The sequence below is a fragment of the Micromonospora sp. bgisy143 genome (assembly GCF_057708145.1).
The window spans coordinates 1-46,715 of record NZ_JBYIRN010000038.1 but is presented as its reverse complement, the minus strand read 5'-3'; the positions used below and the strand labels follow the sequence as shown (position 1 = coordinate 46,715).

Annotated in this window: 35 protein-coding genes and 1 tRNA gene; 14 read left to right on the top strand and 22 right to left on the bottom strand. The window is 71.7% G+C overall.

The annotated features are described in order from the left end of the window. Positions 1-120: 120 nt before the first annotated feature. The 3 genes from AC3EN4_RS29475 (at position 121) to wrbA (ending at position 2,186) form a co-directional block, all read left to right on the top strand. Positions 121-879 (top strand): HipA family kinase, encoded by a 759-nt coding sequence (locus tag AC3EN4_RS29475; protein WP_435209555.1) that lies wholly within the window; start codon positions 121-123, stop codon positions 877-879. Then, on the top strand, positions 876-1,244 hold the full coding sequence (locus AC3EN4_RS29470; protein WP_422735783.1) for a DUF3037 domain-containing protein: 369 nt from the start codon (positions 876-878) through the stop codon (positions 1,242-1,244). Before AC3EN4_RS29475 ends, AC3EN4_RS29470 begins: the two co-directional genes overlap by 4 nt. 324 nt (positions 1,245-1,568) lie before the next feature. Further along, positions 1,569-2,186 (top strand): NAD(P)H:quinone oxidoreductase, encoded by a 618-nt coding sequence (gene wrbA / locus AC3EN4_RS29465; RefSeq protein WP_421472050.1) that lies wholly within the window; start codon positions 1,569-1,571, stop codon positions 2,184-2,186. A gap of 108 nt (positions 2,187-2,294) precedes the next feature. On the opposite strand, the gene AC3EN4_RS29460 is transcribed toward wrbA, so the two are convergent. Then, positions 2,295-4,208 carry an anthranilate synthase family protein gene (locus AC3EN4_RS29460; protein ID WP_435209552.1) on the bottom strand — a complete coding sequence of 638 codons (1,914 nt, stop codon included), beginning with the start codon at positions 4,206-4,208 and terminating at the stop codon, positions 2,295-2,297. Between the two features lie 263 nt (positions 4,209-4,471). Here AC3EN4_RS29460 and AC3EN4_RS29455 point away from each other — a divergent pair, with 263 nt between their 5' ends. The 3 genes from AC3EN4_RS29455 to AC3EN4_RS29445 all read left to right on the top strand — a co-directional run bounded on the left by AC3EN4_RS29455 (position 4,472) and on the right by AC3EN4_RS29445 (position 8,949). Continuing rightward, entirely contained in the window at positions 4,472-5,884 is a 1,413-nt protein-coding gene (locus tag AC3EN4_RS29455; RefSeq protein ID WP_435209550.1) for an FGGY family carbohydrate kinase, read from the top strand. A gap of 99 nt (positions 5,885-5,983) precedes the next feature. Next, positions 5,984-8,530, top strand: coding sequence for a sensor histidine kinase (locus AC3EN4_RS29450; RefSeq protein ID WP_435209548.1), 2,547 nt, complete (start codon positions 5,984-5,986; stop codon positions 8,528-8,530). Next, complete coding sequence (locus AC3EN4_RS29445) at positions 8,527-8,949, top strand: roadblock/LC7 domain-containing protein (protein WP_053652618.1); 423 nt, start codon at positions 8,527-8,529, stop codon at positions 8,947-8,949. Before AC3EN4_RS29450 ends, AC3EN4_RS29445 begins: the two co-directional genes overlap by 4 nt. A gap of 77 nt (positions 8,950-9,026) precedes the next feature. Here AC3EN4_RS29445 and AC3EN4_RS29440 read toward each other — a convergent pair whose 3' ends face one another. Continuing rightward, positions 9,027-10,370 carry a GH1 family beta-glucosidase gene (locus AC3EN4_RS29440; RefSeq protein ID WP_435209545.1) on the bottom strand — a complete coding sequence of 448 codons (1,344 nt, stop codon included), beginning with the start codon at positions 10,368-10,370 and terminating at the stop codon, positions 9,027-9,029. 845 nt (positions 10,371-11,215) lie between these two features. Between AC3EN4_RS29440 and AC3EN4_RS29435 the strand changes: the two genes are divergently transcribed. After that, positions 11,216-14,113 carry a glycoside hydrolase family 48 protein gene (locus AC3EN4_RS29435; protein ID WP_435209565.1) on the top strand — a complete coding sequence of 966 codons (2,898 nt, stop codon included), beginning with the start codon at positions 11,216-11,218 and terminating at the stop codon, positions 14,111-14,113. Positions 14,114-14,399: 286 nt separating this feature from the next. On the opposite strand, the gene AC3EN4_RS29430 is transcribed toward AC3EN4_RS29435, so the two are convergent. Continuing rightward, the gene (locus AC3EN4_RS29430; protein ID WP_435209563.1) at positions 14,400-15,056 is read right to left on the bottom strand and encodes a DUF3159 domain-containing protein; all 657 of its coding nucleotides are present in this window, start codon (positions 15,054-15,056) and stop codon (positions 14,400-14,402) included. Positions 15,057-15,216: 160 nt separating this feature from the next. Here AC3EN4_RS29430 and AC3EN4_RS29425 point away from each other — a divergent pair, with 160 nt between their 5' ends. Continuing rightward, complete coding sequence (locus tag AC3EN4_RS29425; RefSeq protein WP_435209561.1) at positions 15,217-16,104, top strand: phosphatase PAP2 family protein; 888 nt, start codon at positions 15,217-15,219, stop codon at positions 16,102-16,104. A gap of 19 nt (positions 16,105-16,123) precedes the next feature. Here AC3EN4_RS29425 and AC3EN4_RS29420 read toward each other — a convergent pair whose 3' ends face one another. Both AC3EN4_RS29420 and AC3EN4_RS29415 read right to left on the bottom strand, forming a co-directional pair. Continuing rightward, positions 16,124-16,987, bottom strand: a complete 864-nt coding sequence (locus AC3EN4_RS29420; protein WP_435209543.1) for a DUF1028 domain-containing protein — start codon at positions 16,985-16,987, stop codon at positions 16,124-16,126. A gap of 39 nt (positions 16,988-17,026) precedes the next feature. Beyond that, complete coding sequence (locus tag AC3EN4_RS29415) at positions 17,027-18,247, bottom strand: low temperature requirement protein A (protein ID WP_435209541.1); 1,221 nt, start codon at positions 18,245-18,247, stop codon at positions 17,027-17,029. A 153-nt stretch (positions 18,248-18,400) separates the two neighbouring features. On the opposite strand from AC3EN4_RS29415, the gene AC3EN4_RS29410 reads away from it, so the two are divergent. Both AC3EN4_RS29410 and AC3EN4_RS29405 read left to right on the top strand, forming a co-directional pair. Beyond that, positions 18,401-19,384 (top strand): LLM class F420-dependent oxidoreductase, encoded by a 984-nt coding sequence (locus AC3EN4_RS29410; RefSeq protein ID WP_435209559.1) that lies wholly within the window; start codon positions 18,401-18,403, stop codon positions 19,382-19,384. Further along, the gene (locus AC3EN4_RS29405) at positions 19,381-20,172 is read left to right on the top strand and encodes an SDR family oxidoreductase (protein ID WP_435209539.1); all 792 of its coding nucleotides are present in this window, start codon (positions 19,381-19,383) and stop codon (positions 20,170-20,172) included. The genes AC3EN4_RS29410 and AC3EN4_RS29405 overlap by 4 nt, the downstream gene beginning before the upstream one ends. Before the next feature lie 36 nt (positions 20,173-20,208). Here AC3EN4_RS29405 and AC3EN4_RS29400 read toward each other — a convergent pair whose 3' ends face one another. From AC3EN4_RS29400 to AC3EN4_RS29365, 8 genes are all read right to left on the bottom strand, one after another. Continuing rightward, the gene (locus AC3EN4_RS29400; protein ID WP_435209537.1) at positions 20,209-20,982 is read right to left on the bottom strand and encodes a MerR family transcriptional regulator; all 774 of its coding nucleotides are present in this window, start codon (positions 20,980-20,982) and stop codon (positions 20,209-20,211) included. Positions 20,983-21,016: 34 nt separating this feature from the next. Next, complete coding sequence (locus AC3EN4_RS29395; protein WP_435209534.1) at positions 21,017-21,778, bottom strand: ABC transporter permease; 762 nt, start codon at positions 21,776-21,778, stop codon at positions 21,017-21,019. Continuing rightward, complete coding sequence (locus AC3EN4_RS29390; protein ID WP_435209532.1) at positions 21,775-22,572, bottom strand: ABC transporter ATP-binding protein; 798 nt, start codon at positions 22,570-22,572, stop codon at positions 21,775-21,777. Before AC3EN4_RS29390 ends, AC3EN4_RS29395 begins: the two co-directional genes overlap by 4 nt. Positions 22,573-22,703: 131 nt before the next feature. Further along, a complete protein-coding gene (locus AC3EN4_RS29385; RefSeq protein ID WP_435209530.1) occupies positions 22,704-25,064 on the bottom strand; it encodes a transglutaminase TgpA family protein in 2,361 nt (786 codons plus the stop codon). After that, a complete protein-coding gene (locus tag AC3EN4_RS29380) occupies positions 25,040-26,197 on the bottom strand; it encodes a DUF58 domain-containing protein (protein ID WP_435209528.1) in 1,158 nt (385 codons plus the stop codon). The genes AC3EN4_RS29385 and AC3EN4_RS29380 overlap by 25 nt, the downstream gene beginning before the upstream one ends. Before the next feature lie 12 nt (positions 26,198-26,209). Beyond that, on the bottom strand, positions 26,210-27,205 hold the full coding sequence (locus AC3EN4_RS29375; protein WP_422735771.1) for an AAA family ATPase: 996 nt from the start codon (positions 27,203-27,205) through the stop codon (positions 26,210-26,212). Positions 27,206-27,232: 27 nt separating this feature from the next. Beyond that, positions 27,233-29,857 (bottom strand): fibronectin type III domain-containing protein, encoded by a 2,625-nt coding sequence (locus AC3EN4_RS29370; protein ID WP_435209526.1) that lies wholly within the window; start codon positions 29,855-29,857, stop codon positions 27,233-27,235. A 213-nt stretch (positions 29,858-30,070) separates the two neighbouring features. Next, positions 30,071-33,025, bottom strand: a complete 2,955-nt coding sequence (locus tag AC3EN4_RS29365) for a fibronectin type III domain-containing protein (protein ID WP_435209524.1) — start codon at positions 33,023-33,025, stop codon at positions 30,071-30,073. A gap of 209 nt (positions 33,026-33,234) precedes the next feature. Between AC3EN4_RS29365 and AC3EN4_RS29360 the strand changes: the two genes are divergently transcribed. Further along, positions 33,235-33,318 (top strand) — tRNA-Leu (locus AC3EN4_RS29360). On the opposite strand, the gene AC3EN4_RS29355 is transcribed toward AC3EN4_RS29360, so the two are convergent. From AC3EN4_RS29355 to AC3EN4_RS29320, 8 genes are all read right to left on the bottom strand, one after another. Next, positions 33,300-34,940, bottom strand: a complete 1,641-nt coding sequence (locus AC3EN4_RS29355; protein ID WP_435209522.1) for a recombinase family protein — start codon at positions 34,938-34,940, stop codon at positions 33,300-33,302. The two genes, AC3EN4_RS29360 and AC3EN4_RS29355, sit on opposite strands and share 19 nt — an antisense overlap. A gap of 38 nt (positions 34,941-34,978) precedes the next feature. Beyond that, positions 34,979-35,245: a hypothetical protein gene (locus tag AC3EN4_RS29350; protein WP_435209520.1), complete on the bottom strand. Its 267-nt coding sequence runs from the start codon at positions 35,243-35,245 to the stop codon at positions 34,979-34,981. Positions 35,246-35,930: 685 nt separating this feature from the next. After that, positions 35,931-36,728 (bottom strand): phosphotransferase family protein, encoded by a 798-nt coding sequence (locus AC3EN4_RS29345; protein WP_435209518.1) that lies wholly within the window; start codon positions 36,726-36,728, stop codon positions 35,931-35,933. A gap of 463 nt (positions 36,729-37,191) precedes the next feature. Then, entirely contained in the window at positions 37,192-37,848 is a 657-nt protein-coding gene (locus tag AC3EN4_RS29340) for a GNAT family N-acetyltransferase (RefSeq protein ID WP_435209517.1), read from the bottom strand. A gap of 34 nt (positions 37,849-37,882) precedes the next feature. Further along, positions 37,883-38,416: a hypothetical protein gene (locus AC3EN4_RS29335; protein WP_435209515.1), complete on the bottom strand. Its 534-nt coding sequence runs from the start codon at positions 38,414-38,416 to the stop codon at positions 37,883-37,885. 468 nt (positions 38,417-38,884) lie between these two features. Then, positions 38,885-39,562, bottom strand: coding sequence for a GOLPH3/VPS74 family protein (locus AC3EN4_RS29330; protein WP_435209513.1), 678 nt, complete (start codon positions 39,560-39,562; stop codon positions 38,885-38,887). A 10-nt stretch (positions 39,563-39,572) separates the two neighbouring features. After that, entirely contained in the window at positions 39,573-40,577 is a 1,005-nt protein-coding gene (locus AC3EN4_RS29325) for an acetamidase/formamidase family protein (protein WP_435209511.1), read from the bottom strand. 5 nt (positions 40,578-40,582) lie between these two features. Further along, entirely contained in the window at positions 40,583-41,980 is a 1,398-nt protein-coding gene (locus tag AC3EN4_RS29320; RefSeq protein ID WP_435209509.1) for an APC family permease, read from the bottom strand. A 629-nt stretch (positions 41,981-42,609) separates the two neighbouring features. Between AC3EN4_RS29320 and AC3EN4_RS29315 the strand changes: the two genes are divergently transcribed. Then, positions 42,610-43,875, top strand: coding sequence for a helix-turn-helix domain-containing protein (locus tag AC3EN4_RS29315; protein ID WP_435209557.1), 1,266 nt, complete (start codon positions 42,610-42,612; stop codon positions 43,873-43,875). Here AC3EN4_RS29315 and AC3EN4_RS29310 read toward each other — a convergent pair. After that, a complete protein-coding gene (locus AC3EN4_RS29310) occupies positions 43,872-44,606 on the bottom strand; it encodes an HAD family hydrolase (protein WP_435209507.1) in 735 nt (244 codons plus the stop codon). The genes AC3EN4_RS29315 and AC3EN4_RS29310 overlap by 4 nt on opposite strands. 548 nt (positions 44,607-45,154) lie before the next feature. On the opposite strand from AC3EN4_RS29310, the gene fxlM reads away from it, so the two are divergent. Together fxlM and AC3EN4_RS29300 are read left to right on the top strand one after the other, a co-directional pair. Next, a complete protein-coding gene (gene fxlM / locus AC3EN4_RS29305; RefSeq protein WP_435209505.1) occupies positions 45,155-46,384 on the top strand; it encodes a methyltransferase, FxLD system in 1,230 nt (409 codons plus the stop codon). A gap of 50 nt (positions 46,385-46,434) precedes the next feature. Next, positions 46,435-46,629, top strand: a complete 195-nt coding sequence (locus AC3EN4_RS29300; RefSeq protein WP_435209504.1) for an FxLD family lanthipeptide — start codon at positions 46,435-46,437, stop codon at positions 46,627-46,629. Positions 46,630-46,715: the final 86 nt, after the last annotated feature.

The window sequence follows — 46,715 nt, the reverse complement described above, 5'->3', positions numbered from 1 at the left end:
GGGGGTGGGTTGGGGGGGGGGGGGGGGGGGGGGGGTTTTTCCCCCCCCCCCCCCCCCGGGCCGACTCCTGGGTGGTCTCCAGCGACAGCGGTAACCAGAGGTCACAGTAGGGTGGGCGACGTGCTCCGCCAGGTCACCGCGATCCGCTACGTCACCCCACTGCGCGAGGGTGGCTCGCTGCCGGGCGTCGTCGAGGCCGACGACCTCGGCACGTACGTGGCGAAGTTCACCGGCGCCGGGCAGGGACCCAAGGCACTCGTCGCCGAGGTGATCTGCGGCGAACTGGCCCGCCGGCTGGACCTGCGGGTGCCGCCGCTGGTCGTCCTCGACATCGACCCGGTCATCGGGCGGGCCGAGCCCGACCAGGAGGTGCAGGAGCTGCTGCGCAACAGCGGCGGGGCCAATCTCGGGATGGACTTCCTGCCGGGCGCGCTCGGCTTCGACCCGGTGGCGCACCCCGTCGATCCGCTGCTGGCGTCCCGGGTGCTGTGGTTCGACGCGTACGTGGAGAACGTCGACCGGAGCTGGCGCAACCCCAACCTGCTCGTCTGGCATCGGGAGCTGTGGTTGATCGACCACGGTGCGGCGCTGTACTTCCACCACAACTGGCCCCGCGCGGACGCCGCCGTGCACCGCGCCTACCGGGCCGAGGACCACGTGCTCGCGCCGTACGCCGACCGGGTCGCCGAGGCCAACGACGAGCTGGCCGCCCGCATCACCCCGGACCTCCTGCGGGAGGTGTTGGCGCTGGTGCCGGCCCCGTGGTTGACCGCCGCCGACTTCGACTCGGCCGACCAGGCGCGGGAGGCGTACGTGTCGCACCTGTCGCGGCGGGTCGCCCGACCGGCCGACTGGCTACCGGTGGGGGGCGTCGCGTGAGGTACCCCTTCGAGTACGCCGTCATCCGGCTGGTGCCCCGCGTCGAGCGCGGCGAGCAGATCAACGTGGGGGTGCTGCTCTACTGCCAGCAGCGTGACTTCCTGGCCGCGCGGACGCACCTGGACGCCGACCGGGTGCGCGCCCTGGCCCCCGACGTCGACCTGCCGGCGGTGGCGGCGGTGCTGGAATCGCTGGACCGGACCTGCTCCGGGGACGGGCCGGCCACCCGGATGAAGCTTGGCGAGCGCTTCCACTGGCTGGCCGCGCCTCGCAGCACGATGATCCAGGCCGGCCCGGTGCACACCGGCCTCACCGCCGACCCGGCGGCCGAGCTGGACCGGCTGATGGCGACGCTGGTCCGCTGAGCGGTCGGCCGGGCGGCCTCAGCGGCCCGGGCGGCAGGCGCGCGGGTCCTCGACGGCGGCTGACCCCTGATCGCGCTACGCCAGCGCCGTTGCCGGCGGAGCGCGATCCCCCGTTCAGGCGCCCGGTGCCAGGGGGGCGGCGGGATCGCGCGCCGGCACCGGATGGCATCAGGATCGCCGTCCGCGCGGGCGGCCGGATCGGAACGTCCGGGAACTTGCGGAAAACTTGAGCCCGGACGACCGGAACACCGTGATCTGTCGTTTGTCTCCGCATCGCAGGGGTAGTCGCGGGAGCTGACCCGAGACGAGAAGGGGACACATCTGATGGCTGCCCAGACGAAGGTGGCGGTGATCTACTACAGCGCCACCGGCATCACGTACCAGATGGCGCAGGCCGCGTGTGAGGCCGCCGGGGAGGCCGGCGCGGACGTGCGCCTGCGCAAGGTGCGGGAACTCGCGCCGGACGAGGCGATCCGCTCGAACTCCGGTTGGCAGGCGCACCATCTGGAGACCCAGGACGTTCCGGAGGCGATGATCGACGACCTGGCCTGGGCCGACGTGACGATCTTCGGCTCGCCCACCCGGTACGGCATGATCGCCGCCCAGTTGAAGCAGTTCATCGACACCACCGGCCCGCTGTGGGCGCAGGGCGCGCTGGCCAACAAGGTCTACGCGGCCTTCACCTCCACCGCGACCTCGCACGGTGGGCAGGAGACCACGCTGACGTCCCTCTTCAACGTCTTCTACCACTGGGGTGGTGTGGTGGTCCCGCCCGGCTACACCGACTCCAGCCAGTTCATCGCCGGCAACCCGTACGGCCCCTCGCACACCAGCAACAACGGGGAGATCGCCCCGGACGCGGTGGCGCTGGGCGCGTGCGCCCTCACCGCCCGCCGGGCGGTACTTATCGGCACCGCGCTCAAGCAGGGCCTGGGCGGCTGACGGTCCGCGGGCGACCGGTGGCGCGGACGGGGGCTCTCGGCCCGTTCGCGCCACCGGTCGCACCAGCCCTACCCGGCGACGGCGGTCACCATGCCGGACGAGCGCGGGCTATGCGTGGTGGGCCGGGCGCGATGCCGGCAGCAGGTCGGTCAACACCTCGGTCAGCACGGTCACCCCGTCCGGGCTGAGCACCGACTCGGGGTGGAACTGCACCCCGGCGAAGCCCTGCCCGCGCAGGGCGTGCACGGATCCGTCGCGGACGTCCCGGGCCAGCTCCACCGGCCCGTACGCGGTGTCCAGCCGGTCCGCGTCGGCGCGGGCGGTGAACGAGGAGTAGAAGCCGACCCGGCGGGACCGGCCGAACAGCGTCACCTCCCGTTGCAGCCCCTGGTACGGCGCGTCCCGGCGGTGCAGGGGCAGCCCCAGCAGCCCGGCCAGCACCTGGTGCCCCAGGCAGACCGCGAGCGTGGGTCGGCCGGTCGCCAGCAACTCGCCGAGCAGGTCCCGCAGCGCCGCCATCTTCGGATCGTCCAGGCTGCCCGGGTCACCCGGGCCGGGCCCGGCCACCACCAGGTCGTACCCGTCGACCGGGCCGCCGGCGTGCCACGGGCGCAGCGTGACCGCGAGACCCAACGCCCCCAGTTGGTGTGCCAACATGCCGGTGAAGGTGTCCTCCGCGTCCACGATCAGGGCCCGCAGGCCGGTCAGCCCGGGCAACCCGGGCGCGTCCGGGGCCCGCTGGTCCAGCCAGAACCGGGCCAGCGGCGTGTTCCGCGCGGCCAGCGCGGCGCGTACCTCCGGGTCGTCGGCCAGCCGCACGACCGGCCCGCGCTCGCCGGCGGACGCCGCCGGGCCGAGACCGAGCGCGGCCAGCACCCCGGCCGCCTTGGCGTGGGTCTCGGCCACCTCGCCGGCCGCCGTCGAGTGCCGGACCAGGGTGGCGCCGACCGGCACCCGCAGCCGGCCGGCCGGGGAGATCTCGGCGGTCCGGATCAGGATCGGCGCGTCCAGGGTCTGCCGGCCGGCGTCGTCGTGACCGAGCAGCGCCAGCACACCCGCGTAGTAGCCGCGGCCCCGACGCTCGTGCCGGGCGATCACCCGGCAGGCGTTCTCCATCGGACTGCCGGTCACGGTGGGGGCGAACATCGTCTCGCGCAGCACCTCCCGCACGTCGCGGGTGCCCCGGCCGGCGAGCAGGTACTCGGTGTGCGCGAGGTGCGACATCTCCTTGAGGTACGGGCCGATGACCTGACCGCCGTGCTCGGCGACGGTCGCCATCATCTTCAGCTCCTCGTCGAGCACCATGTACAGCTCCTCGATCTCCTTCGGATCGGCGAGGAACCGCAGCAACGCCGCCCGGTCCGGGGCGTCGCGGGTGGGTCGGAAGGTGCCGCTGATCGGGTTCATCATGACGAGCCCGTCGTCGACGCTGACGTGCCGTTCCGGGCTGGCGCCGACCATCGTCCGGGTGCCGGTGTGCACCACGAACGTCCAGTAGGCGCCGCGCTCGGCGACCAGCAGCCGGCGCAGCGCGGCCAGCGCGGCCACCAGTGGCGCGCCCTGCACGGTGGCGTGCAGGGTGCGGTGGATGACGAAGTTGGCGCCCTCGCCGCGACCGATCTCGTCGGTGAGCACCTGCTGCACGATCCGCGCGTACTCGTCGTCGCTGACGTCGAACGCGGCGTCCCGGGTGCGGACCGGCTCGTCGGGCAGCGCGGCCAGCGCCTCGGCCAGCGGGATCCGCCGGTGCTCACGGACCTGGAGACACTCCAGCGGGGCGTCGTCGTCGACGCACGCGAAGCCGCGCTCGGCGATCTGCCGGTACGGCACCAGGGCCAACGTCCGCGCACCGGGCTCGCCCGGGGGCAGCGGGATGTCCGCCAGCCGGTCGACGGTGGCGACCGAACCGGTGAACAGTTCCAGGTCGTCGGCGCCCTCGCGGCGCAGCAGCGCGAAGGGGCCGGGGTCGTCGCCTCGGGAGATGGCGGCGAGCAGGTCGGTCAGGGGAGTCTGGCTGGTCATCGTGGTCTCCGTGGGCGCCGGGCGCCGCCAGCGGGGGCGGCCATCCGGGCCGGAGATCCGGCGGCCGCCTCGGTGGCGGCCGCGTGGATGGAGCTACGCGCGGGGGGTGGCCGCCGGGTCGGCGGGCCACCAGGAGGTTGGGTGCGCGAGCATGTCGTTCACCTTACGCGGTCGCGGCCTTACTCGGGACCCCTTCGGGCGTACGGGTGTGCCGGGCCGGACCCTCGTCCCGACGCGGCCGGCACCGGGTAACTTGACCGGCGATGAACATTCTCGCGCTCGACCTGGGCACCTCCTCCGTACGCGGGTTGGTGCTGGACGGGGAGACCAGGCCGCTGCCCGGCGCCCTGGCCCGGCGGAAGGTCAAACTCGCCATCGGGGACGACGGCACCGGCACCCTCTCCGGCCCCGACTACCTCGCCTGCCTCATCGAGTGTCTGGACGAGTTGGCCGAGGCGGGGCACCTGCACGATGTGGGCATGGTGGCGACCTCCGCGCAGTGGCACTCGGTGCTCCCGCTCGACCGGGACGGCAGCCCGCTGGGCCCGGTCGTCACCTGGCTGGACACCCGGCCCGCGCCGGTCGGCGACACGTCCGGCCCGGCCGACCCGGACGGCTTCCACCAACGCACCGGCTGCTGGTGGCACCGCTCCTACTGGCCGGTGCGCCTGCCCTGGCTGCGGGACCAGTCGGGCACGCCGATCAGCCGGTTCGTCGGCCTTCCCGAATACGTGCTGGGCGAACTGCTCCAGACGGCGCCCATGTCGATCTCGCAGGCCTCCGGCACGGGCCTGCTCGACATCGGCACGCTGCGCTGGGACGAGGAGGCGCTGACGCTGGCCGGGGCACGCCCCCGCGACCTGCCGCCACTGGGCGAGTTGGACTGGCACGGCCGGCTCCGCCCCGACCGGGCCCGCCGCTGGCCGCAGTTGGCCGAGGCCCGATGGGCGCCGCCGGTGGGCGACGGCGCCGCGTCGAACGTCGGCTCGGGCTGCGCCGACCCGAGCCGGGCCGCGGTCACGGTGGGCACCTCCGCGGCCGTACGCCTGATGCAGCGCATCCCGGCCGGCGAGCCGCTGCCGCGGCTGCCCGAACGGCTCTGGCGCTACCGGGTCGACCACGATCACGTGGTGACCGGGGCCGCGTACTCCAGTGGTGGCAACCTGTTCGCCTGGGCCAACCGGGAGCTGCGGCTGCCCCGGGGCGACGAGTTGGACGCCGCGCTGGCGCTGGTGCCGGTGGGCGGTGGCCGGCCCGCCGATCCCCGTTTCGGCGGCGACCGGGCGCCCGGGCTGGCCCCGGCGGGCACCGGCGAGGTACGCGGCCTGAGCTTCAGCACCACGGCGGTGGACATCCTGGCCGGGCTGATGCAGGGACTGTGTGGGCTGGTCGCCGAGGATCTCGCGGTACTGGAGTCCACAGTCGACAAACCGGTCGGGGTGGTGCTGGGCGGCGGCGCGGTGGCCGCGTCGGTGTGGTGGCGGCAGGCGTTCGCCGCCGCGCTCGCGCCGCGACCGGTGTCGCACCAACGCAACCCGGAGATCGGCGCGACCGGAGCGGCGTTGGTGGCGCTGGGTCGCTTCGAAGCGGCGGCGGCGCTCGCCGACATCGGCCGGACGGACGAACTGGTCTCACCGACCACGACAGGACGTTCCCACCCGCAGTATCCTTCCTGAACTTTCGCCCTGCCCGGGCCGTTGACAGGGCCAGCGAGCCTGGTTGGATGGACTCCGCTCCCCGGGTCGCGGTGGACGCGGCAGGACGGAGGAGGCAGGGTGGCGGCAGGTCCCGACCCGTCGATCGGTGCGGTGTCGAACCACCGCCGGCGTCGCTTCGACGTCCGGGTCGTTCCGCACCGACGCCGCTCGCCGTTCCGGCTGCGGGACTGGCGGATGAGCACCAAGCTGGCCACCGTGCTGCTGGTGCCGTCGATGGCGTTCCTGGTGCTCGCGGGCGTGCAGACCAGCGCACTTGTCGGTCGGACGGCCACGTTGAACGACTTCTCCCGGCAGGTCGGCATCGGCCGGCAGATCACCGCCGTGGTCGACCAGCTCCAGCAGGAACGGGACCGTTCGGCGGGCGAGCTGGGCGAGCTGCGCCGCGGTGGCGACCGGGAGGCGGCGGCCACCGCCCTGCGGCCGTTGCAGTCGGCCACCGACCGGGCCGTGGATGACCTGCGCCGGGCGGCCGAGCCGCTGGCCGACGCCGACGCCTCCTGGCGGGTCGCCTTCTCCCAGGTGCTCGAGGCGTACGACCAGGTGGTCGACATCCGCCCGGCCATCCCGCCGGCGGTGCTCAGCAACGACACCATCCTGAGCAACTACCACCGGGCGGTCGACGCGCTGCTGGACCTGCTCGCCGAGCCGACGCCGGGTCAGGACCGACCGGGGTTGAGCGACGCGGTGCTGCGCTACGTCCAGATCGCCCGGGTCAAGGAGCTGTCCTCCCGGGTCCGGGCGCAGCTCTACGCCGCCGGCCGAGCCGGCCGGTACGGCACCGAGGACCGGGTGATCCTCGCCGACCTGCGCGCCCAGCAGCTCACCGCGCTCGGCGCGTTCCGGGTCTCCGCCACCAGCGACCAGATCCGACGGTACGACGAGACCTCGGTGGACCCGGGTTTCCAGGTCGCCACCCGCCTGGAGGAGCGCAGCCTGCCGGTCGGCGACGCGGCGCCGGAGGTGCTGCCCTCGGAGCAGTGGTGGTCGGCGAGCCAGCAACGCCAGGAGCTGCTGCGGCAGGTCGAGGCGAGTGTGCTCGACGACGCGGTACGGCAGGCCGACGACGCCAGCAGCGGCCAGCTCCGCACCACCCTGCTGGTGGTCGGCGGCGTCGTGGCGGTGCTGCTGGTCGCCCTGCTGATCTCCCTGTTGGTCGGGCGCTCGGTCGCCCGGTCGATGCGGTTGCTGCGCAGCCAGGCGCTGCGCATCGCGCAGGTGGAGCTGCCCGACGCGCTGGACCGGCTGCGCACCGTCACCGGTGGCGTGCCGACCATCGACGTGGCCCCGGCGGTCGTCCGTTCGCTCGACGAGATCGGTGAGCTGGCCGAGGCGTTCGTCGCGGTGCACCGCAGCGCCGTGACGGTCGCCGTCGAGCAGGCGCTGATGCGGCGCAACGTCAACGCGATGTTCGTCAACCTCGCGCGCCGCAGCCAGGTGCTGGTGGAACGGCAGCTGGAGCTGCTCGACGACCTGGAGCGTGAGGAGAGCGACCCGGACCAGCTGGAGAACCTCTTCAAGCTCGACCACCTGGCCGCCCGGATGCGCCGTAACGACGAGAGCCTGCTGGTGCTGGCCGGTACGGACTCCACCCGCCGGTGGAACCGCCCGGTGGGCCTCGGCACCGTGCTGCTGGCCGCCGCCGCCGAGATCGAGCAGTACCAGCGGGTACGACTGGAACCGATGGGCGCCGTGAACGTGGTCGGGCACGCCGTCGGCGAACTGGTGCACATGCTGGCCGAGCTGTTGGAGAACGCCACCGCGTTCTCCCGGCCGGACACCTTCGTCGTGGTGACCGCCCGCATCGAGGCGTCCACCGCGCTCATCGAGATCGTCGACGACGGTCTGGGCATGAGCCCGTCCGCGCTGGCCGAGGCGAACGCGGTGCTGGCCAGCCCGCCGGCCGCCGACGTCGCGGCGGTCGAGCGGATGGGCCTGTTCGTGGTCAGCCACCTGGCCAGCCGCCTCGGCGTGCGCGTGCAGCTCGAAGGGCGTCAGAGCGGCCTCGTCGCGCGGCTGGTGCTGCCGGCCACCCTGCTGGCGCCCGGCGGCGCCGTCGAGATGGATCCGCCCGCGTCGGCCCGGATGCTCGCGTCGAACGCCGCCCGGGGCGTCGCGGCCCCGCCCGGGCCGGGGGTGCCCCCGGCCGCGGGCGTCCACGGGCCGGCCGGCGCGCCGCTGGACCTCCCGGTGGCCGGCCGTCCGCCGGCCGCCGCCGTGCCGCGCCAGACCCGCCCCGTGCCGGTACGCGCCGAGGACGTGTTGGCCCCGGCCGGCGTCCCCGGAGGCGACGGCGGCGGCTGGTGGTCCCGGCAGGGGCCGACCGGGCCGGCTGCCCCGGCCCAGCCGGCGCCACCCGCCACGCCGGTGACGGCCGGTACGAACGAGCGGGGCCTGCCGGTGCGCGTACCGATGGCGCAGCTCTCCGCGGTCACCCGCCCCGCCCAGCCGGAGTCGTCGCCGCCGCGCGCCGACCTCGACCCGGACGCGGTCGGTGGCATGCTTTCCCGGCTCTACAGCGGGGTACGGCGTGCCGAGGCCGAGGACACCACCGAGATACCGGTGCCACCCTCGTGGCGGCACGACGAAGGAGGACGACGACAGTGACGACGTTGAGCCAGGAGGCGCGTGACCTGAGCTGGCTGGTGAGCGCGTTCGCGGAGCGGGTGCCGGGCGTGGCACACGCGGTGGTGGTCTCCTCCGACGGGTTGCTGGTGGCGATCTCCGACCACCTGCCCCGCGACCACGCGGACAAGCTCGCCGCGGTGACGTCCGGGCTGATGAGCATCACGGCGGGCGCGGCGCAGATGTTCGACGGCGACATCGTCAAGCAGACGGTGGTCGAGATGGGCCGGGGCTACTTCCTGGTGATGCAGGTACGCGACGGATCGATCCTGGCCACCCTCGCGGCCGGGGACGCCGACATCGGCGTGGTGGGCTACGAGATGGCGCGGTTGGCGAAGCAGGCGGGGGAGATGCTCACCCCGGCGCTGCGAGCGGAGTTGCAGCAGGCGCTGCCCCGCTGAGTCTTCCGGCCGTGACCCGGACGGTCACCGGCTCACCCGAGCCGAGCCGTCCGGGCCCGGCCGTCCGGGCGAGGCGTTCAGAAGCCGCCCTCGGCGATGACGGAGCGGTACCAGTGGGCGCTGCGCTTGAGCACCCGCCGCTGGGTCACGTAGTCCACGTAGACCAGGCCCCAACGCTGCTCGTAGCCCTCGTCCCATTCGAAGTTGTCGAGCATCGACCAGACGTGGAAGCTCTCCAGCGGCACCCCGTCGGCGATGGCGCGGTGTGCGGCGGTCAGGTGGTCGCGCAGGAAGGTGATCCGGCCACTGTCGTCGACGGTGTCGTCCGCGGCCAGGGTGTCGGGGGTGGGCAGACCGTTCTCGGTCACGGTGAGCGGGATCGGGCCGTAGTCGCGGGTGACCCGGGTCAGGACGTCGTACATCCCGTCGGGGTAGATCTGCTGCCAGCCGGCCTCGGAGGTGGGCCAGCGGTGTTCGGTGCTGCCGTCGGCGGCGACGTAGATGGGCGTGTAGTACTGCACGGCCAGCAGGTCGACCGGTGAGGAGATCACCGCCAGGTCGCCGTCGTGGATGCCGCGGACCATCCGGCTCTGCGGGCCCAGGTCGGCCAGGACGTCCTGCGGGTAGCTGCCCTTGAGCACGGAGTCGAGGTAGAGGCGGTTCTCGTAGCCGTCGTAGAGGTGCGCGGCGGCGGTGGCCTCGGCGGAGTCGTCGGTGGGGTAGCAGGGGTGCAGGTTGAGCGCGGGGCCGATCCGGCCGGTGCTGTCCGAGGCGCGTAGCGCGCGCACCGCGAGGCCGTGCGCGAGCTGCAGGTGGTGGGCGACGAGGTAGGCGGCGGCCGGGTCCTGCCGGCCGGGCGCGTGGTGGCCGGTGAGGTAGCCGTTCTGCACGACGGTCTTGGGCTCGTTGATGGTGAGCCAGACCGGCACCCGGTCGCCGAGGGCGGTGAAGACGGCGTCGGCGTAGTCGGCGAAGCGGTAGGCGGTGTCCCGGGACTCCCAACCACCAGCGTCCTGCAACGCCTGCGGCAGGTCCCAGTGGAACAGGGTCGCCATCGGGGCGATGCCCCGCTCGTGCAGACCGTCGAGGAGACGACGGTAGAAGTCGAGCCCCCGCTGGTTGGGCGCGCCGCTGCCGTCGGGCTGGATGCGAGGCCAGGAGATGGAGAAGCGGTAGCTGCGCAGACCCAGGTCACGCATCAGGTCGAGGTCTTCGGCGTACCGGTGGTAGTGGTCGGCGGCCACGTCACCGGTGTCGCCGTTGCGGGTGCGCCCGGGGATCCGGCTGAACGTGTCCCAGACCGACTCACCACGGCCGTCCTCCTTGGCGGCGCCCTCGATCTGGTAGGCGGAGGTGGCCGCGCCCCAACCGAAGTCGCGGGGGAAGCGCAGCGGGCCGGCGGGCCCGGTAGGTATCGACATGGATTCTCCTCGTGGATACGGGGCCACCGCCAGGTTCGGGAGCGCTCCCAGGATAGGCCAGAAGCGCTCGACCCGGTGAGCCGGCCGTCACGGCGGCCGACGATGGCGGGTCGAGGCGGGTGAGGGCCCCGGACAGCGAACGAGGCCGACCGGGCGGCGCTTCGCGCCTGTCCCGTCGGCCTCTTTTCCCATCGTGTACGGGGGTTTAGTGTGGGGACGGGGGAGGGCAACCCCCGTCCCCACCGTAACTGCACACACACGGGCGGAATTGGGTCCTGCCGTGCGTGTCGCGCGGGAGCCGGGCCACGCGAGTGGCTCTGGTTCCACCTCCCTCCCTGTGGCGGGATGATGGCTGACGGCGGCGTCCGGGCTGGCCCGCCGTCGGCCTTCGGATGGTTCCCCGGGCCCGCCACGAGGACGGTCCCGGCGATCTTCCAGTTGGAACCTTTGTCGATGGAAGCGCTCCCATCGACCGATGTTGCGACTGTAACGCCCGTCACGCCTTTGTGAAAGACCCAAAACGAGATCGAAACAAGTGGGTGAACCGCTCCGCCCCGCGCTTGTTGTGGGAGCGCTTCCATGGCACACTGTCGATTCAGCGCGACAGGAGCCAGATCGCGTGGGCGCGGGACCGCCGAGGGCAGCCGGAGCACGACTTCGGTCACGGCACCCGAGCGCAGCCGGCGGGACCCCCTCCCGCGCGGGCCGCATCGCCGCACCCCGGCCGGGCCCGGGGCTACCACCTTCCCGGCGCCTCGAATCCCCCGCGTACCACCACCTGCGGGCAGGCGCCTCGCCGGGAACCACCCGGCCTGGTCCGAGGAGACACCGCGCACATGAGACATCTGGCACGACGCCGTCGGATGGCGATCCTCGCCGCCGCCGTGCTCGCCGTCGGCGGGGTGACCCTGCCCGCTGGCGCCGCACAGGCCGCACCGGCCTGCGACGTGGTCTACGCGACCAACGACTGGAACACCGGCTTCACGGCCAACGTGACCATCAAGAACCTGGGCGACCCGATCAGCAGCTGGTCGCTCAAGTGGACCTTCCCGAACAGCGGACAGCGGGTCGTCCAGGGTTGGTCGGCCAAGTACAGCCAGTCCGGCAGCGAGGTCACCGCGACGAACGAGTCGTACAACGGCAACCTCGGCACCGGCGCCTCCACCACCATCGGCTTCAACGGCTCCCACACCGGCAGCAACCCGAAGCCCACCTCGTTCACCCTGAACGGCACCCCCTGCAACGGCACGCCGGCCAACCAGCCGCCGTCCGTCTCGCTCAGCCTGCCCGCCGGGCCGTTCACCGCGCCCGCCGACGTGCCGCTGACCGCGACCGCGAGTGACCCGGACGGGACGATCAGCAAGGTCGAGTTCTACCGCAACGGCCTGCTCATCAACACCGACACCACCGCGCCGTACTCCTACACGCAGGAGGACCTGCCGGCCGGCAACTACACGGTGCAGGCCAAGGCGTACGACAACGCCAACGGCATCGGGGTCGCCGAGAAGTCGTTCACCGTCGGCGCCGCGAGCGGCCCGACGCTGATCGCCACGCCGTCCGCGGTGAGCGTCAACGAGGGTGGCACGTCCACCTTCAACCTCAAGCTCAGCGCCGCGCCGTCCACCAGCGTGCCGGTCACCCTGACCCCCTCGGGTGACAGCGACATCACGGTCTCGCCGACCACCGTCACGCTGACCCCCACCAACTGGAGCACCGGGGTCACCGTCACGGTCGCCGCGGCCGAGGACACCGACACCGTCGGCGGTAGCGCCACCATCACCGCGTCGGCCAACGGTCTCGCCTCGCTGGCGGTTGCCGCCACCGAGATCGACAACGACACCCCCGGCGGCGACAACGCCTACATCAAGAAGTTCCTCGACCAGTACGGCAAGATCAAGAACTCGGGCTACTTCAGCCCCGAGGGCGTGCCGTACCACTCGGTCGAGACGCTGATCGTCGAGGCGCCCGACCACGGCCACGAGACCACCTCGGAGGCGTTCAGCTTCTGGATCTGGTTGGAGGCCCAGTACGGCCGCGTCACCCAGAACTGGGCGCCGTTCAACAACGCCTGGACGGTGATGGAGAAGTACATCATCCCGTCGCACGCCGACCAGCCCACCGCGGCCTCGGCCGGCACCCCGCAGTACGCCGCGGAGTACAACCTGCCCAGCCAGTACCCCTCGGCCCTGAACCCGAACATCTCGGTCGGGCAGGACCCGCTGCGCTCGGAGCTGCAGTCCACCTACGGCACCGGCGACATCTACGGCATGCACTGGCTGATGGACGTCGACAACACGTACGGCTTCGGCCGCTGCGGCGACGGCACCACCAAGCCGGCGTACATCAACACCTTCCAGCGGGGCACCCAGGAGTCGGTGTGGGAGACCATCCCGCAGCCGTCCTGCGACACCTTCAAGCACGGCGGTCAGTACGGCTACCTCGACCTGTTCGTCAAGGACACCGGCGCTCCCGCCAAGCAGTGGAAGTACACCAACGCCCCGGACGCCGACGCCCGCGCGGTGCAGGCCGCCTACTGGGCGCTGACCTGGGCCAAGGCGCAGGGCAAGCAGGCCGACGTCGCCGCCACCGTGGCCAAGGCCGCCAAGATGGGTGACTACCTGCGGTACGCGATGTTCGACAAGTACTTCAAGAAGATCGGCAACTGCGTCGGGGCCAGCACCTGCCCCGCCGGCAGCGGCCGGGACTCGGCGCACTACCTGCTGTCCTGGTACTACGCCTGGGGTGGCGCGTACGACACCAGCCAGAACTGGTCCTGGCGGATCGGCTCCAGCCACAACCACTTCGGCTACCAGAACCCGTTCGCGGCCTGGGCGCTGACCAACACGCCGGAGCTGGCGCCGAAGTCGGCGACCGCGGCGAGTGACTGGACCAAGAGCTTCGACCGGCAGCTCGAGTTCTACACCTGGCTGCAGTCGTCCGAGGGCGGCATCGCCGGTGGCGCGACGAACAGCTGGGACGGTAGCTACGCCCAGCCGCCGTCGGGCACCAGCACCTTCTACGGCATGTTCTACGACGTCGACCCGGTCTACAACGACCCGCCGTCGAACCAGTGGTTCGGCATGCAGGCGTGGTCGATGCAGCGGATCGCCGAGCTGTACCTGCAGACCGGCAACACGAAGGCCAAGGCGCTGCTGGACAAGTGGGTGCCGTGGGCCATCGCCAACACCACGCTCGGCACCAACTGGTCGATCCCGTCGGACATGAAGTGGACCGGCCAGCCGACCACCTGGAACCCGAGCAGCCCGCAGCCCAACACCAACCTGCACGTCGAGGTGATCAGCAAGGGCCAGGACGTCGGCGTCGCCGCCTCCTACGCCCGGATCCTGATCGCGTACGCGGCGAAGTCGGGCAACGCGGCGGCGAAGACCACCGCCAAGGGTCTGCTGGACGCGCTGGACGCGGCCAGTGACGCGAAGGGTGTCTCCACCACCGAGACGCGCGGCGACTACAAGCGCTTCGACGACGTCTACGACGCCTCCACCGGTCAGGGCCTCTACGTCCCGCCGGGCTGGACCGGGAAGATGCCCAACGGCGACGCCATCGCCGCCGGGAAGAGCTTCCTGGACATCCGGTCGTTCTACAAGAACGACCCGGACTGGCCGAAGGTGCAGGCGTACCTGAACGGCGGCCCGGAGCCGACCTTCAACTACCACCGCTTCTGGGCACAGGCCGATGTGGCCATGGCGTACGCCGACTACGGGACGCTGTTCCCGAACGGCTGAGAGCGACCCGGGGTGGGTGGAGTGCCCCGCCCACCCCGGGGTTCGGCCGGGTCCGGGGGAACGACGGGACCCGGCCGGCGGACGGCCTGACACCCACGGTCAGGCCGGGGTGGGCCGGTCATCTGGTCAACGCAGCGGGTCGACCGGCCCACCCCACCGCCCGGACTGAAGACTGCCGCGAAAAAGCCCAGAAATTCCCGCTGTCACGGGATCACACCGACGACGTTGACGGAGTAACGTACGTCACCGGAGAGGCCGCTCCCCCCGTGGCGGCCTCTCCACTTTTTTATGCCCCGGATCGCGGCGCGACGACCGGATGACGCAACCCCGGGTGTTCCGGTGGCAACGACCGGCGCAGCACCACCCAACTCACCGCCAGCGCCGCCGCGACCAGCGGCCAGGTCAACGCGATCCGCGCCACCACGAGCGCCAGCACCTGTCCACTGAGGTAGAGCGGTACGAACACCGCCACCCGCAGCAGGTAGGTCGCCGTCCACACCCAACTGGCCCGGCCGTACCCGCGCAGCAGCGCCGGATCCCGTCGCCAGCGGGCGCGCTGGCCCAGCGCCGCGCCGACCAGCACGCCCAGCAGCGGCCAGCGCACGACGATGCTGACGGCCCACGCCAGCGCGCTCGCCGCGTTCGACAGCACCTGGATCAGAAAGAAGTTCTCGGCCCGGCCGGTACGCACCGCGATCAGCGCCGCGACGCAGACGGCGAGCAGGCCGATCAGCACCGAACGCGGCCGGTCACCCCGGCGCAGTCGTACGCCGGCCACCCCGACGCCGACGGCGAGCGCCGCGCCGACCCCGGCCCACACCGACTCGCCACCGAGCAGCCAGCCCACCGCGAACGCCACCGGCGGCAGGGTGGCGTCGACCGCTCCACGCCGCCCGCCCAGCAGGTCCGCCAGCGACTCGGCCCGCGCCGGGCCGGCCGTCACCTGTCCCGGCCCGTTCCCGGTCGGTCGCTCCGGACCGGGCTCGACCTGGCCGGACTCCCGTTCCGGTGTGCCGCTCACCGCCACCTCCTCACCCCGCCACAACCTAACCGCCGACAGCCGGTGGGCCACCGACCGACTGGCCCGGTCCGGCCGCTACGGTGTGCGGATGCGCGCGACGGCACGGGGTTGGACCGCGGTCTGGTTGGTCGTACTGGCCCTCGTCCAGGCGGCCGCCTTCCTCGCCGTCTGGCGGGTGGCCGTGCACACCGAGATCGGTCAGTGGGTCGACACGGTCGCCCTCACCGGCAACGAGATCGGCCACGACCGCATCGACGGGCCGGTGGACCGGATCCTCAACGCGATGTCGGTGGTGTCGCTGCTCGCCGCCACCGCGATGATCGGCTTCATCGCGCTCATCCGGGGGCGGATCGCCCTGGCCGTCACCGCGACCCTGCTCATCGCGGGGGCCAACGTCAGCACCCAACTGCTCAAGTACGGGCTGAGCCGACCCGACTTCGGCGTCGACCCGGAGCGGGCCGCGGTGGGCAACAGCCTGCCCAGCGGGCACACCGCCGTGGCCGCCTCGGTGGCGGTCGCGCTGATGCTCGTCCTGCCCCGGAAGGTGCGGGCCGTGGGCGCCTTCGTCGGCGCGCTCTACGCCGCCGTCGCCGGGGTGGCCACCCTCTCCGCCGGTTGGCACCGGCCCAGCGACGCGGTCGCCGCCTATCTGGTGGTGGGCGTCTGGGCGGCGCTGGCCGGACTGCTCCTGCTGATCACCCAACGGGAGCAGGCACAGGTCGAACCCGGCGACGCGCACCGGGTCGCCGCCGCCGTGCTCGGTGTCGCCGGAGTGCTCGCCCTGGTCGCCTCCGGGCTGGCGCTGAGCTGGCTGGTGGACCTGCGCGGAATCGGCCCGGAGGAGTTGGCCCGCCGACCCCTGTTCGCCGGGTACGCGGGCAGCGCCGCCGGCATCGCCGGGACGATGGCGGTGGTGATGGCGCTGGCGCTGACCGTCGTGCACCGGCTGGTGCCCCGGGTCAAGGGCTGACCCGGCGGGCGTCCGCTGCTCAGGCGCCCTGGCGGGGCGCGGGGACGTGCGCGGCCACGCCCCGCAGGTGGGTGAGCACCACCGGGTCGATCCGCCCCGGCACCAGGCGCTCCTCCAGGTTCTCCAGCCCCGCCCAGGAGACCAGCGCCGCCTCCGGCCCCGCGTTGCCCACCGGGTGACCCAGCGCGCTGAGCAGCGCCGTCACCTCGTCGGCGACCGCGCCGGTCAGGTCGAGCAGGGTCGCCGGGTCGGGCCGACTGAACAGCATGGTGTGCACGGCCAGCAGCCGACCGAGTTCGGCGACCGGGTCCGGATGATCGTCCACCCGCAGGTCGACCACCACGTCGCTGGTGCCGCCGTACCCGCCGCCGCGCTCGACCACCAGCAGGCCCGCGCTCTGCCGGCCGCGTCGGTCCCCGCCGGCCTCGTCACCGGCGCGCAGCGCGGCGACCAGCCGCTCGGCGAACGGCAGCGCCGAGGCGTCCTGCCACGCCTCGCCCATCGCGTCGACCACCTCGGGGCCGGTGAGGATGTTGCCCTGGGCGGCCCAGCCGTCGCCGACGCGTCCGCCCGCCCACGGGTGGCAGGCCGGGCCGGTCCAACTCGCCCCCGGCCCGTCGACGCCCACCACACCGAGCTGCCGGTGCTGCCGCTCGGGGTCGGCGGCGACCAGGCCGGCCACCACGTCGGCGGCGGCCACCCCGGTACGCAACAGCGCGAGCCCCTGCGGACGGTAGGCGAGGTTGACGTGCGCCTGGGTGGCGAGCGCGCCGACCTCGGCCGCGGCGGCCGGCACCAGCGCTCCGGCGGCGAGGAACTTGCTGGCCACGACGACGCCGTGGCGGCGGCCGTCGGCGGAGCGGGCGACGAGGGAGAAGGTCACCCGCCGAGACTAGCCGGGCCGACGGCGTACCCCGAGGTCTCAGAACGGGGTCGCGGCGGCCTCCGGCGGCGCGCCGCGCGCCCGGCGGGCGTCCGCGACCGCGACGCCGCCGAGCACGACCGTCCCGGTGGCGGTGGCGACCACCCCCGGCAGGAACAGCAGCGGTACGGCCGCCACCACGAGCACTCCGATGGCGATCCACCGTGACGGCGAGACCCGCCCGAAGACCTCGTACTCGAAGCGGGCCCGACCGGCCAGGAACAGCGCGGGACCGCCGAGCACCATGACCACCCACGACGCCGGGGCGTGGCCCAGCGGATGCTCGATGACCAGCTCGTAGCCGACCGCCGTCGCGGCCAGACCGATCACCATGATCAGGTGCGTGTCCGCCGCCGAGCGGCCGATGTTGGCGGGGTGGCGGGCCATCTGCACCGCCTCGCCCAGGATCTGCCCGGCGCGTTGCACGTAGATCCGCCACAGCAGGATCGACGTGGCGACCGCGAACGTGAACGCCCACATGTGCCCCGACTCGTACGGGCCCTTGCTGTACGCGAAACCGGCCACCAGGATCGTCTCGCCGAGCGCCACGAGGAAGAACTGCTGGTACCGCTCCGCCAGGTGCTCCCCGGCGATCTCCCACTTCGAGACCGTGGAGCGGCCCAGGCCCGGCACCGGCCAGCCGCACCGGGCGGCCACGTACTCGGCGGCCAGCGCCACCGACCAGAGCACCACCTGCGCGTCGGTGCTCAGCAGCGCCCCGGTGATCCACAGCACCCCGGTGACGGCGAAGACGACCGCCATGCGCACCTTCAGCCGGCGGTACGGATGCGGGCCCAGCGCGATCGACAGGATCACCGGTCGGGTCACCTGCGCGATCACGTACGCCGTGGCGAACATGAGCGACGTCGCGGAGAACGCCCGGGGGATCGCCACCCCCATCACCATGCTGCTCACCAACGCCGTCAACACGACGATCTGCAACGGCGCGCGGTACGGGTCGTAGCGGCTGGTCGTCCACGCGGTGCCCTGCCAGACCGACCAGAGCGCCAGCAGCAACAGCAGCGTCTTGCCGCTGCCGGTGATCGCCGCGGCGGCGTGGTCACGGGCCGGCTCCCGGCTCAGGTCCTCGAACGCCCGGGCGGAGATCCGGGTGAGCGCGAAGACGTACACCAGGTCGAAGAAGAGTTCCAGGAACGTCGCCCGGCCGGGCGTGGCCGCCGCCGGGACCGGCTCCAGGTGTCCTGCCGCCCTGGAACCCATGGTCAGCGGCCTGCGCCGGTGCTCCGGTCCACCTCGCAGTGGTAACACCTCCGCAGGCCGGGACGGGGCGAACCGGCGATTACGCCCACTAAGGGGATCTTGCTCAGGGACACCGTCACCAGGCACGATCGATCGGTGACGAATCGATGGGGCATGACGGTGCCGTTGGGCGGGGTCCCACTGGCCGACCACCAGGCGGTCTACGCGACCCTGGAGCAGTCCGGGTTCACCGACGTGTGGTCGTCCGAGGTCGCCGGAACCGACGCGTTCACCCCGCTGGCCCTCGCCGCGGCGTGGCAGCCGCAGCTTCGGCTGGGCACCGCGATCACCCCGGTCTTCACCCGAGGCCCCGGGCTGCTCGCGATGAGCGCGGCGGCACTCGCCGAGGCGGCCCCGGGCCGGTTCGCGCTCGGCATCGGCGCGTCCTCCCCGGTGCTGGTACGGGACTGGAACGCGGTGCGGTTCGATGAGCCCTTCCGCCGTACCCGGGACATGCTGCGGTTCCTGCGGGCCGCTCTGCGCGGTGAGACGGTGGACGAGGTCTACGACACGTTCACCGTGCGCCGGTTCACCCTCGAACGCCCGCCGACCGCGCCGCCGCCGATCCTGCTCGCCGCGCTGCGCCCCGGGATGCTCCGGCTGGCCGGCGCCGAGGCCGACGGCGTCATCCTCAACTGGCTCGCCGCCGACGACGTGCCGCGGACCCTCGACGAGCTGGGCGAGCGCCGGGCCGGCTTCGAGGTCGCCGCGCGGATCTTCGTCTGCCCCACCGAGGACGCCGCGTACGCCCGCACCCTCGGCCGCCGGCTGATCACCAGCTACCTGACGGTCCCGGCGTACGCCGAGTTCCACCGCTGGCTCGGCCGCGACGGGACGCTCGCGCCGATGTGGCAGGCGTGGGCGGCCGGTGACCGCCGCGCGGCCAGTGCGGCCGTACCCGACGAGGTGGTCGACGCCCTGGTGCTGCACGGCTCACCCGAGCGGTGTCGGGCCCAGGCGCGTCGCTACGCCGAGGCCGGCGTGGACGTGCCGATCCTCGCGCTGCTGCCCACCCCGGAGGTGACCGCCGGCGGCGTCGCCGCGCTGACGACCCTCATCGCCCAACTCGGCGCCGAGCCGGCGGGAGCGTCCGCGTGAACCTGACCGACCGGATCGTGGTGGTCACCGGCGGGGCGGGTGGCATCGGTGCCGCCCTGTCGCGCCGCTTCGCCGCCGAGGGTGCCGCCGCCGTGGTCGTCGCCGACCTGGACGCCGAGGCCGCGCGTGCGGTGGCCGAGGGCGTCGGCCCGGTGGCGCACGCCGCCGCCGTCGACGTCACCGACGAGGAACAGGTACGGGCGCTCGTCGACGACGCCGAACGGCGGTTCGGTCGCATCGACCTGTTCTGCGCCAACGCCGGGGTCACCACCGGCGGGGGAGTGGAGGTCGACGACGCCGGCTGGGACCGGGCCTGGCGGGTCAACGTGCTCGCCCACGTCTACTCGGCCCGCGCCGTGCTGCCCGGCATGCTCGCCCGCGGTGGCGGCCACCTGCTGCACACCTGCTCCGCGGCGGGGGTGCTGACGGCGGTGGGCGACGCCGCGTACACCGCCACGAAACACGCCTCGGTGGGCTTCGCCGAGTGGCTGGCCATCACCTACCGGGACCGGGGCATCCGGGTCAGCGCGCTCTGCCCGCAGGGAGTGGACACCCCGATGCTCGCCGACGGGATCGCCGAGGGGCACCTCGGCGCCCGGGTGATCACCGCCTCCGGTGCGGTGCTCACCCCGGACCAGGTCGCCGACGCGGCCGTCGCCGGGCTCGCCGAGGAACGGTTCCTGATCCTGCCGCATCCGGAGGTCGCCGACTACGCCCGCCGTCGCGCCGAGGACCCGGACGGCTGGCAGGCGGGCATGCGCAAACTCATCCGCCGCCTGACCAGCTGACCCGGCTCGCTCCCGGACCGTGCACCCCGCGACCCGTCACTGCGGCCGCTCCGCCAGCCGCTCCATCCGGGTCCAACCGGACCAACCGCGCCGGCGCATCAGAGCCCGCAGCCGCTCCGCACGCGGGTCGGTCTCGACGGCGAGCGCGTCCAGCAGGTCGGGCAGGTCGCCCTGCATCTCGTCGTCGATGACGTCGCCGGCACGGTGAGCCTCCTCGGCCAGCTCGGCCATGATGTCGGCGGCCTCCTCCAGCAACTCGTCCCCGCCCGAGTCGCTGTCGAAGATCTCGGAGAGGACCCGGTAGAGCCGGACGACGCGCGGCTCGTCGAGCTGCGCGAGCTTCGCCGGCATCCACTCGACGATGAGGTCGGGCCAGCGGGCCGCGACCAGGATCCAGCCGTCCCGTTCCGCCTCCACCATCCGCGGCGACGCCCCGATCTCCCGAAGCCGATCGAGGTAGCCGACGACCTGCGGCGGGAGCGCCAGGCTGTCCCCGGCCGTGAGCTGCGCGATCTGCTGACGGCTGGTCTCGAGTCGGGCGATCTCGTCGAGCAGTTGCCTGTCGATCCGCTGCACCGATTCGGCGAAGGTCGACGCGTCGGCGTCGAGCATCTGAGCGATCTGGGACAGCGGCACGCCGGCGTTGGCGAGGACGCGGATCCTGATCAGCGACACCACCGCCTTCGCGCCGTACCGCCGGTACCCCGACGCGTCCCGTTCCGGCTCGGGCAGCAGACCGACCTGGTGGTAGTGCCGCACCGCGCGCACCGTGACGCCCGCGTACCCGGCCAGTTGGCTGATCGTCAGCATGCCCTGATCCTGCCCGTCCGTCGTCCGAGCCGGCTCAGGAGATCCGGCGACGGTAGGTGACGGTGGCGAACACGAAGGCCGCCACCAGGATGCCGACGCACCAGGCCAGGGCGACCCAGATGTCGGTACCCACCGGCTGCTCGGTGAACAGCCGCCGGATCGCGTTGACGATGGCGGTCACCGGCTGGTGCTCGGCGAAGGCGCGGACCGGTCCGGGCATGCTGTCGGTGGGTACGAACGCCGAGCTGACGAACGGCAGGAACACCAGCGGGTAGGAGAACGCGCTCGCGCCGTCCACGGACTTCGCGGTGAGGCCGGGAACCACGGCGATCCAGGTCAACGCCAGGGTGAACAGCAGCAGGATGCCGGCGACCGCGAGCCACGCCAGCGGACCGGCGCCCGAGCGGAAGCCCATCACGAGTGCGACGCCGACGACCACCACGACCGAGATCATGTTGGCGACCAGCGAGGTCAGCACATGTGCCCACAGGACCGACGAACGCGCGATCGGCATGGACTGGAAGCGCTCGAAGATGCCGCCCTGCAGGTCCAGGAAGAGCCGGAACGCCGTGTACGAGATGCCCGAGGCGATCGTGATGAGCAGGATGCCGGGCAGCAGGTAATTGACGTACGAGTCGGTTCCGGTCTCGATCGCGCCGCCGAAGACGTACACGAAGAGCAGCATGAACGCGATCGGCATGACGGCCGTGGTGATGATGGTGTCCGGGCTGCGGACGATGTGCCGCAGCGAACGTCCCAGCAGGACGGCGGTGTCGCCGAGAAAGTGCCTGTTCATCGGTTGTCCTTGTCTGCGGTCGTGCCGACGAGGGCGAGGAAGACGTCCTCCAGGGTCGGCTGCTTCTCGACGTACTCGATCTCGGCCGGCGGGAGGAGCCGCTTCAGCTCCTCAAGGGTGCCGTCGACGGCGATCCGGCCCTCGTGCAGGATCGCGATCCGGTCGGCGAGGTGCTCGGCCTCGTCGAGGTACTGGGTGGTCAGCAGGACGGTCGTACCCCCGGCGACGAGTTCCTTGACGGCCTGCCACACCTCGATGCGCGCCTGCGGGTCGAGCCCGGTGGTCGGCTCGTCGAGGAAGATGACCGGCGGGTTCCCGATGAGGCTCATCGCGATGTCCAGCCGGCGGCGCATGCCGCCGGAGTACGTCGCCACCCTCCGGTTGGCCGCCTCGGTCAGCGAGAACCGGCGCAGCAGATCGTCCGCGACCGCGCCGCTGTCCCGCAGGTGCCGCAGTCGGGCGACCAGGACCAGGTTCTCCCGCCCGGTGAGGATCTCGTCGACCGCCGCGAACTGCCCGGTGAGGCTGATCGACTCGCGGACGTCGGCGGCCCGGGTCGTGACGTCGAAACCGTTGACCCGGGCGGTGCCGGCGTCGGCCCGCAGGAGGGTCGCCAGGATCTTCACCATGGTGGTCTTGCCCGCCCCGTTCGAGCCCAGCAGGGCGAAGATGCTGCCCCGTGCGACGGTGAGGTCGACGCCGCGCAGCACGCGCAGCTCCTGGTACGACTTCTCCAGCCCTTGCACCTGTATCGCCGGCTCCTGGAGCCCTGGCGTGGTTGGCGTGATGTCCATGGCAGGCAGCATCCAGGGTTGACGCAGCGTCAAGGTCAAGCCCGCCGGACCGCCGAGCTGATCAAGAGGTTCGCGTCAAGAAGATGCCCGCCGATGACGCGAACCTCTTGATCAACGGCGGAGCCGGCGGATCACCGGCGGGCGCGGCGCAGGGGAGCGGGGTGGACGGACCAGAGCAGGCGCCGCCACCAGGGACGGGCCGCCCGCAGCGTCGTCACGTAGTCGGTGGCCACCTCGGCGGCACGCGCCGCCTGGTCGGCCGTCGCGGTGCCGGGGGCGAAGCCCACCTGGTTGAGCAGCGTCGCCAGTTCGTCGACGGGCGAATCGGTCGTCACCTGAGGTGGCGAACCAGCCGTGTGACGGGCGTCCGCGAGGGCCTGCCGGGCGCGTCCGGCCACCTCGGTGGCGGCCAGGTCGTCGCCGACCGGCCGACCGGCCAGCCGCAACGCGTCCGTCACCTCCCGCCAGGCGCCCGCGATGCGCTGGCCGGGGTCGCCCCCCGCCAGCCGTCTTCGGGTGAGGGAGCGGCGCATCGCCAGCAGGGTGAGCAGCAGCGCCCCCACCACCAGCAGCAGCGACCCGCTGCCGCCCGCGACCAGCACCGGCGTGGACACCCCACCACTCGCGGGCGGCCCGTCGGGGGCGGCCACCGGCTCCGGCGACGCGGTCGGCTCCGCGGTGGGCGCGGGCACCTCCGACGGCGGCGGGTCCTCGGGCGTCGGGCGGAAGTCCTCCTCCACCGGCCGCGGCTCGTTCTCCGGGCGGGGCAGCGGGTCGAACGCCACCCAGCCCAGCCCGTCGAACAGCACCTCCGGCCAGGCGTACGCGTCGCCGGCCCGCACCGGTCCCTGACCACCGGAGGAGAAACCCACCACCACCCGCGTCGGCAGACCGGAGAGCCGGCCGAGCACCGCGAACGCCGCCGCGAACTGCTCCGACGTGCCCCGCTGGCCGCCGCCGTTGCGCGGGCCGAAGAGGAAGAAGGCCAGATTCGGGTACGCGTGCCCGCTCGGCGCGTCCGCCACCACCCGGTAGTGCTCGGCCAGGAACTGCTCGATGGCCGCCGCCCGCGCGTACGGGGCGCCGTTGTCCTCGGCGAGTTGGGTCGCCAGCCGGCGCAGCGGGTCCGGCACCCCGTCGGCGACCCGCAGCACCCGGGCCACCTCCTCGCCGGCCGGCACGTTCGCGGTGGCCAGCAGGTTGGTGTCCGGGCGCTCCCGGACCGACGTCACCTCGTACCGCAGCCCCGGCGTCAGCCCCTCCGGCCGGATCAGCGTCCCCGTCGCCGGGTCGTACGCCACCCGCGCGCCGCTGACCTCCCGTGGCGTCGCCACGGCGGGGAGCAGCCGTCCGGTCAGCTCCGCCACGGTGATCTGCTGCTGGACGGTCTGCACCGTGCTGTCCCGGGCCGGCGCGGTGGCCGGCAGGATCCGCCCCGCGTTGCGGTACGTCGCACCGACCCGCCAGGTGATCCCGTCGTAGTCACTGAGCACCGCCAGCCGGATCCGCACGCCGGCCGTCTTCGGATCGTCCGCGTCGCCGGCCGGAGCGGTGGTGCCCGACGTGCTCACGTCGAGCAGCTTCTGCTCCGGGTGCAGCGCCCACCCCGAGATCCGGATCAGCGGGTTCTCGTCGAGCGTCTGGACCTGCGGCGGCTCCACGTACCGGCGCGGGTCGACCGGTCGCCCGTCGACCTGACCGGCGACCACCGGGCCGAGCAGCGCGACCAGACCGATCACCAGGACGACGCCGAGCGCCGCCGACACCGCCAGGCGGAGTCGCACCGCCGCGCGTACCCCGGGGGCGAGACCGGCCGCCGGATCACCACCGGCCGGCGGCGAACCGGTCGGCGCGGCCAGCCCCACCGCGGCGACCGCGACGAACGCCACCGTCGCCCCGATCGCCGGCTCGGCGTTCGGGCCGACCACGTAGAGGGCCGCCGCGTAGAGGCCCGCCGCCGGCAGGTAGCCGAGCAACACCCGGCCCGTGCGCAACGCCACCTCGGCCCCGGCCAGACCGGCCAGCCAGGCCGCCACCACCGGCACCAGCACCGTGTCCGGCGTGGGCTCCACCGGGATCATCGCGGTGAGCAGGCGGGGAATGCCGTTGCGCGCGGCGTCCGCGCTCACCTCCAGCAGGCTGCCCGGCAGGTCGGCGCGAGCGGCGGCCAGGCGCAGCGACCACAGTGTCCACCCGGCCAGCGCCGCCATCGACACCGGCGCCACCAGCCACGACGGCAACCGCCGGGTGGCCACGCTGACCAGCACCGAGCCCACCGCCGCGCCGATCACCAGCCGGGTCAGCAGATCGCCCGCGTACACCCGGCCCAGCACCACCCCGGCGAGCGCGACGAGCGCGATCAGCGTCAGCGGCACGACGGCCGCCCGCAGCGCACGGACCACGCGCCCGGCGCGGCCCGGGCCGTCCGCCGCCGGCTCCTGCGCGGCGCGCTGCGGCGCGATGCCCGTCACCACCGGCGTACCCCGTCCCACTCGGCGGCGAACTGCGCGCCGTCCACCGCGTCGACCACCACCAGGCCGGCCGAGCCCGCCGGCGTCGGCTCCGTCGCGCCGAACACCCCGACCAGAACCGACGGGTACGCGCCGCGCAGCGCCCCCACGTCACCCAACCCGTCCCGCCCACCGGGGCCGGTCAGGAAGATCAACGTGTCGCCGAGCCGGTCCTGGCGCAGCCGGGAGGTGACGGCGCGCAACGCGTCGTCGGCGTCGGACAGGTCGGCCGCGGCGAGCCGGTCCAGCGGCCCGAGCGCGGCGGTGTCCCCACCGTCCGTCTGCTCCGGACCGACCAGCAGCAACAGCACCGGCAGGTCGGCCCGGTGCGCGGCGGTGACCACCGACGCCGCCGCCTCGCACGCGGACTCGAACGACTCCGCCACCCCGCCCGCGCGGCGCGGGTGCGCGGCCGCCCGATTGTCCAGCAGGACGACCAGGCTGGGCAGGCTGGTGTCCACGTTCTCCCGCACCATCAGCTCGCCGACCCGGGCACTCGTGCGCCAGTGCACCCGCCGCAGCTCGTCGCCGACCACGTACTCCCGCAGCGAGTCGAACGTGATCGACCCGTGCGGCACCCCGTCGACGCGGCCGTCGAGGCTGCGCCCCGCGCCGGTCGGCACCGCCGACAGCGGGTGGATCCGAGGGTGGACCCAGACCGGCGCCGTCTCTCCGTACGGTCGGGCGAGCGCCACCAGACCCAGCGGGTCGCGCCGGGTCACCCGCAGCGGGCCGACCGCCACCACCCCACGGCGGTCGGTCGGCACGTCGTAACGGACCTCGGTGTCCCGACCGGGACGCAGGCGCAGCAGCGGCACCGGCACCGCGCGGCTGCCGCACCGGTCCTCGGCCAGCAGGTTCGCCGAGCGCAGCCGGCCGGCGTTGCGGACCGTCAACGTCATGCTCGCCGGCTCGCCACGCGCCACCCGGTCCGGGTCGGCCCGGCGGCTGACCACCAGCCGGGGACGCCAGGCCGCCGTCAGCGCCGCGTAGCCGACGGCCGCGCCGGCCGCCGCGCCCAGCAACGTCAACTCGGGGTACGCGAACCGGAAACCCGCACCCAACAACACGACGGCGGCGACGAGCAGCCCGACCCCGCGGGCGGTGATCCCCATGCCTGCTGCCGGTCAGCCCTGCACCGGGGCCGGCTGCCCCGACGGCAGCGGCACCGGCACCGAGGCGACCGCCTGGCGCAGCACCTCCGCGGCGGTCATCCCGCGCACCTGCGCGTCCGGCGTCAACAGCAGCCGGTGCGCGAACACCGGCTCGGCGAGCGCCTTCAGGTCCTCCGGCATGATCCAGCCCCGCCCGTCGATGAGCGCGTACGCGCACGCCGCCCGCGTCAACGCGATCACGCCCCGCGGACTGACCCCGACCCGGACCTGCGGATGGGTACGGGTCGCGGCGGCCAGCCGGACCGCGTACGCGTACAGCGGCTCGGCGATGTGCACCCGACGCGCCATCCGGACCATCTCCCCGACGGTCGCCGTGTCGGTGATCGCGGCGAGCGCCTCCGGGGAGCGGACCGTCGCGCCGCGCAGCACCTCCACCTCGACCGCCTCGTCCGGGTAGCCGACGGACAGCTTCACCAGGAACCGGTCGAGCTGCGCCTCGGGCAGCCGGTAGGTGCCGTCCATCTCCACCGGGTTCTGCGTCGCCACCACCAGGAACGGCGCCGGCACCGGATGCCGGACCCCGTCCACGGTGACCGTGCGCTCCTCCATCACCTCGAGCAGCGCCGACTGGGTCTTCGGCGACGCCCGGTTGATCTCGTCGGCGATCACGATGTTGGCGAACACCGGCCCCGGATGGAACTCGAACTCCCGGCTCGCCTGGTTGAAGATCGTCACGCCGGAGACGTCCGACGGGAGCAGGTCGGGCGTGAACTGGATGCGCCGCCACTGACCCTTCACGGTCGCCGCGATGGCCCGTGCCAGGGTCGTCTTACCCACCCCCGGCACGTCCTCCAGCAGCACGTGCCCCTGGGCGAAGAGCGCCGTCAGCGCCAGCCGGACCACCTGCGGCTTGCCGAGCACCACCGCGTTGACGTTCTCGGCCAGCCGGGCGGCCAGGGCGGCGAAGCCCTGGACCTCCGGCTGGGTGAGCGGCTCGTGGGTGTTCACGGTCGGTGGTGCTCCTCGCCTGGTGCTTCAGCAGGTGGGCAGGACGTTGATGTTGTCGCCGCCCTCCAGGTTGAGCCAGGCCCAGGGAATGTAGTTCTTCCCGTTGTACTCGACCTGCACCCACCAGTTGCTCTGCTTCTGGTCGTTGTAGATCCACGAGTCGACGTTCTCACCGGACTTCTTGCAGTACGCCTTCAGCCTCGTGCCGGGCTTTGCCCAGCCAGCCTGCTGATCGTTGTCCTGCCGGGTGACCTTGAAGATCTCGTTGCCGTTGCGGCCGTCGACATCCTTGTTGCAGTACGTCCGCTGGTCACCGTCGGGACCGTTATTGCACGTCGCGATCCCGTACAGCGGCAGCGTGTCCTCAGCCCGCTGGGCGGTGCCCTTGCCGGCGGCGTTGGTCGCCGTCACGGTGAACGTGTACTTCGTACCCGGCGTCAGACCGGACATCGTGATGCTGGAACACGGCCCGGCCTTCGTCGGCTCACCCGACGTGCTCAGCGAGCAGGTGGCCCTGCCGCCGCCCGCGTCCACGGTGAACGTGACGGTCGCTCCCGTCGCCGTCGCCGAGGAACCGGTGACCGTGACCCGGGGCGCCGCGACCGTACGGGCCGTGGCGGTCGCCTCCGGACCCGGCCCGGCCTCGTTGACCGCCTTCACCTTCACTGTGACGTTCTGGCCGTTGCCCAGACCGGTGACGGTCGTCCGGGTCTCGGTCACCTCGCTGGTCTTGCCACCGACGTCCACCTGGTACTTCGTCACCGGCCGGCCGTTCGCCTCCGCCGGTGACCACTGCACCGTGACCGCGCCCGGCTGGTCGGCGACCGTAGCGGCCTGCAGCTCCAGCGGACGACCCGGCGCCGCGAACGGCACCACCGTGTTGCTGACCGGCGAGGCCGCCGAACCGGCGCCCTTGTCGTTGACCGCCACGACGGTGAACGCGTACTGCGTGCCGTACTCCAGCTCACCGGCCGGCACCACCAGCTCGGTCTTGGTCGACTCGCCGGCCGGCGCGTTCGTACCCGCCGACGTGGCCGTCACCGCGTACTTCACGATCTTGTTGCCCTGGGCGTTCGCGGCCGGCCACTTCACCACCACCGTGCCGTCCGGCCGCTCCTGCGCCGTGACGCTGGCCGGCGGGTCGGGCACCGCGGCGGTCGGGGTGACCGGGTTGCTGCTGCGCGGCGGACCGTCGCCCTTGGCGTTCACGGCGTGCACCGCGAACCGGTACGTCTCGCCGTTGGTCAGCCCCTTGACCTCGACCGCGCGCTGGTTGGCGCCCACCTCCAGGCGCTGACCGGCGCCCTCCACGACGTACTTGATGATCTCGGCGCCGTTCGCGGCGGCCGGTCGCCAACTCACCCGGGCCTGGGCGTTGCCGGCGGCGGCCGTGACGCTGCGCGGCGCGCTCGGCTTGCTCACCCGAGGCTTCTTCGGCGGGGGCGGCGGCGGGGGCGCCGGCGGCGGGTCACCGCCCAACACGTCGTTGGCGTACTTGTCGACCTCGCGCACCTGGTGCTTGTCGTCCACCACCCGGGCCGTCGCCGAGTTGGGCGAGTTGATGAAGAGGTGGTTCTCCCGGACCTCCATCTCCAGTGGCCCGGTCGCCTTGCCCTTGATGGTGTCGACCAACTGGCCGCCCGCGTCGAAGGAGTAGATGGTGCCGGTGGCCTCGTCGGCGCAGTAGAACCGGTCGGCCCACGCCACCGCCGGGCTCAGCCGGTCGCCGCTGCCCGGCACCGTGAACGTCCGCTCCGCACCGACGTCACCCACCACCAGCACCCGCCGCTCCGCCGGCACCGTCACCGGCACGCGGGGCCCCGACGTGCGGGCCGGCAACGCCGCCCGGCCGGGCAGCGTCAACGGCGTCGGGCGCACCTCGCCGCGTTGTACCCGCACCAGTCGGCCGGCCGTCCGGTCCAGCACCGCCACCCCGTCGTCCAGCGTGGAGACCTGCAACTCGTGGCTGGGGTCGGCGACGTCGTACGTCTCCACCCGCTCCGGGCTGAGCCCGCCGCCGGCCGGCGCGGCCGAGGCCGGCGCGGACGGCAGCTTCGCGGCGGTGACCGCCGAGACCGTGCCCTCGCTGGGCACCGCGATCCAGAGCCGCCCCTCACCGTCGAACGCGCCGCCGGTGATGCCCGGCGGATAGCGCACCGGCTCACCCACCGGGCTCAACGACCGGGGGTCGAGCTGCCGAACGATGCCCTGCACCGCGTCGACGACGAACGCCGCGTCCTCGTGCAGGGCGACGCTCACCCCCAGGCCGGGCGTGGTCGGCGTGGTCGCCGTGAGCTGCAAGGTGGCCAGGTCCAGTGAGCTGATCTGCCCGGTCTGCAGGTCCCGCAGGATCAGCAACCGGTCGGTCTGGGCGACCTGCATCGGGTGCCGCCGGGCACCGGGAATCTCGGTGCGGGTGTCCACCCGGGCGGTGACCCCGTTGACCCGGGCCAACTCGCTGCGCAACCCGCTCCACAGCCAGGAGCTCGCGTCGTAGTTGGCCACCGCGTTGTCCGCCGCGCCCAGCCCGAGGACGGTCAGCCCCATGGCCGCGAGCAGCGCGACGACCGTGCCGACCGTCACCAGCCCGCCGCGCAGTCGGGACCGGGAACGGGGGGCGTCGATCCGCTCGGCGTCGTCGATGCTGGCCACAGCCGGCTGCCTTCCCTGAGTCGTGGCAGGTGGCGTACGCCTCGCGGCGACCCCTCCCCTGAGCCGGGTGCCATCATATGGGCCCGGCCGGAACGGGGGAACCCGCACCGTCACCCCTGTGGATACCGAGCGTGCGCGGTGGACGCGCAGCTCAGCTCCACAATCGCCAATCCGACCGTGACCAGCGGTGAACGCGCGGGCCGCTCGCGTCCGTCAGCTCGGCGGTGTGGACCGTTCGCGGTCGGTGCAGACCTGACCGGAGGTGGCGAAGCTGTCGGTGGAGTAGACGGCGAGCACCGTGAAGCAGTAGTCCACCCGGGAGCTGAGCCCGTTGACCGTGTGACTGGTCCGTCCCGGCTCCACGGTGGCCATCACGCCGAGCGCCGATCCGGCCCGTCCACCCGCGACCATGAACGGCACCGTACCCCCGGACGGATCCGTCCAGCTCAGCGTGATCGTCACGGCGTCGTCGCGCAGCTTCAGGTCGCCGGGAGGGGGACCGGTCGTCGCCGGGGCCGCCGTCACGGGCGCTCCGGACGGCGGCGGCGTGTCGTCGCGGCTCAACACCACCGCGCCCAGGCCCACGACCGCCACCAGGGCAACCCCGGCGGCCACCGCCGCGCCGATCACCGTCGCCCGGTTGCGGCCCGTCGAGCCGGTCCCATCGGTGTACGCCGGCGCGTACCCCTCCGGCGGGTAGTGCTGCCCCGGGTACACCTCGTGACCGGCCGGGACGTGCCGGCCCGGGTACTGCTGGCCGGCCGGGTACCGCTCGGCGGCCGGGAACCCGGGCGTGACCGGCGCACCGTAGGGCGCGCCCAGAGCCGGCACCAGATCGTCCACCGGAGTGGACGCCGAGCCGCCAGGCCCGCCGGTGATCGGTCCCGGGATGCTGTACCCGTGCGGGACGGTCCCCGGGATGCCGTGTCCACCCGGGACGGCTCCCGGGATGCTGTGCCCCTGCGGGACGGTTCCCGAGACGTCGTGTCCACCCGGGACGGCTCCCGGGACGACGTGTCTGTGCGGGACCTCTCCCGCGCCGCTATGCCCGTGCGGGACGGCTCCCGGGACGTCGTGCCCACCCGGGACCGGGGCGGCGGGTGTCGGGACCGGGCCGGAGCCCGGCGTCCAGGTGGACGTGGCCGCAGCGGTGACCGGTTCGTCGGCGGCGGGTCGGCCCGGCGGAGGGGTCGCCGGTCCGACGACCGGGATCACCTCCGTCGACGCGGACGCGAACCTCGACGACTCGGCCGGCCCGGTCGCCGGCGTGTCGGTGCCTCCGCCGTCCGGCCCGGGCCACTCGTGCACGTCCGCCGTGCCCTCCGAACTCGGCGTCACCTCGGCCACCGGGGCTGCCTGTCCGCCCGTCGACTCCCGCGCGTCGGCGCCGGCGGCGGGCAGCGGTTGCGGCGGGGCGCTGCTGCTCCAGGGCGGGGCGGTCAGTCCCCACGGCGGCGCGCTCACCGGAGGCGCCGACACGGGGTGGTACTGGCCGGGTGGTCCGGAGACGGGATGGCTCTGGCCAGGTGGTGCCGACACGGGAAAGCCGGGCGGCCCGGACACCGGGAACGCCGGACCCGGAGGCCCGGAGACGGGGTGCGGGGGTGCGGAGGTCGGGAACGCCTGGGCCGGGGGCCCGGAAACGGCATGAGGCGGTCCGGACACCGGGAACGCCGGGGCCGGCGGTCCGGACACGGGATAGCCGGGGCCGGGCGGCCCGGACACCGGGTCAAGCGGCCCGGACATGGGCTGCGGTGGGCCGGACACCGGGAACGTCTGAGCCGGCGGGCCGGAAACGGGGTGCGGGGGTGCGGAGGTCGGGAACGCCTGAGCCGGGGGCCCGGAGACGGGCTGAGGGGGGCCGGAGGTCGGGAACGTCGGGGCACTGGAGACGGGATGCGGCGGTCCGGACACCGGGAACGTCGGGGTCGGCGGTCCGGACACCGGATAGCCGGGGCCGGGCGGACCGGACACGGGGTGGTCGTACCCGGGAGGAGCGGACACCGGGCGGCCCGGCTGCGCGGCTGCTCCGGAGGTCGGCCCGGGAGGCAGGGGTGGTCCGGAGGCCGGTTGCGGCGGTGCGGCGGGCGTCGCGCCGAACGCCTGGTGCGAGGGCGTGCCCGCCGGGCCGTCCGTCGCCGGCAGTGCACCCGCGGGTGCCGCACCCGCTGTCGTGCCGGCTGCGCCGCCCGGACCCGCCGCCGCGATCCGAGTCGCCTCCTCGGCCAGCAGGGGCTCGATCTGCCGTACCTGGATCGTGGGGTCAGCCCACCGCGGAGCCGGCAGCGGCGCCGACGGCGCGGCGGGTTGCTGCGCGGTGCGGGGCGGCGCGGCAGCCGGCGGTGTTGGCGGCCCGGCCGGGCGGGTCGGCGCCTCGTCCGTGCGCTGGCGCGGCGGCGCGGGTGGAGGCTGTTGCCGCGCGGGTGGCGTGGGCTGGGCGGCTATCCCGGGTGGGGGAGCGGCCACTGGTCGGGGTGTGACCGCCTGCTGCTCGACCCGCTGGCGCGGCATCGGCGGTGCGGCCGGTGTCGGGGGAACGGCGGACGTGGGCCGCGCCGGACCGGTAGGGGTCGGAGGCGGCGCCCAGGGCGACGCGGGTGCCGGTGGACCGGCCGCCGCGGGACGCATCGCGGCCAGGGTCGCCAGGGACAGCGTCGGGCCGGAGAGCGCCGACCGGGCCCCGGAATCGGTCGAGGCTCCGGAGGTGGACGGCCCGACGTACGGCTGCTCCGCAGCGGGGCTTGCCTCGCCCAGGTAGTCACGGGCGGCGCGTACCACCGGGTGGTTCTCGCCGAGTGCGGCGGGCCCGGCGGTGGCGACCCGGGTGTAGTTGCGACGGGCCTCGTGCCTGTTGCCCAGTTCCTCGGCGACTTCCGCCAGCTCGAAGGCGAGCGCGAGCATCGTCGGCTCGGCATGGTCCCAGCGTCGCTCGCCCGCCGCGAAGGCCTCCTCCAGCACCCGGCGGGCGGCGAGCGGATCGTCGGCCTCGCGGTGCAGGCGGGCCAGCAGATGAGCGGTGTGCAGCGTCTCGGGATGATCCTCGCCGTACGGGGGGCGGGCGGACGCGACGGCGTCCGCGAGCAGCTGCCGGGCGGCGTCGTGGTCACCCGCCGCGCGCAGCGCGAGGGCCCGTTGCTGTACGGCGGCCAGGGGAGAGGGATGGGACACAGGGCAATGCTGCCGTCACCGGGCCCGCCGACGCTACCCGGGCCTGCGCTCAAGTCGACTCTGGTGACCCTGGGTGGTCGTCTGAGCAGCGGCGGGAGGGTGATGTGCATGATCCACGAGCGCCGTGTACAGTAACTCCCCGTGCGGCCCGCTGGGCCGACCTTCGGATGCAAGATCATCTGGGTCGGCGAGGTAGGCTGAACGAGCAAGTCCGGGTGGCGGAATGGCAGACGCGCTAGCTTGAGGTGCTAGTGCCCGTATAGGGCGTGGGGGTTCAAGTCCCCCCTCGGACACAAACCATTGCCCCACGGTGCGCGCTGAGATCCACTTCAGCGCGCACCGTTTGCGTTTCTGGCTGGTATTTCAGCCGGAGTCCGAGTTGCCGGTAGACCTCGGCCTTGTCGGCCGGGTCGGCGTCGCGGAGCACGGTGGTGATGTCGCCGAGCGCGGTCACCAGGGCGGTGATCTCTGCTGGGCTCATCCGGCGCGGGGTGGCGCCCGCGATGGCGTGTAGTTCGGCTTCCGCGCGGTTGCGTTCGGCCTGGGTTTGAGCGATCCAGCCGGTGACCACAGCCGGGTCGGCGCCGGCGTCGAGGGCGGCGCGGTAGCGCTCCAGTTTGGCGTCGCACTCCGTGACGATCGCTTGGGCTGCGGCGCCCGTTGTGGGCGGATGATGGAGGGGTTGGGCGTCGACCATCGCGGTGATCGTCTGCGCAATGCGGTGGGACGCGAAAGCGGAGGCCAGCCAGGCGTCGAGCGGGTCGGTGAGTGCGTCCTCGCGCAGGTACACGTTGCGGGGGTGGGGGACCTGGTTGGCGAGGGCGTACTCATGCGGGAAGCGGCAGCGGTAGTAGGCGTCGCCGTGGTTGTACTGGCCCTGCATACGTCGGTCGCAGGCGGCGCAGTAGATGAGACCCCGGAAGACGTACGGGTTGCGGGTGCGCTGCCGGACGTGTTGCCCACCGGTTCCCCGGCCCCGCCGTTGCAGGATGACCTGAGCCTCCTCGAAGGTCGCGTCGTCGATGAGTGGTTCGTGGGTGAGGTCCTTGGAGACCACCCACTTGTCGCGGGTGTTCCAACGCATGACGCCGGTGTGGCCCATGGCCACGTCGTCGACGTCCAGCAGCACCTCGTCGGTGCGTTGCTTGTTCCAGACCTGCCGGCCGGTGTAGCGGGGGTTCGTGAGGATGACGCGGACGGCGCTCTTAGACCAGGCGATGCCGCTGCGGTGCCGGTTGCGGGCGCGGTCGTGCGCTGACGGGCAGGGCACGTGATTGGCGGTGAGTCCCTCGGCGATAGCGAACAGGCCGATGCCGGAGAGGAACTCGGCGAAGATCCGCCGGACGATCGGGGCGGTCTGCTCGTCGGGGATGAGGCCCTTGAGGTGTTTGCCGTCGGCAGCCTTGGCGGGGTTGGGGTGGGGTCCGAGGTCGCGAAGTGTGTAGCCGTAGGGCGGCCGTCCGCCGAGGTAGCGGCCCTCGAGGAGGGTCTGGGCGGCCATGGCGGTGCGGACGCGTAGCTTGATCCGGTTGCGTTCGCCTTTGCTCATGCCGCCGAAGACGGACATGACCAGTTCGTGGGCCTCGTTGTCGGGGTCGATCGGGCCGCCGATCTCGGGCACCCATAGCTCGACGCCGTAGTGAGCGAACAGCGGCACCGTGAGACCGAACTGGTTGCCGTAGAACGCGCGGTGGGGTTCGCCGACCACGACGGCAGAGAAACCGCGCCGTGGATCGCGCAGCGCCGTGAGAAGGAGGCTGGCCTGGACTCGGCGCTGCCAGGGCAGGGAGCGGCTCTGGCCGACGTCGAAGTACTCCGTGACGATGCGTCCACCGTGAGGCTGGATGAGTGTCGTTGCTCGGGTGAGCTGCCAGCTCCGGGACGATTCGGGGTCCTGGTTGTCCTCGGTCGACACGCGGCCGTAGAAGGCGAAGGGTTTCGGTTGAGGGGTGGTCATCGGTTCTCCTGGTTCGAGTGGTCGGTGCGGCGGTCGTTCACGTGACTGAGTAGTTTCAGCAGGGCGGCAGCGGCGCCGGGGTTCACCTCGGGTGGCTGGCCGGGTACTACCACGCTGGTGACGCTGCGCGATGCGCTGCTGTCGATGGTCTCGACCGTCCATGAACGGTCGTCTTCGCTGGGTTGGTCAAGTCGCTCGTCGGCCGGCGCGGCCGGATCCGGCTCTTCGCGATGTTCAGCTTGGTAGTCGGGCGGCAGCGTCATGCGCCTCCGTCCGGCGGTCGCCCCGGCCGGCACACGCTGCGGTGGGCGTGCGCCGTTCGCTCCTTGACCTCCGTCAGCTCGCTGTGAGAGGGAGCGGATTGGAGATCGAGGCCAGCGTCGGCCACCTGGTTGGGCGGGATCGTGGCGCTGTAGCTCGTAGCGCTGGTGCCTCGGATCGTGGCAGATGAGTGGGTTGTCATGGGAGATGTCCTTCGGTTTGGTCAGTGCCGGTTGCTCCGGCAGGCATGAAGAAGCGGCCGGTGCCGTCGGGCACCGGCCGCTCGTGGGGTAGCGGGGGCGTTACTTTTCTGCGGTTGTCAGGTCGGTTGGCGGCCTTTGAGGTGAGGGACGAGCGCATGATGGCGCGGCTTGCCGCGCGCCCGGGCGGACCAACTTGCTGGGAAGAGCACTCTCTTCACACCGAAGAGGTCGCTGGTTCGATACCAGCATCGCCCACTCTCAGTTTGTGCAGGTCAGAAGCCCGTTGCCGGATCAGTCGGTAACGGGCTTCGCCCTATGTGCTGCTTACATTGGGAGCAGATTGGGAGCAGCGCGGCTGGTTCTGTGTTCGGGCCGCCATGGCCCTGTCCGGTTGAGTGACCTGATGTGCGGTCCCGGGCCTGCTGGCTAGTTGAGGAGTTGGGCCGACCGCTGCCGGTGCCGCGCGGCGAGAGGGTGGCCCCGGTTATGGTTCATGGGTTGACTGGCGGCCGTAGGTTCGATGGTTGGCCCATTCGCCGGTCCACAAGGCGAGGTCGTGTATCCAGAGCTCGGCGCTTTGCCGGGACTTGACGGCCCACTTTGTTGCGTTCTTCGACGCGAAGTGGTTCAGGACCTGACGGTCGGTCGCTGTCCATGCGGGAAGCTGGGTTAGCCACTGTTCTGCCTGTTGCGCGCTGTGGCCGCTGCCGATCAGCCACTGGACGAGCAGCGCGAGTTCGACCCATGCGGCGGCCTTGGTTGCCCACTCCCAGTCGACGATCCGTAGGCCGAGTGGCGTCACGATCAAGTTGGTCGGGTTGAGGTCGGAGTGGATAAGTGTCTCGCCATTCATGGCCGGGTGCGTGAACCCGAGCCGGGCTGCCGGGGTGAACCACATCTCGCCAAGCGCAGGTGTCTCTTGAAGTGCTTTGAGCGCGGCGAGGAGCAGATCGAGGTCCCTACTGCCGAGTGACAGGTCGGGGTGGGGACCGGCGAGATGTTCGGTCCCCACTACCAGCCAGCCATCGGATTCGAACTGCCACAGGACCGCGGGCGGGTGCCGGTCGATGGCTCGGGTGGCCGCGAGTTCGTAGCGCAGCGACCGAACGCTCAGCTCGCCGGAGGCAGCCTTGACGAAGATCCGCCCGGCGGGTCCGGTCACCGTCGAGGCGATCTCGGCGTGGTTGCCACTGGAAGCCGAGGTGACGTCGAAGGTTCCGCCGACCCGTTCGGCGATCCCTGCCGTGACGCTCTCCGGCAGAGCGGTCCAGTCGCTACGCATCAAAACTCTTCTCTGCTACGTGCCCGGCCGAGGCGGATTCGGCGGACAGCAGGACCCGGCCTCGCCGCCCCAGAATTCCACGTCGACCCGGTAGCCGGTCGCGTGCAGCGCCGCGAGTGTGTAGGTGATGGCGGTGCCGTCCTGCATGGCCCCGGTCAGGATCGGCCGGTGGTGCACGTAGTGGCCCGCGATCTGTTTGCAGGCGACGGTGTAGGGCTCGCTGATCTGCAGGGCGGCGTGCCAGACAGCCGCAACCAGCAGCGATGATGACCACGCCGCCGTCTATCTCAACCAGGCGGGCCGCAGCTGACAAGGCGCGGCGATCGTGAACGTGTTCCCCGATCGGCCGATGCGGCTGCGGGAGCCAGCGCTGGTTCCCACCAAAGCACTGGGCTGGCAGCTCACGATGGGGGTGGGGGAGTCGTCGTCCTTTCTGTCGACGGTTGGCCTGCGGATCGCATGCTCAGGGAACTCGATGGAACGGCGCGGGTTCGTTGTCTTGTGGAGGGACTGGCTTTGGTTGGCCAGGGGTGTGATGGCGCGGGTTTCGGCGCATGGTGCTCAGGGTTGGGCCTTCGGGCAGGTTGATGGTCGGTTGTGGTGTGTAGCCGTGGCGGATGTGCATGTTCTGGGCGTCGGGGGTGGTGCTGGTCCAGGACAGGAGGTTCACGTGGTCGAGTCGGCTGCGGTGGTGGTTGAGCAAGGCCGTGCCGCGTCCGGAGCGTCTGGCGGTGGGTTGTACGGCCAGGAACGCGAGGTGGTAGTGGGGTTCGGTGGGTCGCTCCTTGGCGAGCAGTCGGTCGAGGAGGTCGAAGCGGTCGGCGTGGGGTCCGGCGGCGTCGCTGAGGCGGGTGGGGTAGTTCGCGGGGGGTGGGATGGGCCGGTATCGGTGGAAGCCGACGGTGGCGGCGGTGGCGTCGTCGGTGAGGTAGATGTCGCCGTAGAACATGGCGTGTTCGATCCAGATGGCGAGGACGTCGGTGAGGATCCGGCGTCGTGGGCTTGGGTCGGGGATTAGCCATGTGGCGAGAGGGCTGGGATGGAGGGCGTCGGAGATGAGTGCGGCGACCGGGTCTTTGTCTGCCCAGCGGGCGGCGCGGATGCGCGGGACAGTGTCCATGGCGGTATTTCCCTTGAGTTTGTTGTTGGCGGGGTCAGGAGTTGTCGCTGCTCGTGGTGTGGGTGTGGACGAGGTACAGGTGGTAGTCGTCGACGAAGGCGCCGTTCCGGTCGCTGCCGGCTGGCGGTGTGAGTGCGGCTCTTTCGTAGGCGAGCAGTTCGCCGGTGCTGGGGTTGAGGATCAGCAGGAAGCGGATGTCGTCGGCGGTGGCGCTGACGCCGATGCCGGTTCGGCCTGCCCGGTCGGTCACCGATGGGTGGTAGGTGATTCCGGGGGCGTCGCGCAGGACGGTGAGGATCGCGGTGCGGGCGGCTTGGTTGGGGGTGCGCCAGCCGAGCAGGCTGGCGAGGCCGCGGATGACGGCGGTGGGTCCGAGGAATTGGGGTTGCGTGGTGTCGATCTGCGCGGTGAGTGCCGTCGGGTCGGCGGCGATCGGTCCGATGGGTCCGTCCAGCTGGCCGGGGTAGTAGGTGCTGTCGTCGGTGGGCTGGTTGCCGCCGGGGTAGCGGCTGCTTATGACGCGGCCGGAGGCGTCGTCGGCACGCCAGCGTTGCTCTTCGAACAGCACGGTCCGCGTGGTCGTGCTGTTGCCTGCGATCGTGGTGTCCGTGGCCCACTGGAGTAGATGGACGTAGGCGAACCGGCCCGGGATCGCATCACAGCCTGACGGCCCCGCCCCTACCATCCTGGGGCCCTGCCGGGTCGGAGACGACGCCGACAGACGCGTCGGCACCTGGTCGAGTTGCTGTTGGGCACGAGTCTTGAGCTGCGCCGCGGTCAGGGTGGCGGGCGACGGACACGGTGCCACGGTCGGCCGGGACGCGACGGTGCGTGGCAGCGAGGGTGGGGATGGCACCGGCCCGGCGGCGGTGCCCGTCCAGGTCGGGATAGCGGTGGCGGCAGCGAGCAGACCGAGTACACAGACGGCGGCTATAACCTTCATGGTTCCCCGGCCGACCGGGCGGGGCTTGCCGGTCGGAGGTCGCACGGGGGATTGGTTGGGCACGGTGGGCTTCCTTGCGATGAGCGGACAGGGCTAGCGGTAGGCCGCGGTGGCCAAGTCACCGACGGCGGCGTCGACGGCGGCGATGATGTCGCGTATCGGCTGGTAGTGCTGCGCGGCGATGGCCTTCAGGCGAGCGGTCATGGCTGGGGTGTCGTCGTCGAGGTAGAGGTGGTGGGTGAGGCCGAGGTCGGCGACGAGACCGGCGAGGGCGGCGGTGTGGTCGTTGGGTTGTTCGTGGCCGGCGGCGAGGTAGCGCAGGCGGGAGCGGGCGATGACCGCCCATTTGCTGTCGGAGGGCAGGTAGGTGTGGTCGCGCATGAGGCCGCCGAGGCGCCGTCGGGTGTACTGGCGCAGGATCCCGCCGGCGAACAGGCCGGCGCGGGTGCGGTCGTAGAGGTCGTTGGAGAACCCCCGTAGCCACCGTCGTAGCAGCGGGTGGGCGTCACGGATGGTGGCGGCCGCGGCGTCGGCGATCAGGTCCCCGGTCGGACGGTCGACGTGCGGGTGTATCCGTTGGTGTCCTGCTGCGCGGGTGTCGTCGTTCGGGTCGAGGGTCACCCGTCCGGCCAGGTACAGGTCGATCAGGACTGCGCCCGCGAGTCCGAGGGCGAGGGTCTGTTGGTGTACGTGGGGGTGTCCGGTGTCGTCGTCGTGGCCGAGGAGGAACAAGTCATCGCGCAGCGGCAGGCGCGGGATCGACGCGGGCATCGGCGGGTTCCTACCGCAGCCCGGCGGTCAGTCGCCGTAGCCGCTCGTGTGTCCCGCCATAGGCGGGTCCGGGGGCGGGGAGCAGGGTTTTGTCGATGGCGGCGAGGACTGTGTAGTTGGGGTCGCACACGTTGCCGATCGGCGCCCGCCCCGCCTGCGACACAAGCTGATAAGCGTCCAGGGTTTCCAGGCCGGTCAGGGCGCTGACCCAGCCGACGAGGTCATGCTGGGCGATGCGGTAGGCATCCTCCAGGGGCCTCGCGCAGCCGATCGTCAGGATGTCCCGCTCGGTCTCCAACCGCGGCCACCGGGTGGTCACGCCTTTGATGACGTCGATGGCGAGGGTGGTGGTCGTGGCGATCTCCACGCCGACCCCGCAGGCCTCGCCCTCGCCCTGGCGGGCGTGCCCGTCGCCGAGGGCCAGCATCGCCCCGTGCACATTCACACCCAGGTAGAGGGTGGTGCCGGCGCGCAGGTGCGGGGTGTCGAGGTTCCCGCCGTGGGTGTCGGGCAGGAGTGTGGAGCGGGCTTCGAACCCGCCGGGGGCGACACCGATCGTGCCGATCATCGGGTCCAGCGGCAGGTCCACGCTGTGGTCGCTGCGGGTGGCCTCGAACCGGACGGTCCCGGCCTGCCGGTCGATGCCGTACACCCACACCCGCTCCTCCAGCGGAGGCTGCAGGGTGGCCGTGTGGGAGGTGGAGGTCAGCGCCCCGAAGTGCGGGAACGTCGACGACACACCCCAATCCCGCGCGGGCGTGATGACGGCGAGGTGCACGGCGAGGGTGTCGCCGGGCTCGGCGTCCTCGACGAAGAACGGCCCCGACACCGGATTGAGGTACGGCATGCGGCACACCTGCGACGGCAGGTCCGCCGGCCCCCTCACGAGACCACCGAAGCAGTCCTCCGTCACGACGGTGAACACGTCACCCCCGCGCACGTGCGCCACCGGCATCCGACCGCCGAAGGTATACGCCAGCTCGTCCCGAGCCGGCCGGTAAGTGAACCTGTCCATGCCGGTCACACCCGCTCCACGTGACGAGCCTGCGGCTGCGCGGGCGCCAACCCCGACAGTGCCGGCCGGCGGCCGGACAGGTACAGGCCAGCCAGGACGACCATCCCGAGGGCGAGCCATGCCAAGCCGAGGCGCTGCGCGGCGATGTTGGCGTTGACCACTACCCACACCAAGATCGCGAAACCGATCGCGGGCATGACCAGGTGCGCCCACCAGTTCCCGCTGCGCTCCCGGATGAGGTGATGCACCACGACCGAGACGTGCAGGACCAGGAACGCGACCATCGCCCCGAAGTTGATCAAAGAGGACAGCAGCGTGATCCCATCCGAACGGGTCGCCATGTAAAGGCCCAGCGCCAGGGACACGGCACCGGTGAGCAGCGTGGCGTTGATCGGCACGTTGCGCCGGATCGACACCTTCGCCAAGAACGCCGGCAGCTGTCGGTCGCGGGCCATCGCGTACAGCAGCCGAGAGGTGGCGACCTGCGCGACCATCGAATTCGGCAACCCCCACGCGATCGCCGTGGCCACAGCGCACGTCGTCGCCAGCCAACCCCCGCCGGCCACGGCGGCAGCGTCGTAGAAGGCAGTGCCGTTTGGATCGCCCTCCGCAAGAAGGCTGCCGGGGTCGGGGACGAGCATCGCGGCCAGCCACGTCTGCGCGATGAACAGCACCCCGGCCAGGATCAGGACGGCGGCCATGGCGCGGCCGATCTGACGGGAGCCGCCCTTGGTCTCCTCCGCCAGCATGGAGATGCCGTCGAAGCCGAGGAAGGACAGCACGGCGATCGACACCGCGCCCGCCACCAGCGACCAGGTGAAGGTGTCGGAGTTGTAGAACGCCGCCCAGCTGAACCGGCCCCTACCCGAGGCGAGGGCCCAGCCAGCGACGGCCAAGAAGACCGCCAAGACGATCAGCTCGCCGACGAGCATCACCCGGGTGACCACCGCGGTCATGCGGATCCCCACCGAGTTGACGATCGTGTTGACCGCGACGAACCCGAGCAGCCACAGCCACACCGGCACCGACGGGACCGTCGCGTGCATCGCCACCGACGCCACCAGGTACAGCAGCCCCGGCACGAGCACGTAGTCCAGGAGGATCACCCAGCCGGCGAGGAACCCGACCGGCGGGCTAATGCCGCGGCCCGCGTAGTTGTAGACGCTGCCCGACATCGGGAACGCCCTCACCATCTGCGCGTACGAAAACGCCGTGAACACCAGCGCCAGCACACCGACCGCGTACGCCAGGGCCACCATCCCGCCCGAGCCGGCGTAAACGCTGCCGAAGATGGCCATCGGCGCGATCGGCACCATGTACACCAGCCCATAAGCCAAAAGATCCCGGAACCGGAGCTGGCGCTCCAACTCCTGCCGGTAGCCGTAGCGACTTAGGTCGTCCATCCCGGATCCTTTCTCAAAGTTAAGTAACGATCCGTCGCTATGAAGTTCCTGCTGTTGCGGCTCGACCGCGACGTATCCAGGTCGGGGCCCCGCACTTGTTAGCGGCGGCGACAGTGACTAAAAGCGAAATCACTCGATGTCGGTAAGGTTCGTCCGTCACGTCCGACAATCCGCCGACAAAAGCCCTCTTCAGGCGGCGACTGCAAATGTGCTGGAGTGTGGCGGAAGCCGCCTTACTAGAATTCGCACTGCGGGCCGCGCGGCCACAGAGGGCTAGTCAATGCTGCGGCCAGTGAAGGTGGGAGCTTGCCAGTACCGACACAGCCAGTTATCGACATCCGGGCACTCAGCTGTTGGTAAGTCTCAGTGTGAGCGCTGACGATACGAGAGGCGGGCGACCCGGCCCGCCGGCCGGTTACGCCTTCCTGCGCCCAGATGCCCGTAGGAGAGATGCGCAGCGGAGCCACAAAGCATGGGCGGATCCGAGACAACGCAGGGCGATGTTGGAACTTTGTCGGAGATTCTGGGAAGAGGCCGCTGGTTAGCCAACAGCATCACAGACCTGCACTACAGTCCTCTCACGCCACAGCGTCTCGCATCGCGCGAGCGTTCACCGTCGGGAGGTGCTGATGTCAGGCGTTCCATCGCAAGACGTAGCCACAGCATGGATCGGCCTCGGTCACATGCTTGCCCGCAGCCGGAAAGCCGCTGGTTACACACAAGAGACCTTTGCGCTTCGTGTTAACTATGGGCGGAGCACGATCGCCAACGTGGAGACCGGCCGGCAACGAGTGCGGCGGGAGTTCTGGACGCGAAGCGACGAGCTACTGGAGACTGGCGGCAGACTGACCCGAGAGTACGATCAGATCCAGCTTGCCCGCACCCGGCGCGCGTCAAGCGGCATGACTGCTTCTCAGCCTCTGGTCGCCGCGCGGGCGTCATCCGTCCTAACGGTGGAGGCGCTAGCGCTCACACCTGGGACCGACTACCTGATGGGTGAGTGGAACAGCTTCTCGACCCTCACCAGCATGCTGGCCCAGCAGCGTCAGGCCGTATCACCCAGCGCGCTACTTGGGCTTATCGAGGCGCATCGCGATTGCTTGTCGACGCTCTACCGTAAGGCCGGCCACGCACCTATCCGTGCGGATATCGGAGCCATGCTTGCAGAGGCCTCGATCGTAGCCAGCCGGCTCTGGAGCGCACAGGGCAAGCGCGCCCTCGCACTCGCTCACTGTGCCTCCGCCCGCCACTTGGGCGACCGGCTCGGCAATCGCAGGATCAGCGCGACGGCACGGATCTTTGAGAGCAACCTCCACTCGGAAGCCGCCACACTGATCGAAGCAGACGGTGACATCATGATCGGCCTGCGGCTACTCGACGAGGCCGCCCACGCTTCCGCACATCTCAACCCCGCAGCACGAGCCCGAATAGCCGCCGAACAGGCCCAAGCCTATGCCGCTCTGCGGCTTCCACGCGAGGCTGCTGCGGCCCTGGAGCGCGCAGAAAATGCAGTCAACGATTTGTCACCAGCTGACTGTGTCGGCCTCTATAGCGACTGGAGCAACGCCCGGCTCCATGTCTACGTGGGCACATGCCACCTACTTCTCGGCCAGCTCCACCAGGCTATAAAGGTGCTCGAAAACGCAGTACAAATGCTGGAACCCGACCAGGGCAACATCAACGTCGCCCTCGCCGCAGCAGTAGACCTGGCCAGCGCCTACGCCGAGGCCGGCGAACTTGAACAAGGCTGCGCCCTGCTCGGCAACACCTACGATCAGCTTAAAGCCGGTGGAAACCATCGAGGCATAGCTCGAGCTCAAAGAGCCCGAGAGCGGCTGGCCCGATGGCGGGCCGAGCCGGCTGTCCTCGAACTTGAGGAGCAGATGGCCGCCTAACAGGTGGCCGGCGAGCTGCCCGAGCTCAACAGGGAACTGACGGCGGCCACCACCATCGTTGGGTCGAGACTGTCGAGTACCAGGTCGGGTTCGTACGAGGTCAATTCCTGACGTCCAATCCGGTGAGCGACGACGGCGACACGAAAGTCGGCGTGACGTGCGCAAGCGATGTCGTTGGGCGCATCCCCTATGACGACGGCTCGAGCAGGGTCGAGCTGGTGACCGTAGATCGCGGAGTAGCGCTGAGCAACGATCGCCGGAAGCTGAAAACGGTCTCGAGCGTCCGACCCGAATCCGCCGATGCGAAGGTCGAGAAACTCATTCAAGCCCGCCACATGCAGCTTGACCTCGGCGGCCGAACGTAGATTGCCGGTCAGCACGGTCTGCGTGAAACCACGATCGTGTAACTCCGCGATGCTCGCCACCGCACCTGGATACGGCGCTTGGATCTCAGCCAACTCCCGCTGACCCTCTTGCATGACTGTGACGATGGCCCGACGGAAGGCGGGTATGCCCGCCTCCGCAGCTGACGGGTCGACGCCCGAGGCGATCGCCGTGTCGACGGCAATCGACTCGTCCGTATACCCGTGCACTCTCTTCTCAGGAAACACAACCTCGGACTCCGCGATGCCGTAGGCACGAGCGATCGCTCGCGTCAGCCAGCGCAAGTCCGCAGGGATGAGCGTCCCGTCAACGTCCCAGATAACCAAGCCTGCGCTGCCGTGGTTCATAGCAGCATCGTCGCACGCGTACGGGCAGGTGACTCTGTCGAACGCCGCGGGGGTTCGCGGCCGGGCTGGATGGCCAGACACCGGAGCGTCCCCTCTGAAACGCCACCTCAGCCACGCTTCGTAAGAAGGAGTTCACGGCTGCCGCTGGTACAGACCATCGCGGATCCGCGCTTGCTGATGGTGCGGGGACTTGTCCATGCCGTGTCGGTGGATTGTCAAAGTTCGAGGACGTGTCTGTCCGACAACGTCCGACGGCGGCGATCGTAGTGGCGCCTGCCCCGAACGGCCGAAGAATTCCGCACCGATCCGAAAGGTCACACCCAAGGGCACCCCCCTTTGTTGCCCTACGTGGCGGCGGTCATCGCACTGGCGATAGCTGTCGGCGGCGTGCTGTGCCAACGTCACCGGGCGGCGCCAGCAGACACCCCCGTCCCCGGCCGCCGGCTCATCCTGGACCCGATAGCACTGCTAGCCGCACCGTCGATGCTGGCTCGCGCGTTGCGAGCGAGAACAGTGTCCCGACCCGACTGAGGAAGAGGAAGTAGCGAGTGAGCCAGACAACGGACATAGAATCCGCTTCCGATCGCGCCGTCGAGCTGCGTGCCGCTCTCGTCAGCGACTTGCGCGCCCAGCAAAAGATCACCTCGGAGGTGGTGGAGGCCGCGGTGCGTCGGGTGCCGCGCGAGCGGTTCATGCCCGCAGGCACCGACCTGGACGTCGCCTACGGCTTCGACAACTCGGTGGTGACCAAGCAAGACGAGCACGGCGTGCCGATCTCGTCGGTGTCTGCGGCCTACATCCAGGCGCGGATGTTGGAGCAGGCCGAGCTCGCGCCGGGCATGACGGTGTTGGAGGTCGGTTCGGGTGGCCTGAACGCCGCGTACCTTGCGGAGATCGTCGGCCCTGAGGGTCGGGTTGTCAGCGTGGACATCGACCCGGAGGTCGTCGACCGGGCCGCGACGTTGCTCGAAGAGAACGGTTACGGCAGCCGTGTCCGTGTTCTCGTCGCCGACGCGGAGCACGGCGTACCCGACGAAGGACCGTTCGACGCGATCATCGTCACCGTTGGCGCGTGGGATATCGCCCCCGCCCTGCTCGATCAACTGCGCGAGGGCGGAGTGATCGTCCTGCCGCTGATCATGAACGCGGTCACGAGGACGATCGGCTTCCGTCGCGACGGCGATCACCTGGTCAGCAGGTCGGTGGAGGTCGCTGGGTTCGTACCGATGCAGGGCGACGGCGCGCACCCCGATCGGGTGTTTCTGCTGCCTGACGCGAATGGCCGGCATGTACGGCTCCTGTTCGACTCCAGCGTGCCGGATCACCTGGGCCGTCTCGACGGTGTCCTTACCACCAGGCGGACCGAGCTGTGGTCTGGCGTGACCATCGGCAACGGGGTGTCATTCGCCGACCTGCACCTGTGGTTCGCGTGGTTCCTGCCCGGCTTCTGCCGTGTCGCTGCCGACGAGGGCACCGACCTGGCTGCCGAGCGCCTCTGGTTCCCCTTCGGTGTCGTCCACGGCGCGGGCTTCGCCTACCTGGCGTTGCGAACCGCGGCCCAGGGGGAGGGATTCGAGTTCGGGGCCCGCGCCTTCGGCCCCGACGGCCAGCGGGCCGCCGCCGCGATGGTCGAGCAGCTCCGGGCCTGGGATCGCGACGGGCGCGACGTCGAGCCCTGCTTCGGCTACTGGCCCACAGACAGCGACCACACCCACATCCCCGCTGCCGCTGCCGTCATGGACAAGACCCACGGCGTCATCTCGATCTCCTGGTCCTGACGACCAGGTGGCACCACCACACAACCCCTCCAGAAAGGACAGTGATCTCGATGGCTCCGCCGACCGCGATCCTCGACGCCATGCCGACCGACGCCGAGGCCGTCACCGACGACGACTTCGTGCTCGACATGCGGGTGGTCGAGGCGACCACGCCACTGGTGACCATGGCGTGCAGCACGAGCGACGGCTGCGGAAGCAGCTGCGGCACCAGCGCCTGCGCCACATCGTCCTACGACCCGGCCTGACCCCTCAGGTTCCGCAAAGCAGTAGTGGGGGGGGGGGGGGGGGGGGGGGGGGGGGGGGGGGGGGGGGGGGCGGTGGTGGTTGTGGG

Coding starts and splice junctions, on each gene's coding strand:
- AC3EN4_RS29315 (WP_435209557.1), top strand. CDS start 42,610: ATGTCAGGCGTTCCATCGCAAGACGTAGCCACAGCATGGATCGGCCTC.
- AC3EN4_RS29310 (WP_435209507.1), bottom strand. CDS start 44,606: ATGAACCACGGCAGCGCAGGCTTGGTTATCTGGGACGTTGACGGGACG.
- AC3EN4_RS29350 (WP_435209520.1), bottom strand. CDS start 35,245: ATGACGCTGCCGCCCGACTACCAAGCTGAACATCGCGAAGAGCCGGAT.
- AC3EN4_RS29455 (WP_435209550.1), top strand. CDS start 4,472: ATGAACATTCTCGCGCTCGACCTGGGCACCTCCTCCGTACGCGGGTTG.
- AC3EN4_RS29300 (WP_435209504.1), top strand. CDS start 46,435: ATGGCTCCGCCGACCGCGATCCTCGACGCCATGCCGACCGACGCCGAG.
- AC3EN4_RS29440 (WP_435209545.1), bottom strand. CDS start 10,370: ATGTCGATACCTACCGGGCCCGCCGGCCCGCTGCGCTTCCCCCGCGAC.
- AC3EN4_RS29400 (WP_435209537.1), bottom strand. CDS start 20,982: ATGCTGACGATCAGCCAACTGGCCGGGTACGCGGGCGTCACGGTGCGC.
- AC3EN4_RS29460 (WP_435209552.1), bottom strand. CDS start 4,208: ATGACCAGCCAGACTCCCCTGACCGACCTGCTCGCCGCCATCTCCCGA.
- AC3EN4_RS29320 (WP_435209509.1), bottom strand. CDS start 41,980: ATGGACGACCTAAGTCGCTACGGCTACCGGCAGGAGTTGGAGCGCCAG.
- AC3EN4_RS29390 (WP_435209532.1), bottom strand. CDS start 22,572: ATGGACATCACGCCAACCACGCCAGGGCTCCAGGAGCCGGCGATACAG.
- wrbA (WP_421472050.1), top strand. CDS start 1,569: ATGGCTGCCCAGACGAAGGTGGCGGTGATCTACTACAGCGCCACCGGC.
- AC3EN4_RS29410 (WP_435209559.1), top strand. CDS start 18,401: ATGACGGTGCCGTTGGGCGGGGTCCCACTGGCCGACCACCAGGCGGTC.
- AC3EN4_RS29415 (WP_435209541.1), bottom strand. CDS start 18,247: ATGGGTTCCAGGGCGGCAGGACACCTGGAGCCGGTCCCGGCGGCGGCC.
- AC3EN4_RS29380 (WP_435209528.1), bottom strand. CDS start 26,197: ATGGGGATCACCGCCCGCGGGGTCGGGCTGCTCGTCGCCGCCGTCGTG.
- AC3EN4_RS29325 (WP_435209511.1), bottom strand. CDS start 40,577: ATGGACAGGTTCACTTACCGGCCGGCTCGGGACGAGCTGGCGTATACC.
- AC3EN4_RS29395 (WP_435209534.1), bottom strand. CDS start 21,778: ATGAACAGGCACTTTCTCGGCGACACCGCCGTCCTGCTGGGACGTTCG.
- AC3EN4_RS29345 (WP_435209518.1), bottom strand. CDS start 36,728: ATGCGTAGCGACTGGACCGCTCTGCCGGAGAGCGTCACGGCAGGGATC.
- AC3EN4_RS29340 (WP_435209517.1), bottom strand. CDS start 37,848: ATGGACACTGTCCCGCGCATCCGCGCCGCCCGCTGGGCAGACAAAGAC.
- AC3EN4_RS29330 (WP_435209513.1), bottom strand. CDS start 39,562: ATGCCCGCGTCGATCCCGCGCCTGCCGCTGCGCGATGACTTGTTCCTC.